Annotated in this window: 45 protein-coding genes, 1 tRNA gene and 1 pseudogene (1 of these 47 only partly in view); 23 read left to right on the plus strand and 24 right to left on the minus strand. The window is 60.1% G+C overall.

Features of this window, described 5'->3' with window-relative positions:
- Both pnp and HU765_RS00490 read left to right on the plus strand, forming a co-directional pair.
- Positions 1-1,204: the 3' portion of a polyribonucleotide nucleotidyltransferase gene (pnp, locus tag HU765_RS00485; RefSeq protein WP_186618638.1), read on the plus strand. Its footprint begins 902 nt before the window's first position; only the last 1,204 of its 2,106 coding nucleotides appear in the window; its start codon lies off the left edge, out of view; it ends in the stop codon at positions 1,202-1,204.
- 166 nt (positions 1,205-1,370) lie between these two features.
- Positions 1,371-1,443, plus strand: a tRNA-Thr gene (locus HU765_RS00490).
- Between the two features lie 21 nt (positions 1,444-1,464).
- Here the strand turns inward: HU765_RS00490 and HU765_RS00495 are convergent.
- Together HU765_RS00495 and HU765_RS00500 are read right to left on the minus strand one after the other, a co-directional pair.
- Positions 1,465-1,806, minus strand: a complete 342-nt coding sequence (locus HU765_RS00495) for a type II toxin-antitoxin system HicB family antitoxin (RefSeq protein WP_186618639.1) — start codon at positions 1,804-1,806, stop codon at positions 1,465-1,467.
- Complete coding sequence (locus tag HU765_RS00500; RefSeq protein WP_186618640.1) at positions 1,803-2,054, minus strand: type II toxin-antitoxin system HicA family toxin; 252 nt, start codon at positions 2,052-2,054, stop codon at positions 1,803-1,805. The genes HU765_RS00495 and HU765_RS00500 overlap by 4 nt, the downstream gene beginning before the upstream one ends.
- A gap of 348 nt (positions 2,055-2,402) precedes the next feature.
- Between HU765_RS00500 and HU765_RS00505 the strand changes: the two genes are divergently transcribed.
- The gene (locus HU765_RS00505; protein WP_186618641.1) at positions 2,403-2,708 is read left to right on the plus strand and encodes a DUF6388 family protein; all 306 of its coding nucleotides are present in this window, start codon (positions 2,403-2,405) and stop codon (positions 2,706-2,708) included.
- Between the two features lie 95 nt (positions 2,709-2,803).
- On the opposite strand, the gene nadC is transcribed toward HU765_RS00505, so the two are convergent.
- Positions 2,804-3,652 (minus strand): carboxylating nicotinate-nucleotide diphosphorylase, encoded by an 849-nt coding sequence (nadC, locus tag HU765_RS00510; protein ID WP_186547320.1) that lies wholly within the window; start codon positions 3,650-3,652, stop codon positions 2,804-2,806.
- Between the two features lie 285 nt (positions 3,653-3,937).
- On the opposite strand from nadC, the gene HU765_RS00515 reads away from it, so the two are divergent.
- The 4 genes from HU765_RS00515 to HU765_RS00530 all read left to right on the plus strand — a co-directional run bounded on the left by HU765_RS00515 (position 3,938) and on the right by HU765_RS00530 (position 9,900).
- A complete protein-coding gene (locus HU765_RS00515; RefSeq protein ID WP_186618642.1) occupies positions 3,938-6,121 on the plus strand; it encodes a DUF1631 domain-containing protein in 2,184 nt (727 codons plus the stop codon).
- Between the two features lie 64 nt (positions 6,122-6,185).
- Positions 6,186-6,746: a 1,6-anhydro-N-acetylmuramyl-L-alanine amidase AmpD gene (gene ampD, locus HU765_RS00520; protein WP_186618643.1), complete on the plus strand. Its 561-nt coding sequence runs from the start codon at positions 6,186-6,188 to the stop codon at positions 6,744-6,746.
- Positions 6,743-7,582 (plus strand): regulatory signaling modulator protein AmpE, encoded by an 840-nt coding sequence (gene ampE, locus HU765_RS00525; protein ID WP_186618644.1) that lies wholly within the window; start codon positions 6,743-6,745, stop codon positions 7,580-7,582. The genes ampD and ampE overlap by 4 nt, the downstream gene beginning before the upstream one ends.
- A gap of 287 nt (positions 7,583-7,869) precedes the next feature.
- Positions 7,870-9,900: a methyl-accepting chemotaxis protein gene (locus HU765_RS00530; protein ID WP_186618645.1), complete on the plus strand. Its 2,031-nt coding sequence runs from the start codon at positions 7,870-7,872 to the stop codon at positions 9,898-9,900.
- Between the two features lie 116 nt (positions 9,901-10,016).
- On the opposite strand, the gene HU765_RS00535 is transcribed toward HU765_RS00530, so the two are convergent.
- On the minus strand, positions 10,017-10,793 hold the full coding sequence (locus HU765_RS00535) for a TatD family hydrolase (protein WP_186618646.1): 777 nt from the start codon (positions 10,791-10,793) through the stop codon (positions 10,017-10,019).
- A gap of 3 nt (positions 10,794-10,796) precedes the next feature.
- The gene (cra, locus tag HU765_RS00540) at positions 10,797-11,792 is read right to left on the minus strand and encodes a catabolite repressor/activator (RefSeq protein ID WP_186618647.1); all 996 of its coding nucleotides are present in this window, start codon (positions 11,790-11,792) and stop codon (positions 10,797-10,799) included.
- Between the two features lie 304 nt (positions 11,793-12,096).
- Here cra and ptsP point away from each other — a divergent pair, with 304 nt between their 5' ends.
- The 4 genes from ptsP to HU765_RS00560 all read left to right on the plus strand — a co-directional run bounded on the left by ptsP (position 12,097) and on the right by HU765_RS00560 (position 19,368).
- Complete coding sequence (gene ptsP, locus HU765_RS00545; RefSeq protein WP_186618648.1) at positions 12,097-14,958, plus strand: phosphoenolpyruvate--protein phosphotransferase; 2,862 nt, start codon at positions 12,097-12,099, stop codon at positions 14,956-14,958.
- Positions 14,958-15,899, plus strand: a complete 942-nt coding sequence (pfkB, locus tag HU765_RS00550) for a 1-phosphofructokinase (protein ID WP_186618649.1) — start codon at positions 14,958-14,960, stop codon at positions 15,897-15,899. Before ptsP ends, pfkB begins: the two co-directional genes overlap by 1 nt.
- A gap of 11 nt (positions 15,900-15,910) precedes the next feature.
- The gene (locus HU765_RS00555) at positions 15,911-17,644 is read left to right on the plus strand and encodes a PTS fructose-like transporter subunit IIB (protein ID WP_186618650.1); all 1,734 of its coding nucleotides are present in this window, start codon (positions 15,911-15,913) and stop codon (positions 17,642-17,644) included.
- 182 nt (positions 17,645-17,826) lie between these two features.
- Positions 17,827-19,368, plus strand: coding sequence for an alkaline phosphatase D family protein (locus HU765_RS00560; protein WP_186618651.1), 1,542 nt, complete (start codon positions 17,827-17,829; stop codon positions 19,366-19,368).
- Between the two features lie 120 nt (positions 19,369-19,488).
- Here HU765_RS00560 and HU765_RS00565 read toward each other — a convergent pair whose 3' ends face one another.
- Both HU765_RS00565 and HU765_RS00570 read right to left on the minus strand, forming a co-directional pair.
- Positions 19,489-22,017: a PepSY domain-containing protein gene (locus HU765_RS00565; RefSeq protein WP_186618779.1), complete on the minus strand. Its 2,529-nt coding sequence runs from the start codon at positions 22,015-22,017 to the stop codon at positions 19,489-19,491.
- Positions 22,018-22,252: 235 nt separating this feature from the next.
- Complete coding sequence (locus HU765_RS00570; RefSeq protein ID WP_186618652.1) at positions 22,253-24,556, minus strand: TonB-dependent siderophore receptor; 2,304 nt, start codon at positions 24,554-24,556, stop codon at positions 22,253-22,255.
- A gap of 204 nt (positions 24,557-24,760) precedes the next feature.
- Here HU765_RS00570 and HU765_RS00575 point away from each other — a divergent pair, with 204 nt between their 5' ends.
- Positions 24,761-25,441: a Fe2+-dependent dioxygenase gene (locus HU765_RS00575; RefSeq protein WP_186618653.1), complete on the plus strand. Its 681-nt coding sequence runs from the start codon at positions 24,761-24,763 to the stop codon at positions 25,439-25,441.
- Positions 25,438-26,196: a tetratricopeptide repeat protein gene (locus HU765_RS00580; protein WP_186618654.1), complete on the plus strand. Its 759-nt coding sequence runs from the start codon at positions 25,438-25,440 to the stop codon at positions 26,194-26,196. The genes HU765_RS00575 and HU765_RS00580 overlap by 4 nt, the downstream gene beginning before the upstream one ends.
- 186 nt (positions 26,197-26,382) lie before the next feature.
- On the opposite strand, the gene HU765_RS00585 is transcribed toward HU765_RS00580, so the two are convergent.
- The 5 genes from HU765_RS00585 to HU765_RS00605 form a co-directional block, all read right to left on the minus strand.
- A complete protein-coding gene (locus HU765_RS00585) occupies positions 26,383-27,546 on the minus strand; it encodes a type III PLP-dependent enzyme (RefSeq protein WP_186618655.1) in 1,164 nt (387 codons plus the stop codon).
- Positions 27,547-28,202: 656 nt separating this feature from the next.
- Positions 28,203-29,360, minus strand: a complete 1,158-nt coding sequence (locus HU765_RS00590; RefSeq protein ID WP_186618656.1) for an ABC transporter ATP-binding protein — start codon at positions 29,358-29,360, stop codon at positions 28,203-28,205.
- A 222-nt stretch (positions 29,361-29,582) separates the two neighbouring features.
- A complete protein-coding gene (locus HU765_RS00595) occupies positions 29,583-30,275 on the minus strand; it encodes an ABC transporter permease (protein WP_186618657.1) in 693 nt (230 codons plus the stop codon).
- Positions 30,276-30,288: 13 nt separating this feature from the next.
- A complete protein-coding gene (locus tag HU765_RS00600) occupies positions 30,289-31,182 on the minus strand; it encodes a glycine betaine ABC transporter substrate-binding protein (RefSeq protein WP_186547302.1) in 894 nt (297 codons plus the stop codon).
- 20 nt (positions 31,183-31,202) lie between these two features.
- The gene (locus HU765_RS00605; RefSeq protein WP_186547380.1) at positions 31,203-31,892 is read right to left on the minus strand and encodes an ABC transporter permease; all 690 of its coding nucleotides are present in this window, start codon (positions 31,890-31,892) and stop codon (positions 31,203-31,205) included.
- A 358-nt stretch (positions 31,893-32,250) separates the two neighbouring features.
- Between HU765_RS00605 and HU765_RS00610 the strand changes: the two genes are divergently transcribed.
- The 3 genes from HU765_RS00610 to HU765_RS00620 all read left to right on the plus strand — a co-directional run bounded on the left by HU765_RS00610 (position 32,251) and on the right by HU765_RS00620 (position 36,439).
- Positions 32,251-33,834, plus strand: a complete 1,584-nt coding sequence (locus HU765_RS00610; RefSeq protein ID WP_186618658.1) for a peptide chain release factor 3 — start codon at positions 32,251-32,253, stop codon at positions 33,832-33,834.
- A gap of 1,009 nt (positions 33,835-34,843) precedes the next feature.
- On the plus strand, positions 34,844-36,025 hold the full coding sequence (locus HU765_RS00615) for an MFS transporter (protein ID WP_186618659.1): 1,182 nt from the start codon (positions 34,844-34,846) through the stop codon (positions 36,023-36,025).
- A 159-nt stretch (positions 36,026-36,184) separates the two neighbouring features.
- Positions 36,185-36,439: a hypothetical protein gene (locus HU765_RS00620; protein ID WP_186618660.1), complete on the plus strand. Its 255-nt coding sequence runs from the start codon at positions 36,185-36,187 to the stop codon at positions 36,437-36,439.
- 219 nt (positions 36,440-36,658) lie between these two features.
- On the opposite strand, the gene HU765_RS00625 is transcribed toward HU765_RS00620, so the two are convergent.
- The 8 genes from HU765_RS00625 to HU765_RS00660 form a co-directional block, all read right to left on the minus strand.
- Positions 36,659-37,639, minus strand: coding sequence for a peptide ABC transporter ATP-binding protein (locus tag HU765_RS00625; protein WP_186618661.1), 981 nt, complete (start codon positions 37,637-37,639; stop codon positions 36,659-36,661).
- Positions 37,639-38,607, minus strand: a complete 969-nt coding sequence (locus HU765_RS00630) for an ABC transporter ATP-binding protein (RefSeq protein WP_186618662.1) — start codon at positions 38,605-38,607, stop codon at positions 37,639-37,641. Before HU765_RS00630 ends, HU765_RS00625 begins: the two co-directional genes overlap by 1 nt.
- A gap of 10 nt (positions 38,608-38,617) precedes the next feature.
- Entirely contained in the window at positions 38,618-39,544 is a 927-nt protein-coding gene (locus tag HU765_RS00635) for an ABC transporter permease subunit (protein WP_186547296.1), read from the minus strand.
- An 11-nt stretch (positions 39,545-39,555) separates the two neighbouring features.
- Positions 39,556-40,566: an ABC transporter permease subunit gene (locus HU765_RS00640; protein WP_186547295.1), complete on the minus strand. Its 1,011-nt coding sequence runs from the start codon at positions 40,564-40,566 to the stop codon at positions 39,556-39,558.
- Positions 40,567-40,639: 73 nt separating this feature from the next.
- Positions 40,640-42,235: an ABC transporter substrate-binding protein gene (locus HU765_RS00645; protein ID WP_186547294.1), complete on the minus strand. Its 1,596-nt coding sequence runs from the start codon at positions 42,233-42,235 to the stop codon at positions 40,640-40,642.
- Positions 42,236-42,311: 76 nt separating this feature from the next.
- Positions 42,312-43,727 carry an OprD family porin gene (locus tag HU765_RS00650; protein ID WP_122508211.1) on the minus strand — a complete coding sequence of 472 codons (1,416 nt, stop codon included), beginning with the start codon at positions 43,725-43,727 and terminating at the stop codon, positions 42,312-42,314.
- A 176-nt stretch (positions 43,728-43,903) separates the two neighbouring features.
- Complete coding sequence (locus HU765_RS00655; protein ID WP_186618663.1) at positions 43,904-45,502, minus strand: ABC transporter substrate-binding protein; 1,599 nt, start codon at positions 45,500-45,502, stop codon at positions 43,904-43,906.
- A 301-nt stretch (positions 45,503-45,803) separates the two neighbouring features.
- On the minus strand, positions 45,804-47,429 hold the full coding sequence (locus HU765_RS00660; protein WP_186618664.1) for an ABC transporter substrate-binding protein: 1,626 nt from the start codon (positions 47,427-47,429) through the stop codon (positions 45,804-45,806).
- Between the two features lie 1,243 nt (positions 47,430-48,672).
- Here HU765_RS00660 and HU765_RS00665 point away from each other — a divergent pair.
- Positions 48,673-49,035, plus strand: a complete 363-nt coding sequence (locus HU765_RS00665) for a DUF6124 family protein (RefSeq protein WP_186618665.1) — start codon at positions 48,673-48,675, stop codon at positions 49,033-49,035.
- A 176-nt stretch (positions 49,036-49,211) separates the two neighbouring features.
- Here the strand turns inward: HU765_RS00665 and HU765_RS00670 are convergent, their stop codons facing one another.
- Positions 49,212-49,928, minus strand: a complete 717-nt coding sequence (locus tag HU765_RS00670; protein WP_186547289.1) for an SIMPL domain-containing protein — start codon at positions 49,926-49,928, stop codon at positions 49,212-49,214.
- A 422-nt stretch (positions 49,929-50,350) separates the two neighbouring features.
- Between HU765_RS00670 and HU765_RS00675 the strand changes: the two genes are divergently transcribed.
- From HU765_RS00675 to HU765_RS00690, 4 genes are all read left to right on the plus strand, one after another.
- The gene (locus HU765_RS00675) at positions 50,351-51,613 is read left to right on the plus strand and encodes an ATP-binding protein (protein WP_186547288.1); all 1,263 of its coding nucleotides are present in this window, start codon (positions 50,351-50,353) and stop codon (positions 51,611-51,613) included.
- Positions 51,606-52,166 (plus strand): response regulator transcription factor, encoded by a 561-nt coding sequence (locus tag HU765_RS00680; protein ID WP_003221630.1) that lies wholly within the window; start codon positions 51,606-51,608, stop codon positions 52,164-52,166. The genes HU765_RS00675 and HU765_RS00680 overlap by 8 nt, the downstream gene beginning before the upstream one ends.
- Positions 52,167-52,262: 96 nt before the next feature.
- Positions 52,263-53,990 (plus strand): ABC transporter ATP-binding protein/permease, encoded by a 1,728-nt coding sequence (locus HU765_RS00685; RefSeq protein WP_186618666.1) that lies wholly within the window; start codon positions 52,263-52,265, stop codon positions 53,988-53,990.
- Between the two features lie 191 nt (positions 53,991-54,181).
- The gene (locus tag HU765_RS00690; protein ID WP_186547286.1) at positions 54,182-54,928 is read left to right on the plus strand and encodes a FadR/GntR family transcriptional regulator; all 747 of its coding nucleotides are present in this window, start codon (positions 54,182-54,184) and stop codon (positions 54,926-54,928) included.
- Positions 54,929-54,942: 14 nt separating this feature from the next.
- Here HU765_RS00690 and HU765_RS00695 read toward each other — a convergent pair whose 3' ends face one another.
- Complete coding sequence (locus HU765_RS00695) at positions 54,943-55,287, minus strand: hypothetical protein (RefSeq protein ID WP_186618667.1); 345 nt, start codon at positions 55,285-55,287, stop codon at positions 54,943-54,945.
- Positions 55,288-55,314: 27 nt separating this feature from the next.
- On the opposite strand from HU765_RS00695, the pseudogene HU765_RS00700 reads away from it, so the two are divergent.
- Positions 55,315-55,464, plus strand: a pseudogene (locus HU765_RS00700) (FCD domain-containing protein); the annotation flags it as partial.
- Between the two features lie 7 nt (positions 55,465-55,471).
- Here the strand turns inward: HU765_RS00700 and HU765_RS00705 are convergent.
- Entirely contained in the window at positions 55,472-55,816 is a 345-nt protein-coding gene (locus HU765_RS00705; protein ID WP_186618668.1) for a hypothetical protein, read from the minus strand.
- 206 nt (positions 55,817-56,022) lie between these two features.
- On the minus strand, positions 56,023-56,403 hold the full coding sequence (locus HU765_RS00710; protein ID WP_186618669.1) for a hypothetical protein: 381 nt from the start codon (positions 56,401-56,403) through the stop codon (positions 56,023-56,025).
- 298 nt (positions 56,404-56,701) lie between these two features.
- On the opposite strand from HU765_RS00710, the gene kdgD reads away from it, so the two are divergent.
- A complete protein-coding gene (gene kdgD / locus HU765_RS00715; RefSeq protein ID WP_039759443.1) occupies positions 56,702-57,613 on the plus strand; it encodes a 5-dehydro-4-deoxyglucarate dehydratase in 912 nt (303 codons plus the stop codon).
- Positions 57,614-57,671: the final 58 nt, after the last annotated feature.

Here is a 57,671-nt window from a genome sequence, read left to right on the forward strand (position 1 = left end):
CGAATACCGCACCGTTCGCGAAAACATCGTTAACGGCAAGCCACGTATCGACGGTCGCGACACCAAAACCGTACGTCCGCTGAACATCGAAGTCGGCGTTCTGCCGAAGACTCACGGTTCGGCGCTGTTCACCCGTGGCGAAACCCAGGCTCTGGTAGTCGCGACTCTGGGCACCGCCCGTGACGCACAACTGCTGGACACTCTGGAAGGCGAAAAGAAAGACCCGTTCATGCTGCACTACAACTTCCCGCCGTTCTCGGTGGGCGAGTGCGGTCGTATGGGTGGCGCCGGTCGTCGCGAAATCGGTCACGGCCGTCTGGCCCGTCGTTCGGTTTCGGCGATGCTGCCAGCCGCTGACGTGTTCCCGTACACCATCCGCGTGGTTTCGGAGATCACCGAATCCAACGGTTCGAGCTCGATGGCTTCCGTGTGCGGTGCTTCCCTCGCGCTGATGGACGCTGGTGTGCCGATGAAGGCACCAGTGGCCGGTATCGCCATGGGTCTGGTTAAAGAAGGCGAGAAGTTCGCCGTCCTGACCGACATCCTCGGCGACGAAGATCACCTGGGCGACATGGACTTCAAGGTAGCCGGTACCGCCAAAGGTGTGACCGCGCTGCAGATGGACATCAAGATCAAAGGCATCACCGAAGAGATCATGGAAATCGCTCTGGGCCAGGCCCTGGAAGCGCGCCTGAACATCCTCGGCCAGATGAACCAGATCATTGGCCAGTCGCGTACCGAACTGTCGGCCAACGCACCGACCATGATCGCGATGAAGATCGACACCGACAAGATCCGTGACGTTATCGGTAAGGGTGGCGCGACCATCCGTGCGATCTGCGAAGAAACCAAGGCTTCGATCGACATCGAAGACGACGGTTCGATCAAGATCTTCGGCGAAACCAAGGATGCCGCAGAAGCAGCACGTCAGCGCGTTCTGAGCATCACTGCCGAAGCCGAGATCGGCAAGATCTACGTCGGCAAGGTTGAGCGCATCGTCGACTTCGGCGCATTCGTCAACATCCTGCCGGGCAAGGACGGTCTGGTGCACATCTCGATGCTGAGCGACGCTCGTGTAGAGAAAGTGACCGACATCCTCAAAGAAGGCCAGGAAGTGGAAGTGCTGGTACTGGACGTGGACAACCGCGGCCGTATCAAGCTGTCCATCAAAGACGTGGCAGCGGCCAAGGCTTCGGGCGTTTAATCCCCCCGACGCTTTAGCCCAATGAAAATGCCCCCGCCGTGCAAACGGCGGGGGCATTTTTTTGCCTGAAATAAAGAAATTGCCACAAATGTAGTTCTCAAAAGAAAACCATCAGGCAAGCCACAAATTTGCCGCAGCCCGAGTCCAGTGCTAGGTTTAGCACACCGCCCGTGTAGCTCAGCCGGTAGAGCAGCGCACTCGTAACGCGAAGGTCGCAGGTTCGATTCCTGTCTCGGGCAAAAATTTTTTCGCCTTCGGTTTTATGCGTGGTGTTGGAGGTATTCGTTCAGTGCTTGGCGTGTCAGATCATTCAACGACACATTTTGACGGGTTGCTGCCAAAGCCGCTGCCAAGTGCAGATCGTGCCCGATGCGAACATTGAACGAACCTTTGCACGGGATTTCAGGCTTCTGCCCGAGGTGCTGACAGGTTTGTAAATAGTCATCTACCGCCTCGCGAAAGGCTGCTTCCAGTTCAGCCACCGTTTGTCCTTCATAATTCACCAGCGCCCTGATGAAAAGGAGTTTTCCGAACAGGCACTTATCCTCGGTGCTCGCTTCAATAGAGCCAACATAGCCTTTGTAGTGCAGCTGGGAACTCATGGAATCAGGCCTCCTGTTTTCAGTTGCTCGATAATCTGGCGTCTTGCGTATGTCTTGATCTCATTTCCGGGATGTGGCTTGTGCAGGTTGATCATTGCGCTCGGATCCCCATTGTCGAATTTGATCCTGCTACCGGATCCTTCCAGCTGGGAGTAACCAAGCCGACCTAACAGCGTGACAAGCTCGGACCATGTGAATGCGCTGTGCCCGTTGATTAGCTTGGCGAGAAGTTTTTCAGTCTTTGACATACTGGCCTTTTGTTGCAACTGAATATAGTTGCATGTTCTTGGGCGGTCAATGTGAAGGTTTCGTTTGTCGTAACCTAAAAGGCGATTGGTGGGGATTTATACGCAGTGAATTTCGCGCATGGAAACAGGAAACTGTAACCAGGCGCATACCGCCCTTCATTCCCCCGGTTGCACTGGCTTGCGTCTCTGTTAGGATTCCTCTGTCCCAGACAAGCAAGCACCTTTGTTTTCAGATGATCCACGAATGGTTCTGAAGGCCAGGAAAACCGAGCTACCAATGGCTTCCTGCGTCAGAGAGATCCTTGATGATCCAGATCCATCTTCCATTCCCAGATCAGCGAGAACGCCATGACCGCTAAAGAATTATCCCAAGAAGCCAGGCACGAAGAAGCGCTGGTTAAGTACCTCGAAGAAACGCCGCAATTGCGGGAAGAGATCAAGGACCTGAGTCCTGATGATCAGAAAGACCAGATCCAGTGGGCCTTCGAAGACGAAGCCGAAGCGCAGGGCTTGCAGCCGTGGGAGCTGACCCTCAAATACACCAGCACGCCGGAGGAGTTTGAGGCCAAGCGCCTGGAACTGCATAAAGAGGCGGCTGAAGTATTGGGTGTCGAGTGGGACGAGTACTGCGAGATGAACAATCTCGTCGTTTGACGAGAGCCACAAGCTTCAAGCTTCAAGTCAAAGCAGAGACGCTCTGGCTTGTAGCTTGTAGCTTGTAGCTTGTAGCTTGTAGCTTACCGCTGCGTTTAAAGGCTGAGGCGCATCGACAGGTCCACCGCTTTGACGTCCTTGGTCATCGCGCCGATGGAGATGTAATCCACGCCCGTCTCGGCGATCGGCAGCAGTGTGCTTTCGTTGATGCCACCGCTGGCTTCCAGTTTCGCCTTGCCGCCATTCAGGCGTACGGCTTCGCGCATGTCATCCAGGCTCAACTCGTCGAGCATGATGATGTCGGCGCCGGCTTCCAGCGCCTCCTTCAGTTCTCCAAGACTTTCCACTTCGATCTCGACCGGTTTGCCCGGGGCGATCTTGTGTGCGGCAGCCACCGCTTCGGCGATGCCACCGCTGGCAGCGATGTGGTTTTCCTTGATCAGGAAGGCGTCGTAGAGACCGATGCGGTGGTTGTGGCAACCACCGCAGGTCACCGCATATTTCTGCGCCAGACGCAGGCCAGGCAGGGTCTTGCGGGTGTCGAGCAGCTTGACCTGCGTTTGCGCGACGAAGTCCGCCAGGTACTGCGCACGCGTCGCCACACCTGAAAGCAGCTGCAAAAAGTTCAGTGCGCTGCGTTCGCCGGTCAGCAGTGAACGGGCCGGACCTTCCAGATGAAACAACGGCTGATTGGCCTTGACCCGCTCGCCATCGACCACTTGCCAATGCACCGCCACGCGCGGATCGAGCTGGCGAAACACCGCATCGACCCACGCAGTGCCGCAGATGACCGCGTCGTCACGGGTAATGATGGTGGCTTTGGCCAGGCGTTCGGCCGGGATCAGTTGCGCGGTGATGTCGCCGCTGCCGACGTCTTCGAGCAACGCACGGCGCACGTTGGCTTCGATTTCGGCGGTCAGATCGGCGAGACGTAGATTCGGCATAACGGACTCCACAAACAAAGTGATTCGATTATAGGGGCAGGGCGCGAGCCAACCCAAGGCGAGAACGCGCGCGGCTGACTGCATCTGGTCGATTTTTCCGTAAGCCGAGTGCGCGGCGCCGTCGTCACAGAGGGGCGCGGGCATAGGGGAAACCCTGACGCCTATAGCATCGCGGACATCTTTTGCAAGATAATCCGCCTTGTATTTGACGTCATGGCTTTGACGAACGACTCCACCGGGGCAGTGTCAAAACGACGAACCGAATCACCGCTCCAGGAGGCTTGGATGCACAACGACGGGAAAGTAGTGCCTTTGCACAGGGCCGCTGGCGATCAGGCTGATCGCGCGCCGCTTGCCCGCCTGCCGGTGATTCTGCTTCAGGTTCGCGACAAGGCCGCCCAGCAGTTGCGCCACGGCTTGCAGGAGCTGTTCGATAACGCTGACGACACGCTGTTTGAAATGGCTGATCGGGCGCGTAATGACGTTGATCAGAATATCTTTTTCGAAGCCATGCGCGATTTGCGCCTCAAGCGCAAAAACATCGAGCGCGGCTTTCTCGAACAATTCTTCGAAGCCTTTGCCAGCCTCACCCAATACGATCCCGCTGCCGATCGCCTGCCACGCACGCGGGTGATTGAAGAGTCGGCGCCGCGCACCGATGACAGGGAGCGTACCGTTGCCGTGCAAACCATGGTCAGTCGCGTGCTCAAGCGTGATGGCTTCGCGCTTGATCAACTGACGGCACGGTTCAGTGCGCTGCTTGGCAACCGTCTGGAAAATCCGCACAACCCGCTCGGCCCGGCGATGCTGTGCGAGTACTTCTTGCAGGCCGGACGTAACCTCGGCGTCGAAATCAAGGTCAAGCTGATCCTGCTCAAGCTGTTCGAACGCTATGTGCTGGCCGACACCGAACAGCTGTATGCCGAAGCCAACCAACTGCTGCTCGCTACCGGCGTCTTGCCGCATTTGAAACCGGCGACGACGCGGCGCAAGAGCGAGCATGCTTCGGCCGACATTTCCTTCGAAGTACACGACGATCCGCCCCCAGCGGATGACGGCGTGGAGGAAGCGTTCGCGGCGTTGCAGCAATTACTGGTGCATGTGCGTGGCCGTGTCGCGCCCACACTGGAGCCCGGCGCCCCGGCGCAACCGATCAATACGCGCGATCTGCTGCGCTTGCTCTCGCACTTGCAACAATACGTGCCGGCGCTTGAGGCGCAGGAAGACTTTGATCTGCGCAACCAGCTCGAACAATTGCTGACCCGGGTCAGCGTCAGGAGCGGCAAGTCCCGTGTGGTCGGCACCGCCGACGAAGATGTCATCAACCTGATTGCCATGGTCTTCGAGAGCATTATCGAGGATCGCAATGTCCCCGACTCGCTCAAGGCGCTGATTGCCCGGTTGCAGATTCCAATGCTCAAGGTTGCCGTGCTCGACAAGAGTTTCTTCAGCCGCAGCACGCATCCGGCGCGACGCCTGCTCAATGAAATCGCCGATGCCGCCATGGGCTGGAGCGACTGTGACGGCGATGCTCGGGACAGTCTCTACGTGCGCATCGAGCAAGTGGTGCAGCGCCTGCTGACGGAGTTTGTCGATGACCCGGCGATATTTTCCGAACTGCTCGCCGATTTCCTCGCATTCACCCAGGACGAACGCCGGCGCACCGAGCTGCTCGAACAGCGCTTGCGTGACGCCGAAGAAGGCCGGGCGAAAGCCGACCTGGCCCGGCGTCGCGTCGAACAAGCGTTGCAGCAGGCGCTGTTGGGCGAAGTGGTGCCGGCCTCGGTGCTTGCGTTTGTGCAGCACGCCTGGAGCAAAGTGCTGCTGTTGACCTGCCTCAAACATGGCGACCAGTCTGCCGAGTGGCAGGCCGACGTGCAGACCATGGAACAATTGATCTGGAGCGTGCAGCGTCATGACGACGCCGAGTCCAGCTTGCGTCTGCTGGCGCTGCTGCCGGGGTTGCTCAAGTCGCTGCGTGACGGCTTGAGCAGCACGGCGTTCGATCCGTTTGCTACCAGTGAATTCTTCAGTGCGCTGGAAGCGCTGCATGTCCGCGTGCTGGAGCGTTCCGATGATACTGATCGCCACGCAACGGGCATGATTGAAGTGTCGCCAGACGTTTTGCAGCTGGGCGTCGACCCCATTGCTGCCGCGACACCGTCGGCGGGTGTGCCACAGGACGACGCCGGCCTGCGCCAGGTTGAGCAACTGCGCATGGGCCACTGGGTGACGTTTGACGACGAGGACGGGCAGGCGTTGCGCTGCAAGCTCGCCGCGATCATCGACGCGACGGGCCAATACGTTTTTGTCGACCGCACCGGCATGAAAGTGCTGGAGCGCAGTCGCACAGACCTGGCCCAGGCGTTTTGCCGTGGCACGGTGCGCATACTGGACGACACCTTGCTCTTCGACCGTGCGCTGGAGTCGGTGCTGGGTCATTTGCGGCGACTCAATCGCGGCAAGTGATCGCGCGGTGGGGGCGGATCGCGGCATACTGGGCGCCAACACAGTCGGCGTTGAAGGAATCGGTATGCAGTTGGATCCCGCTAGCGGGTGGTGTCATGGGGTGCAGATTTGCCCATCGCCCAACTTCAATGAACGCCCGGCGGGCGAAATCTCCCTGTTGGTCATCCACAACATCAGCCTGCCGCCGGCACAATTTGCCACGGGCAAAGTGCAGGAATTTTTCCAGAATCGTCTGGATGTCACCGAACACCCTTACTTTGCAGGCATCGCTGACTTGCGCGTATCGGCGCATTTTCTGATTGAACGTGACGGCAAGGTCACGCAGTTTGTCTCCTGTCTGGAGCGCGCGTGGCATGCTGGCGTATCGGTGTTCGAAGGCCGCGAAACCTGTAACGATTTTTCCGTGGGCATCGAGCTGGAAGGCACCGATGATCTGCCGTTCACCGATGCGCAGTATCAGGCGTTGACTGCGCTGACCCGGCAGTTGCAGGCACGTTTTCCGGCCATCACCGATCAGCGTATCTGCGGACACAGCGATATCGCTCCGGGCCGCAAGACCGACCCGGGACCGGCATTCGACTGGGCACGCTACCGCGCCGCCCTGGCAAAAGAGGAAGGACAATGAGTTTTCTGGTGTTACTGCTGGCGGTGTGGATCGAGAAGTTTTCGGCCCTGCGCCATCGGCTTCAACGCGACGGCGGATGGATCCGCGAACTGCACAAACTCGAAGCCGGCGAGCGGCTGGCGAAACAACCCTGGCTGGTGCTGACGATTCTGGTGCTGCTGCCGGTCGCCTTGCTCGGTTTGCTGCTGTTGGTACTGGAACCGGTGGCTTACGGTTTGCTCGCACTGCCGGTGCATTTGCTGGTGGTGATTTACAGCCTGGGCCGTGGCGACTTGCTCGGCGGCCTCGGGCCGTTCCGCGATGCCTGGCGCCGTGAGGATCTGCAAGCGGCGGCGCATGTTGCCAAGCGCGATCTGAATATCTGCGCCGACAGCGGCGAGCAGTTGCTTGAACGTGTGCAGGGGCACCTGTTGTGGCAAGCCTATCAAAGCTTTTTCGCGGTGATCTTCTGGTATTTCCTGCTCGGTCCGGTGGTTGCACTGGCTTATCGCTTGTTGGCGCTGGCCGAAGAGCACGGGCAAAACCCGGCGCTGGTCGAGCGCGCGGCACAGATGCGTCACGCCTTCGACTGGGTGCCGGTGCGATTGCTCGCGGCGAGCCTGGCCCTGGTCGGCAACTTTGTCGCGGTCAGCCGGGTGATGCTGCATGAACTGCTCAACTGGAACATCAGCGCGGCGCAACTGATAAACAAGGTCGGCCTGGCGGCCGGAGAAATCCCGCCGCCGGTGGCCGGTCCGGAAGGCATCACCACCCTCGATTGCCTGTGGGAACTGCTGCTGCGCGCGGCGGTGCTGTGGTATGCCGGGTTTGCCCTGTGGACTGTTCTGGTTCACTGACAAGCCAAAGTGAAACTCATTGTGGTGAGGGAGCTTGCTCCCGCCGGGTGGCGAAGCCGCCCTCGCTGTTAATCAGCCAAAACGCGTCGTCTGATTTGCGCCTGCTGCGCAGCCGAGCGGGAACAGGCTCCCTCGCCACCGTGATCTTTCGTTGTCCTCCTGTTGTTAACCTTAAGTTACAAAACCTCCCTTCGATTTGAGCTATACAGAGATAGCGCCCGATAGTGGCTATCTGCTGTCGCCCTGCGCCTGCCAATAAAAACAAGAAAAACCAAGGGAGACTCCCCGTGAAGAGCTTGCTCTATCCCGCCGTCTCGCTGATGAACCGCCTGAGCTTCGGCATGAAGTTCAGCCTGATCAGCGTGCTGTTTCTGGTGCCGATGCTGGTGACCAATTTCTATCTGGTGCGCGACTCCTATCGCGAATTTCAAGGCACCCGCGTCGAACTGCAGAGCCTCGACCTGCTGGGCAGCAGCCTGAGCCTGCGCCGGGATCTGGAAACCTTGAACAATCTGGTACAGATCGACGTCACCCTCGGTCAATCCGGCAAGGCGGGTGATGTCGAGGCGCAGATCGGCACGCTCGAACAAGCCCTGTTGGCACGCCTGCAGGGGCTGAGAGCAATGACCGAGGACCCTGAACAGATCAAAGTGTTCGACGCCAAGCGCGATGAGATGATTGCGGCGTTCAAGGCCCAGCAGGCGGAAAGTTCGCTGCAAAGCAAAAGTGCCTTGATTGGCAAGCTACTGGCCAGCGCGCAGATTTTCAGCCAGATCATCACCAGCCAGGCCGGCTTGAGCCGCGACAACCAGAGTGACATCCGTCAACTCAGCGAACTGCTGACCCTGGTGACGCCGACGGTCACACAAACCCTCGGCGAAGGTCGCGCCATGGGCTCGTATTCGTTGGGGCTGGGCTTTCTCAACAGCGCGTCGAGTACCCGCTTTGATGAACTGTTGGCGCAGATTGAAAAACTCCAGGCCGAGTACGCCTTGAAACTGCACGACGCCCTCGGTTCCAGCAGCGCAGCGCGCGATACCCTCAGCGCACACGCCGATAGCAGCAAGGCCTCGCTCAAGCAAGCGAGCGAGCTGTTCGAAGAGCAAGTGGTCATGGCCGACACTCTCGATGCGCCGTGGCAGGCGTTCTACGATCAGGTCACGGTGCTGATCGACAAGACTTATCAGCTCAACGAAGCGACCCTGAAATTCCTCGACCGCCAATTGCAGCAACGCCTGTCGCAGAACCGCACGCACATGATTCTGCAGGCGTCTGCACTGTCGGTAGTGTTCGTGCTGATTTTTTATCTCTACGGCGGTTTCTACGCCTCGACCCGCACCACCCTGAAAAGCCTTGGCGCGATGATGGACAAGGTGGCGGCGGGGGACATGACGGTCAACTTCAAGGCAAGCAGCCGTGACGAACTGGGTGAGCTGGGCGAGGTGTTCAACGGCACGGTGAAGAAAATTCACGACCTGATCGAGCGGGTGGGCCAGACCGTCGGCGAGGTCGAGCGTCAGGCAGGGCAGGTCGAAGTGGTGTCGGCGCAAAGCAACCTGGCCGTTGCCGGGCAGCGCACGCAGATCGAGCAAGTGGCGACGGCGATGAACCAGATGTCAGCGACGTCGCTGGAGGTCGCGCGCAGCGCCGCCGCGGCGGTGAACAGCGCCCACAGCGTCAACGACGAGACCCTCAGCGGTCGCGGTCTGGTGCAATCGCAACAAGGCAGCATTGCCGCACTGGCCAGCGAGATCGATCAGTCGGTGCTGGTGATCAATCAGCTTGCCAACGACAGCCAGTCGATCAGCCGCGTGCTCGAAGTGATCAAGAGCATCGCCGAGCAAACCAACCTGCTGGCGCTCAACGCCGCGATCGAAGCGGCCCGGGCCGGTGAGCAGGGACGTGGTTTTGCCGTGGTCGCCGATGAAGTGCGCACCCTGGCCAAACGCACGCAGCAATCGACCGAAGAGATTGAGCAGATGATCGCCAAACTGCATGGCGGCGTCGGCGCGGCGGTGAAGGCCATGGGCATCAGTCATCAGATGGCCAACGGCACGGTGGGGCAATCGGAGAAGGTGCAGCAGGCGCTGGAAAACATTCTTGGCGCCGTGGGCATGATCGTCGATCAGAACCAGCAGATCGCCGCCGCCGTCGAGCAGCAGACTGCTGTGGCCCATGACATCGACCAGAACATCGTCGAGATCAACCGCGCCGGCGAGCGCACCGCGCAGGGGGCACACCAGACCGAAGATGCGAGCCGCGCGTTGTCGGTACAGGTCGTTGAACTCAAACAACTGATCAGCGCGTTTCGCGTCTGAGCCATACATTAATCCCTTGTAGGAGTGAGCCTGCTCGCGATAGCGGTCTGTCTGAAAAAATATCGGTAACTGACACACCGCTATCGCGAGCAGGCTCACTCCTACAAGGGGATCGGTTACCAGCCGAAGACTTCGCAGCAGTTGGCGGTGCTGGCGGTGGCGAGTTGTTCAGGAGTGATATTCATCAACTCAGCCAACGCTGCGCAAATCGCCGGCAAATGCGCCGGGGTGTTGCGCTGGCCGGGGAACATCGCGGGCGCCATGTCCGGCGAGTCGGTTTCCAGCACCACCGACTCCAGCGGCAGTTCAGGCAAGACCCGATGCATACGCAACGCCTGCGGCCAGGTCGGTGCGCCGCCAAGACCCAGTTTGAAACCGAGCTTGATGTATTCCCGCGCCTCCTCGCGGCTGCCGGCGAAGGCGTGGATGATCCCCGCGCGTTTGAGCTTGGAGCGCTTGAGCGTGGCGATCACCGCGGCATGGCTGCGGCGCACATGGATCAGCGGCGGCAACTCAAAGTCCGCCGCCAGTTGCAGCTGCGCCTCGAACAGCGCCTGCTGCCGCTCGCGGTCCAGGGTTTCGATGAAGTAATCCAGGCCGATCTCGCCCACCGCGCACAACTGCCGATGACCGCGTAGCCGTGTCAGCCAATCACCGAGCGCGTTTAAATCGTCGGGGCGATGCTGATCGAGAAACACCGGGTGCAAACCGAATGCGGCATACAAATCCGGATCGCTCTGCGCCAGATCCCACACCCGTTGCCAGTTATCCTCATACACGCCCAGCACGACGATGCGCCGCACGCCGAGGGCGCGACTTTCGGCGAGCAACTCTGCGCGATCGGCGTCGAAGTCGGGAAAGTCGAGGTGGGTGTGACTGTCGATCAGCTCCACGATTCAGTCCCGATGAATACGCTGCTTGAAGGTCCGCGCAATGGCTTGCACGCCCGGTTGGTAATCGTCTTGTTCGACCGCGGCCAGCGCCAGTTCCAGCGCCTTGTCGGCGATCAACTGGTGTTGCTGAGCCATGGCGTTGACCGGCAGCGGCAGGAAGTCCAGCAGTTGCGTGTCGCCAAACGTGCCGAGGCGCAGCGGGCGGGACTTCAGCGGGAAGTCATGCAGCGCGTCGAACACGCCTTGCAGCAGCACGTAGGAGGTGGTCACCAGCGCATCCGGCAAATGCCCCAGACGCTGCAAGAGTTCTTCCATCAATTGCTTGCCGCACTCGCGACTGAACGACTCGGCGTGTTCGACCAGCACTTCACCTTTGAAGTCGCTGAGCGCTTCGCGGAAACCGGCGGCACGTTCCTGGCTGATGCTCAGCTCGGGGCGGGCGCCGAGCAGCACGATCTGCTTGGGCTGCGGGTCGAGCAGACTTTGCGTCAGGTGCAGGCTGGCCTCGCGGTCGTCGCTGATCACCGAGCAGAAATGCTCAGGCTCCATGACCCGGTCGATGGCGATGATCGGCAGTCCTTTGTCTTGCAACTGACGGTAACTGTCATCGCCAGCGGGCAGGCAACTGGCGACGATCAGCGCATCGCAACGACGGGCGCGGAACAGTTGCAGCAACTGCCGCTCGCTGTCCGGCGCATCGTCGGAACTGGCGATCAGCAATTGATAACCGCGCGCCCGTGCGCCTTGCTCCAGCAGCTTGGCGATCCGCGCGTAACTGGGGTTTTCCAGATCCGGCAGGATAAAACCCAGCGTGCGCGTGTGCCGGCTGCGCAGGCCGGCGGCTTGCGGATTGGGCGTGAAGCCATGCAAATCGACCACCGCGCGCACCCGCTCAACGGTCGCATTGCTGATGCGTTGCTGTTCGGCTTTGCCGTTGATGACGTAGCTGGCGGTGGTGACGGACACGCCGGCCAACCGTGCGATATCACTGAGTTTCAACCCGGGATTTCCTTGTTTTTTCGAGCATGCCGCGAGATTTTCGCCAATCCTACCCGATTAGGGCAGGCGACTTATGGCCTACGCGCATCCGACAAGTTGGACTTCAAGGATGGGACATTATCGAGTAACGTGCCGATCAATCTAGATTAAACGTTTCAGCAAGCGTATTTTCTACGTTTCGGACGCTTTTGGCCGGTCCTGCCGTGAAACCGCCAAAACTGCTGCTGAAAAGCGCGGCAGAGCGCCTAAGCTGTGACCATTCAAAACAATACCTGGCGTTGAACTGCGCCAAAAAGGAGATCGCATGCTCGAGCTCACTATAGAGCAGATATCCATGGGCCAGTCGGCCGTGGATAAACCCGCCGCCCTGCAATTGCTCGCCAGCCATCTGGTCGCCGACGGTCTGGTTGCCGATGGCTACCTCGCCGGCCTGCAGGCCCGGGAAGCCCAGGGCTCGACCTTTCTCGGTCAAGGCATCGCCATCCCCCACGGCACCCCGCAAACCCGCGATCAGGTGTTCGCCACCGGTGTGCGCCTGATGCAGTTTCCCGACGGCGTCGATTGGGGCGATGGCCAGATCGTTTATTTGGCGATCGGCATCGCGGCCAAGTCCGACGAACACCTGCGCCTGCTTCAACTGCTGACCCGCGCCCTCGGCGAGACCGATCTGGGCCAGGCCCTGCGTCGCGCCAGTTCGCCCGAAGCGCTGCTGAAACTGCTGCAAGGCGCGCCGCAGGAACTGGCACTGGACGCTCAAATGATCGGCCTCGGTGTCTCCGCCGATGATTTCGAAGAGCTGGTCTGGCGTGGCGCGCGTCTGCTGCGTCAGGCTGATTGCGTGAGCAACGGGTTTGCCGGCGTGTTGCAGCAAGTCGAAGCGCTGCCACTGGGCGATGGCCTGTGGTGGCTGCACAGCGAGCAAACCGTGAAGCGCCCTGGTCTGGCGTTCGTCACCCCGGACAAACCGATGCGCTACCTCGGTCAACCGCTCAGCGGTCTGTTCTGTCTGGCGAGTCTGGGCGAAGCGCATCAGGCATTGCTTGAGCGTTTGTGTGCGCTGTTGATCGAAGGTCGCGGCCATGAACTGGGCCGCGCCACCAGCAGTCGCAAAGTCCTCGAAGTGCTTGGCGGCGAGTTGCCCGCCGACTGGCCGAGCGCGCGCATTGCGCTGGCCAACGCCCACGGTTTGCATGCGCGCCCGGCGAAGATTCTGGCGCAATTGGCGAAAAGCTTTGACGGCGAAATTCGTGTGCGCATCGTCGACAGCCAGGACAGCGCCGTGTCGGTGAAAAGCCTGAGCAAACTGCTGAGCCTCGGCGCCCGGCGCGGTCAGGTGCTGGAGTTGATCGCCGAACCCAGCATCGCCGCCGACGCCTTGCCGGCCTTGCTCGCGGCGATCGAGGAAGGACTCGGTGAAGAAGTCGAGCCGCTGCCGGCCGTGAGTCAGCAGCGCGAAGTCATTGCCGATATCGCCGAAGTGCTGGTCGCCCCAGCCTCTGGTAGCCAGTTGCAAGCGATCCCGGCGGCGCCCGGCATCGCCATCGGCCCGGCGCATATTCAGGTGCAGCAAACCATCGATTACCCGTTGCGTGGCGAGTCCGCCGCGATTGAGCGCGAGCGTCTCAAGCAAGCGCTGAGCGACGTACGCCTCGACATTCAGGGCTTGATCGAACGGAGCAAAGCCAAGGCGATCCGCGAGATTTTCATTACCCACCAGGAAATGCTCGACGACCCCGACCTGACCGACGAAGTCGACACGCGCCTGAAGCAAGGCGAAAGCGCTGAAGCGGCGTGGATGGCGGTGATTGAAGCGGCGGCGAAACAACAGGAATCGCTGCAGGACGCCTTGCTTGCCGAACGCGCAGCGGATCTGCGCGACATCGGCCGTCGTGTGCTGGCGCAGCTGTGTGGCGTGCAAACTGCGAACGAGCCTGAGCAACCGTACATTCTGGTGATGGACGAAGTCGGTCCGTCCGACGTCGCGCGCCTCGATCCGGCGCGTGTCGCCGGGATTCTCACCGCGCGCGGTGGTGCCACCGCGCACAGCGCCATTGTTGCGCGCGCCCTCGGTATTCCGGCATTGGTCGGCGCGGGGGCGGCGGTGCTTTTGCTCGAACCGGGCACGCCGCTGCTGCTCGATGGCCAACGCGGCCGTTTGCATGTCGATGCAGATGCCGCGACATTGCAACGCGCTGCCGAGGAACGCGACACTCGTGAACAACGCCTGAAAATCGCCGCCGAACAACGCCATCAACCGGCACTCACCACCGACGGCCATGCTGTCGAAGTGTTCGCCAACATCGGTGAAAGCGCCGGCGTGATCAGCGCGGTGGAGCAGGGCGCCGAAGGCATCGGCCTGCTGCGCACCGAACTGATTTTCATGGCCCACCCGCAGGCGCCCGATGAAGCGACCCAAGAAGCTGAATACCGTCGCGTCCTCGATGGTCTGGCCGGGCGACCGCTGGTGGTGCGCACGCTGGACGTCGGTGGCGACAAGCCGTTGCCGTATTGGCCGATCGCCAAGGAAGAAAACCCCTTCCTGGGTGTGCGCGGTATTCGCCTGACCTTGCAGCGTCCGCAGATCATGGAAGCGCAGTTGCGCGCCTTGCTGCGCTCGGCCGACAACCGTCCGCTGCGGATCATGTTCCCGATGGTCGGCAGCGTTGATGAGTGGCGTCAGGCCCGTGATATGACCGAGCGTCTGCGTCTGGAAATTCCGGTCGCTGATCTCCAACTGGGGATCATGATCGAAGTGCCGTCAGCCGCATTGCTCGCGCCGGTGCTGGCCAAGGAGGTCGACTTCTTCAGCGTCGGCACCAACGACCTGACCCAATACACCCTGGCCATCGATCGTGGTCATCCAACGCTGTCTGCACAAGCGGACGGCTTGCATCCGGCGGTGCTGCAACTGATCGACATCACCGTGCGCGCGGCCCATGCCCATGGCAAATGGGTCGGCGTGTGTGGCGAACTGGCGGCCGATCCGCTGGCGGTGCCGGTGCTGGTCGGCCTCGGTGTCGACGAGCTGAGCGTGTCCGGTCGCAGTATTGCCGAGGTCAAGGCGCGCATCCGCGAACTCAGCCTGACCCAGGCGCAAACCCTTGCTCAACAGGCCTTGGCCGTGGGCAGCGCCAACGAAGTGCGCGCATTAGTGGAGGCCCTGTAATGGCCAGGATTCTTACTCTGACCCTCAACCCGGCGCTCGACCTCACCGTCGAGCTGGCGCGGCTTGACGCCGGTCAGGTCAATCGCAGCGACGAGATGCACACCCATGCCGCCGGCAAGGGCGTGAACGTCGCGCAGGTGCTGGCCGACCTCGGCCATCAAGTCACCGTTAGCGGCTTTCTCGGCGCGGACAACCTGCAAGCGTTCGAAACCCTGTTTGCCAAACGCGGTTTTGTCGATGCGTTTATTCGCGTGCCGGGCGAGACCCGCAGCAACATCAAAGTCGCCGAGCAGGACGGGCGCATCACCGACATCAATGGTCCTGGACCGAACGTTGACGCGGCGGCGCAGCAGGCTTTGCTCGATCGCCTCTTGCAGATCGCACCGGGGCACGATGCGGTGGTGGTCGCCGGCAGCTTGCCGCGTGGTGTCACGGCGCAATGGTTGCGTGCGTTGATCGAAAAGTTGAATGAGCTTGGCTTGAAAGTCGCCCTCGACTCCAGCGGCGAAGCCTTGCGCGCCGCGTTGCAGGCCCGCCCATGGCTGATCAAGCCGAACACCGAGGAACTGGCCGATGCGCTCGGTTGCGAAGTGGTTTCGCCGACCGCCGAAGCGCAAGCCGCTGCACGCTTGCATGCGCAGGGCATCGAGCACGTGGTGATTTCCCACGGCGCCGACGGGGTGAACTGGTTCAGTGTCGGCTCGGCTTTGCATGCCACGCCGCCGAAAGTCAGCGTCGCCAGCACGGTCGGTGCCGGTGACTCGTTGCTGGCCGGTATGCTCCACGGGCTGCTCAGTGCCGACACACCCGAGCAGACCCTGCGCACGGCCACGGCGATTGCCGCGATGGCGGTGACCCAGATCGGTTTCGGCATCAACGACGCCGCGCACCTGGCGCAGCTCGAACAGGGTGTGCGCGTACGCCCCCTGACAGAACAATAAGAGGGTTTGTCATGAAGTTAGCCATTGTTACGGCTTGCCCCAACGGCATGGTCACCAGTGTTCTTTGCGCGCGTCTGCTCGATGCGGCGGCGCAGCGTCAGGGCTGGAGCACCAGCGTGGAAGTGGTCGATCCGGCGCACCCGGAACGTGAATTGTCGGCGGCGACGATCGAAGCCGCCGAGTGGGTATTGCTGGTGAGCACGGGGACGGTGGACATGACCCGCTTCGTCGGCAAGCGGGTGTTCCAGATTGCGCCGGCGCAGGCGTTGCAGGATGTCGAAGCGGTGCTGCGGCGGGGCGCTGAAGAAGCTGAAGTCTACGTTGCCAGCGAAGTCGAACCGGCGATTGATACGCCGCGTGCGCCGCGCATCGTCGCCGTTACGGCATGCCCGACCGGTGTTGCGCACACCTTCATGGCTGCCGAGGCTTTGCAGCAGGCCGCCAAGCGCCTGGGTTATGAATTGCAGGTTGAAACACAAGGCTCGGTCGGCGCGAAAACTCCGCTCAGCGCAGCGGCCATCGCCGAAGCCGACGTGGTGCTGCTGGCGGCGGATATCGACGTCGCCACCGAGCGTTTTGCCGGCAAGAAAATCTATCGCTGCGGCACCGGGATTGCACTCAAGCAGTCCGAAGCTACGTTGAAAAAAGCCTTGGCCGAAGGCGTTGTGGAAAGCGCGGCGGACGCAGGCAAGGCTGCGGCCAAGTCAGAAAAAACCGGCGTCTACAAACACCTGCTGACCGGTGTGTCGTACATGCTGCCGATGGTCGTGGCCGGTGGTCTGCTGATCGCGTTGTCGTTCGTCTTTGGCATCACCGCGTACAAGGAAGAAGGCACGCTGGCGGCGGCGCTGATGCAGATCGGCGGGGAAACCGCGTTCAAACTGATGGTGCCGCTGCTGGCCGGTTACATCGCCTATTCGATTGCCGACCGTCCGGGCCTCGCACCGGGGATGATCGGCGGGTTACTGGCGGGCACCTTGGGCGCCGGGTTCATCGGCGGGATCATTGCCGGTTTTATCGCCGGTTACGCCGCCAAAGCCATCGCCCGCTATGTGAAATTGCCGCAGAGTCTGGAAGCGCTGAAGCCGATTTTGATCATCCCGTTGCTCGCCAGTCTGGTCACCGGTCTGGTGATGATTTATGTGGTCGGCAAACCGGTCGCTGGCATGCTTGCCGCACTCACGCAGTTCCTCGACAGCATGGGCACCACCAACGCCATTTTGCTCGGCGTATTGCTCGGCGGCATGATGTGCGTCGACCTCGGCGGGCCGATCAACAAGGCTGCGTATGCGTTCTCGGTGGGGCTGCTGGCTTCGCAGAGTTACGCGCCGATGGCCGCGACCATGGCCGCCGGCATGGTGCCGCCGATTGGTTTGGGCATTGCCACGTTTATCGCGCGGCGCAAGTTTGCCCAGACTGAGCGCGAGGCCGGCAAGGCGGCCTTCGTGCTGGGCCTGTGCTTCATCTCTGAAGGGGCGATTCCGTTTGCCGCGAAAGATCCGCTGCGGGTGATTCCGGCGAGCATCGCCGGCGGTGCGCTGACCGGTGCACTGTCGATGTACTTCGGCTGCAAGCTGATGGCGCCGCACGGTGGCCTTTTTGTGCTGGCCATTCCGAATGCGATCAACCATGCGCTGTTGTACCTGCTGGCGATTGTCGCGGGGAGCCTGGTGACGGCGGTGGTGTATGCGCTGCTCAAGCGGCCTGAGACTGTCGAGCAGGCAGTCGAACCCGTCAGCGCCTGACAACGCTATCCCCCCTGTAGGAGTGAGCCTGCTCGCGATAGCGGTGTGTCAGTTAGCATTGATGTTACTGACCCACCGCTATCGCGAGCAGGCTCACTCCTACATTTGAATTGCGGTGTGGCCGATGTCATGGCGGGTTCACACAGCCATGCTTAAGTTTTCCCTTTTGCAGGGAGAACACCATGAGCGATTTCAACCTCGGGCGCCGTCGCGTCGTGCAAGCCGTCGGTGCCGGGCTGTTGCTGCCGGGGCTGGCGCCGGCAGTGATTGCCTCGGTCAAGGATCGCCCGCAACTCACCGACGGCGTGCAGTCCGGCGACCTGCTCGGCGACCGCGCGATGATCTGGAGCCGCAGCGACCGCCCGGCACGCATGGTCGTCGAATGGGACACCCGCAGCCTGTTCGGCAACCCGCGCCGCCTCGTCTCGGCCCTGGCCGATGCCCGCACTGATTTCACCGCCCGCGTCGAACTCAGCGGCCTGCCCGCCGACCAGGCAATTTTCTATCGCGTGCACTTCGAAGACGCGCAAAGCGGCATCCCCAGCGAGCCATGGTTTGGTCATCTGCGCAGCGTGCCAACGTCAAAGCGTGACTTGCGTTTTGTCTGGAGCGGCGACACCGTCGGCCAGGGCTTCGGCATCAATCCGGACATCGGCGGCATGCGCATCTACGAAGCCATGCGCCTGCGCCTGCCGGACTTCTTTATCCACAGCGGCGACACGATCTACGCCGACGGCCCGGTGCCCGCACAACTGACCACCGAAAACGGGCGCATCTGGCGCAACATCACCAGCGAAGCCAAGAGCAAAGTCGCGCAGACCCTCGACGACTATCGTGGCAATTACCGCTACAACCTGATGGACGAAAACGTCCGACTCTTCAATGCCCAGGTGCCGCAGATCTGGCAGTGGGACGACCACGAAGTGGTCAACAACTGGTCGCCGGGCAAGCAGCTCGATGAGCGCTATCAGGAGAAAGATATCCACAAGCTGGTTGGCCGTGCGCGACAGGCCTGGCTCGAATATGCGCCGATGCGTTTACAGGCGGCGGACGGTGGCGGGCGAATTTATCGCAAGCTGAGTTATGGGCCGATGCTTGATGTGTTTGTGCTGGATATGCGCAGCTATCGTGAGGCCAACGATGACAACCTCGGCGCGGCAAAACCGTTCTTGGGACGTGAGCAATTGGACTGGCTCAAGCGTGAGTTGAAAGCGTCGAAGGCGCAGTGGAAAGTCATCGCCGCCGACATGCCCATCGGCCTTGGCGTGCCGGACGGCGAGGTCAGCCCGGGTGTTGCGCGTTGGGACGCGGTGGCCAACGGCGACCCCGGCCCGGCGCAGGGGCGTGAATTGGAAATCGCCGAACTGCTTGGCTATCTGCGGGCGCAACAGGTGCGCAATTTCGTGTTTCTGACGGCGGATGTGCATTACTGCGCCGCGCATCACTATCACCCGGATCGCGCGGCGTTTCAGGATTTCGAACCGTTCTGGGAATTCGTCGCCGGACCGTTGAATGCCGGTAGTTTCGGGCCGAATCCGCTGGACAAGACCTTTGGACCTGAGGTGGTTTTCGAGAAAGCGCCTGCCGAACAAAACACCTCGCCGTTTGCCGGGTTTCAGTTTTTTGGCGAGGTGAATATTGAAGGGCAGAGCGGCGAGATGAGTGTGGTGTTGCGGGATCTGGATGGGGTGGCGGTTTTCGAACAGAAACTGCAACCCGTCTGAACACCGCGCCCCCTGTGGGAGCGAGCTTGCTCGCGAAAGCGGTGTGTCAGTTGATAGATATACCGACTGACACGACCCCTTCGCGAGCAAGCTCGCTCCCACAGTTGGGTGTGAATAATGTCAGTAAACGTCGCGGCGGTAGCGGCCCTGTTCGATCAGATTCTGGACTTCGGCGCTGCCAAGGATGTCGTTTAGCGCTTGATCAACGCCAGAAGCCATTCCCTGAAGACTGCCACACACATAAATCACCGCCCCGTCCGCCAGCCATTGCTTCAATTCATCCGCCAACTCACGCAAGCGATCCTGCACATAAACCTTCTCGGCCTGATCCCGCGAGAACGCCAGGTCCAACCGTGCCAGATCACCATTGATCAACCATTCTTCGAGTTCCGCGCGGCAGAGGAAATCGTGCTCGCGATTGCGCTCGCCAAACAGCAGCCACTGGCGCTGCTGGCCGTCGGCAATGCGTGCCTTGAGCAAGCTGCGCAAACCCGCCAGACCGGTGCCGTTGCCCAGCAGAATCATCGGCAGCGGTTCGTTCGGTAGATGGAAACCACTGTTGCGTCGCACGCGCAGGCTGATACTGCCGCCCACTGGCGCATGCTCGGTGAGCCAGCCAGAGCCGACGCCGAGGCTGCCGTCGCTGTGCTGTTCCTGGCGCACGATCAGCTCCAGCACGCCATCGGCGGCGATTGAGGCGATCGAATATTCGCGCATGGCCAGCGGCACCATCGCATCGACCAGCGCTTGCGCATGCAGGCCGACCAGGTGCGCGCGGTGCTCCGGTAGCTGGCGCGAGGCCAGAGCTACTTCCAGCGGCTCGTCGAGGCCGTTGACCTTGACGATGGTCTCGCCTCGGATGCCGAGGCCGTCGAGGAAATGTTCGATGGCCCACGGGCAGTTGCGCGGCAATACTTCGACCAGATCGCCGGCCAGCCAACTGCTGGTGTCCGGCGCTTTGAGAGCCAGCAGATAAACCGGCGCACCGCTGCTGTCGGGGTTCATCAGTTCGCGGCGCAGCAGCGTCCAGTTGGCGTAGCTCGGCGCCTGCCAGGTTTCGGCCGGTGCTTGCCCGGTGAGCTGGCCGAGTTGCGTCTGCCAGTGGCGCAGGGCGTAGGGATCGCCGCTGTCGACTTCCACCGGAGCAAACAACGACTTGCCCCCGTGTTCGCTCAGCCACTGGTGCAGGCGTTTGGCGAAGCCGCAGAAGTGCTGATACTGACGATCGCCAAGACCCAGCACCGCATAATTCAGGCTGTCGAGCGCAGAGGCCTTACCAAGAACCTTGCGCTCAAAACCGCGCGCACTGTCCGGCGCTTCGCCGTCACCGAAGGTGCTGACCACAAACAAGGCGTTGCTCGAATCACGCAAATCCTGCTCGCTGACATTGGCCAGCGGCTGCACCTTCACCGGCAACCCGGCGGCCTGCAATTGGCCGGCGGTCTGCCACGCCAGTTGCTCGGCGAAACCGCTCTGGCTGGCGAAGCCGATCAGCCACGCCGAAGCCTCGCCTGCCGGCTGTTCAAGACCTTTTCGTGCGTCCTTGATGTGCTTTTTCTTGCGCCGACGGTCGAGATACAGCAGCCATCCGGTGATGAAGAACAGCGGCATGCACACCGCTGCCAGCGTGACGATGATCCGCCCGACCAGACCGAAATAACTGCCGACGTGCAGCGCATAAATGCTGGTCAGCAGTTGTGCCTTGAAGCTTTTTTCCGCATAGCGATCAACGCGTTTGACCACGCCGGTGGCCGGGTCGAGGGTGATCTGGTTCAGCGCGCGGTCGTGGGGCGAACTGTCGAGCAGATAGAACACCGTCGCCGGTTGGCCGGCCACCGCCGGCATGCGAATGTTGTAGGCGGCCAGGCCGGGGCCGGCGGCGCTGTAGATGCTGCTCCACATCGCTGCGTAGTCGGCCGTCGGCGCCGGTCCTTCCGGTGCCGGGCCGCGACCGCCGCGCACACGCTCGTTTTGCGGCGCGTCGGAAAGCAGCCGGGTCAGGCCCTTGTTGTACCACTCGTACGACCACGACAACCCGGTCAAGGCCAGCAGCAGATACACCAGCAGACACCAGGTACCGGCCACCGAGTGCAGGTCCCAATTGAACGCGCGCCCCTTCTTTTTCCAATCCAGGGTCAGCCACACGCGCCAGCTGTTCCACTGACGTGGCCAACGCAGATACAAACCGGAAAGGCAGAAGAACAGCAGCATCAGGGTGCAGGCGCCGGTGATGTTGCGCCCGGTATCACCCATCGCCAGAAAGCGGTGCAGTTGCAGCATCAGGCCGAAAAAGTCCTGACCGGTGGCGTCGCCCTTGAACTCGGCGGTGTACGGATCGAAGTAGCGCATCTCGCCACGCCGTTCACCCTTGGGCGGGGTGAAGAACACCCGCGCGGCGTGGCCGCTGTCGGTCTCGACCCAGAGCATCGCGACTTTCTTGCCGGATGCGGCTTCGATGCGTTCTACCAGTTCAACCGGCGGCAGGACCCCGGCGACCTGTTTTTCCACCTGCAGCACTGACGGATTGAGCGCCCGCAGGATTTCGTCCTGAAAGGAATAGGCCGCGCCGGTGATGCCCATCAGGGCCAGCACCAGGCCTGCGGTGATGCCAAAAAACCAGTGCAACTGGAACAGGGTTTTCTTCAACACGTCACTCGCCGTCCGTTCGGAAATTGTCATCACGGCGCGCATTATGCCGTGGGTTATCGAGAAGCGTTCTTTCTTACGCACAAAAGCCCCGTTCAATTGAATGAACGGGGCCGAGCCATACGGCGTATCCCTTGTAGGAGTGAGCCTGCTCGCGATAGCTATCTGTCAGATGAATAGATGCTGACTGATACGCCGCAATCGCGAGCAGGCTCACTCCTACAGGTTTCCACTGAAGTCAGAAGTGGAAATTAGTGCTCAACAGCGCCGTCCGTCCCGCCGCCTGGTTGGCGAAGTGGGTCGAGAAGGCTTTGTCGTAATAGGTTTCGTCGGTCAGGTTCTGCACGTTGAGTTGCAGATCGACGTTCTTCGTCAGCTTGTAGGCTGCCATTGCGTCGTAACGCACATACGAGTCGACCATGGTGGTGTTTGCCGTACTGCCGTAGACGTCGTCGACATAGAACGCGCCACCACCGATGGTCAGCTTCGGCGTGACCTGATACGTGGTCCACAGGCTGGCGCTGTTTTTCGGTGTGTTCGGCAGGTCGTTGCCGTCGTTGGCGCGACCGAACGGGCCACCATCAACCTGCTCGCTGTCCATGAACGCGTAACCGGCGAACACCTGCCATTTGTCGGTGAGCTTGCCGCTGGCCGACAGTTCGAAGCCTTGCACGCGGGTCTTGCCGGCGTTCTCGTACGAGCTGGTGTCGACCTGCACGCGGGCGTTTTCTTTCTCGGTGCGGAAGATGTCAGCGGTCAGCGACAGGCGATCGTTGAGCAGATCCCACTTGGTGCCGATCTCGTAGTTCTTGGTGGTTTCCGGCTCCATGTCGCTGCTCAGCAGGTTGCCGCTGCGATCCGGTGTACCGCCCAACGGGTTGCCTTCCTGGCCTTCGCCGAGGGTGTTGCCCGGCGGGGTCGCCGAGGTGGCGTAGGAGGCATAGATGCTGCCGTTTTCCGCCGGCTTGTAGACCACGCCGAACTGACCGGTGACGAATTCGCTGGTGTCATCGCCCTTGGAGGTGGTGCGGCCGGCGGCGTTGTAGGTTTTGTAATCGGTGTCGAAGTGGTCGTAACGCAGGCCCATGTTCACCAGCCACTGCTCGGACAACTCCAGCGTGTCGAACACGTACAGCGCGTAAGTGTCGGCCTGGGTGTCGGTGCCGGCGTAGTTGCGCGAGATCGCACCGTTCCACGGATCGTTCGGGTTCGGGTTCGACAGCGAGGTGCAGTTGTAACCGCTCGGCGCGCCGATCAGGCCCGGGTTGCAGTTGGTGGTCACAGCGCCGGTGCGCGGCGTGGTGTCAGTGTTGACGTTGTACGAGGATTTCTCGCTCTGCTCGCGGGTGTATTCGACACCGGTGGAGAAGCTGTTTTTGAAGCCGGCCACGTAGAAGGTGCCGAACAGGTCGGTCTGGTTGGTAGTGGTCTCGGTGTTACTCACCCGGGTGTTGGCGCGACGCCAGACGCTGCCGTTGTTGACGTTGCCCTTGCTGTCGTCCGGCTGAGTGAGGATGTAATCCTGCATGCTGGTGCCGTGGCGCAGGGTGTTCTTGATCGTCAGCGCGTCGTTCAGGTCATGCTCGATGGCGAACGTCGCGGTGTCGGTGCGGCCCTTGCGGAAGTCGCGGTCCAGACCGTAGAAGTTCTCATGATCACCGCCGGCGTACGGCTTGTCCGGATTGGACTTGGTGCGCGGGTTCGACAGCGTATACGGAACGCCCGAATCCGGAGTGTCGTTGCTTTCCAGGTGGTAGTAATCGAGGTTGACGCGGGTGTCGGTGCCCAGGCCGAACGCCAGGGACGGCGCGATACCCCAGCGGTCGTAGTCGACCTTGTCGCGACCGGCGACGTTGCTCTCGTGGCTCATCAGGTTGAGGCGGCCGGCAGCGCTGTCGCTGAACTGATAATTGCCGTCGAGGGTGTAGCGCTGGGTCTGGTCGGAGCCGTAGGTGAAGCCGCCGTCGAACGAGTTGCCCAAGTGGGCTTTCTTGCTCACCAGGTTGATGCTGCCACCCGCCGCGCCGCGGCCGCCAATGGCCGAGTTCGGGCCTTTGCTGACTTCGATGTTTTCCACCGCGAAGATTTCGCGGCTCTGCGCACCGGTGTCGCGCACGCCGTCGAGGTAGGTGTCACCCTGAGCATCGAAACCACGGATGAACGGACGGTCGCCCTGCGGGTTGCCGCCTTCACCGGCGCCGAAAGTGATGCCTGGCACGGTGCGCAGCGCATCCTGCATGTTCAGGGCGCCGGTGTCTTTGAGCACCTGTTGTGGAATCACGGTGACCGAGCGCGGCGTGTCGACCAGCGGGGCGGTGTACTTGGGCGAGGAGGCTTTTTCGACCTGATAGGACGTCGGGTCCTGCGCTTCGCCGGTGATGGCGGTAGCGTCCAGGGCGATGGCATTGCCGGAGGCTTTGCTCTCGGTTTTTTCCGCAGCGAATACCATCTGGCCAGCGGAGCCGGCGGTGATTGCCACACCGATCGCAGAAGCGAGCAGACGTGGTGAACTGACCGGTAATTGAGCGTGTAGACGTGCCATTTTTATTCCCTCCCCAAGGATTTGAGGCGGCGGAATATAGGGTAAACAGGTATTCGTATCAATTGCGAAACATTGCTAACTGCACTGAATTTACATTCTTTACAATTTCACCTTATGGTTTTTGACGTTTCGTTCGTCTCCCGGGTTTTACACGGCCAATAAGAATCAATACCATTGCCACCTTCTTGCCATCAGGTGACATCCATGCTGCTGCACATTCCCGGGCTGTTCGCAAAAGACGAAGTGCAGCGCATCCGCCAAGCCTTGGAGCAGGCGGATTGGGCCGATGGCAAAATCACTGCGGGCTTTCAATCGGCCAAGGCCAAGCACAATCTGCAGCTGCCTGAAGGCCATCCACTGGCCAAGGAAATCGGCGCGGCGATGCTCGAACGGCTGTGGAAGAATCCACTGTTCATGTCTGCCGCACTGCCGCACAAAGTGTTTCCGCCGTTAGTCAACTGTTACACCGCGGGCGGCAGTTTCGATTTCCATATCGACAACGCCGTGCGCCAGCCCAAGGGCAGCATCGAGCGGGTGCGCACTGATCTGTCGGCGACACTGTTTTTCAGCGAGCCGGAGGATTACGACGGCGGTGAGCTGGAAATTCAGGACACCTACGGCACGCAACGGGTGAAGCTGCCGGCCGGCGACATGGTGTTGTACCCCGGCACCAGTTTGCACAAGGTCAACGCCGTCACCCGTGGCGCGCGTTATGCCTCGTTTTTCTGGACGCAAAGTCTGGTGCGCGAAGACAGCCAACGCGCGTTGCTGTTCGAGATGGACAGTGCGATTCAGCAACTGACTCAGGACGTTCCCGATCACCCTTCGTTGATTCGCCTGACCGGCACGTATCACAACCTGCTACGGCGTTGGGTCGAGGTATGACTTTCCAGTTACGCCGCGAAGAAATCCTTGATGCCGCGGGGTTGGCGGCGATGCTTGAAGAAAGTCCCGCCCGCGCCGCGCAGGCGATTTTGCTCGCGGCGGGCGAGGGCGAAGTGGAAGCGCAGGCGTTGCTTGGACAGATTCTGCTCGACGGCCATGGGATCGCACAGGATCAACCCTTGGCACTGCGCTGGTTCGGCATCGCCGCCGGACGCGGGCATCTGATGGCGCGCAACATGCTTGGGCGCTGTCATGAGCATGGCTGGGGTTGCGCGGCGGATGCCTCGGTTGCCGCGCAGCATTATCGAATCGCCGCGCAGGCCGGGCTGGATTGGGCGATGTACAACCTCGCCAATCTGCTCGCGACCGGGCGCGGTGTGGCGGTGGATCATCGCAAGGCGCTGGCGCTGTATCGGCGCTCGGCTGAGTTGGGTCATGCGAAATCGATGAATCTGCTCGGGCGCTATCTGGAGGAAGGGCAAGTGTGTCCGGCCGACCCTGCTGCGGCGCGCGAGTGGTATCGGCGCTCGGCCGAGGCCGGGGATTTTCGTGGGCAGTTCAGTTATGCCGCGGTGTTGGCGGGCGAGGGGAATATCGATGAGGCCATTCTCTGGCTTGAGAAGGCCCTGGCCGGCGGTAATCTGAATTTCCTGCGAGTAGCTAGCCAGACGCTCGCTGATGCGACAGATCCGATGATCCAAGCCCTGGCGACCCGATATCAGTTGCGTGCAGATGAACTGAGCCGCACCGCATAACCCTGTGGGAGCGGGCTTGCTCGCGAAGGCGGTGGGTCATTGCAGACGATGCTGACTGACCCACCGCTTTCGCGAGCAGGCTCGCTCCCACAAGGGAGCTCCATCTATTCATGGATCACAAAAAAGCCCATGACACGTCATGGGCTTTTAACTTGCAGCCAGCAGCTTGAAACTCGAAGCTGCTCCTTAAACGTAAAACGACTTCAACGGCGGAAACCCGTTGAACTCGACCGCGCTGTAACTGGTGGTATACGCACCGGTCGACAGCCAGTACAGACGATCACCGATCGCCAGGTTCAGCGGCAAGCCGTACTTGTAGTTCTCATACATGATGTCGGCGCTGTCGCAGGTCGGGCCGGCGATCACGACTTCCTCCATCTCGCCTTTCTTCTCGGTCCAGATCGGGAACTTGATCGCTTCGTCCATGGTTTCGATCAGGCCGGAGAACTTGCCCACATCGGTATACACCCAGCGCTCGACGGCGGTGCGCGACTTACGCGCAACCAGCACCACTTCGCTGACCAGAATACCGGCGTTGGCGATCAGCGAACGGCCCGGCTCCAGAATGATTTCCGGCAGGTCATCTCCGAAGTCTTCTTTGAGGAACCGGATGATTTCCTCGGCGTAGGTTTCCAGGCTGTTGGTGCGGGTGATGTAGTTGGCCGGGAAGCCACCGCCCATGTTGATCAGCTTCAGGTGGATGCCGTCTTCTTCTTTCAAGCGCTCGAAGATCACTTTGACCTTGGCGATCGCCGCGTCCCAGACGCTGATGTCGCGCTGTTGCGAGCCGACGTGGAACGAGATGCCGTACGGCACCAGGCCCAGGTCGCGGGCGAGGATCAGCAGGTCCATGGCCATGTCGGTCTGGCAGCCGAACTTGCGCGACAGCGGCCAGTCAGCGGTGGTCGAGCCTTCGGTGAGGATGCGCACGTAGACTTTCGAACCCGGTGCCGCCTTGGCGATGTTACGCAGGTCGGCTTCGGAGTCGGTGGAGAACAGACGCACGCCCTTCTCATAGAAGTAGCGGATGTCCTTGGATTTCTTGATGGTGTTGCCGTAGCTGATACGGTCAGCGCTGACGCCGCGATCCATCACTTTGTCCAGCTCGTAGATCGAGGCGATGTCGAAGCTCGAACCTTTGTCTTTGAGCAGGTCGATGATCTCGACGGCCGGGTTGGCCTTGACCGCGTAGTAGACCTTGGCGAACTCGAAACCGGCGCGCAGGTCATCGTAGGCCTGGGCGATCATCGCGGTGTCGATCACCACGAACGGGGTTTCCTGTTTGTCGGCGAACGCCTTCATTTTGTCAAAAGTGGCGCGCGCGAAATAATCTTCGACGTTGATCGACATGCTGGGAGCTCCTATGGGCAAACTCTAAAAAACAATGGGTGCAAATGAACGCCCTCCGTATCCCCACTTTGGTTCGCCTACTTCCCAAGGCATGTCGCCGAAAGCAAAAAGGCCACGGGAATGACGCTTCCCTTGGCCTTGCTGTCTCGTCGTCAGTACTTGAGCCGGATGGATCGTTTCCAGCATGGACGTTCGGCGCGAACTTTAGGGCGTGAGGGGCCTGAGATCAACTAAAAATGTCGCGTTTCTGCACGCTTCTGACGTGCGTCGCGGATATCACTCTTTGTAGCCGACCGAGATGACGGACAGATGTTCCCGGGGAATTTGCCGGTGTTAAATATGCCTGCACGTTCAAGGCTGTTGCCAGCCAAGTTGCTGATAAGTGTGATAGCGGCAACATCGGCGACGTTGGCGGCGAGGGAGGGTGGCGCAGGGGATTTTGGAAGGATCAAGGCGTGAATCTTTACGGCTTTTACGGGTTTGATTGTTGAGATTCTTTGCCACCTTGTAAATATCAAAATTTCACACCGATCCTTGTAGGAGTGAGCCTGCTCGCGATAGCTTTTTCCCAGCCAACATATCCGTCGGCCGGGATTACGCCATCGCGAGCAGGCTCACTCTTACAGGTGATTGCATTTCAATCTTGCAATGATGGGTTACGCGATCACCGCCTCAGCCGGCGAGACGATATTGGTTTTCATCCCCCGCGAACGCCCCGAACTCAGGTAAGCCGCAATCGACTCCTGCGTCACCTCGCCAAGGAACACCCGCTCGGCGTCCATCACCGGCAGCCAGGAACGGTTGAACTCATACATGCGCGACAACAGGATGCGCAGGTGCTCGTCGTACGCCGCGGTGGCGTTGAACTCACGCAGGAACTGCGCGCAGGTGCCGGTCTGGCGGTGCAGGTCGCGACGGCGCACGTAACCCAGCGCCTTGTTCTCGGCGCAAGTGACGACGACATAGCGGCGGTCGTGCTCGTCCATCAATTCCAGCGCATCGGCCACCGGGGTTTCCGGGCTGACCGACGGCGCGTTGTCCGCGGCGTCTTCGGCCTTGACCAGCAGCAGGCGCTTGAGCGTGCTGTCCTGACCGACGAAGTTGCTGACGAAGTCGTCTGCCGGATGCGCGAGCAGGGTGTCGGGATGATCAATCTGCAGCAGTTTGCCGGCGCGGAAGATTGCGATCTTGTCGCCCAGTTTGATGGCTTCGTCGATATCGTGGCTGACCATGATCACCGTCTTGTTCAGCGCCCGCTGCATCTCGAAAAACTCGTTCTGGATCATCTCGCGGTTGATCGGGTCGACGGCGCCGAACGGCTCGTCCATCAGCAGCAGCGGGGCGTCGGCCGCCAGGGCGCGGATCACACCGATACGCTGTTGCTGACCACCGGACAGTTCACGCGGGTAGCGATGCAGATACTGCTTGGGTTCCAGCTTGATCATGCTCATCAGTTCGCGGGCGCGGTCGTGGCATTTCTGTTTGTCCCAGCCGAGCAGTTTCGGCACGACGACGATGTTCTCTTCGATCGTCATGTTCGGGAACAGACCGATTTGCTGGATCACGTAGCCGATGTTGCGGCGCAGGGTCACTTCGTCGAGATCGGTGGTGTCTTCGCCATTGATCAGGATCTTGCCCGAGGTCGGTTTGATCAGGCGGTTGATCATTTTCAGCGTGGTGCTTTTGCCGCAACCCGATGGCCCGAGGAACACGCAGATCTCGCCTTCATTGACGGTCAGGCTTACCGAGTCCACGGCTTTGACATCTTTGCCGTTGCTTTGGAAGGTCTTGCTGAGGTTTTGAAGTTCGATCATTTAAGGAGTCCTGTGTAGGGGGTGTTCGCCGCAAATGGCGGGCGCGTTGGAGCTGTGATGCCGCCGGGCAAGGCGTGGGACGCAGGAAATGTCGTTTCCTTTTCAAGTCCCACAACGCAGCCCGGCGGCATCACAGCTCCAACCCGGAGGGCCGCGTCCCACAAAGCGCAATACGTCGTTACTCGTCGTTCATTTGAAGAAACCAAATCTCTCTCCTCGCGCCTAGTCTCGCGCTTTGTGGGGCGGCGGCGCGCCCGCCATTTGCGGCGAACACCCCCTACTGGTCAACGAGCGTTGCAGCCATTGGAGAAACAGGTCGGCGAAGATCGCCAGAAGACTGACCAGCAGCGCGCCGACGATGAGCATCGACATGTCACTGCGGCTGATGGAGGCGAGGATCAACACACCGAGGCCGCCGGCACCGATGGTTGCGGCGATGGTCATCACGCCGATGTTCATCACCACGGCGGTGCGCACGCCGGCGAGGATCACCGGCACGGCAATCGGCAGTTCGACCATGCGCAGGCGCTGGCCGAAGGTCATGCCGATGCCGCGTGCGGCTTCACGGATGCCCGGCTCGACGCCGGTCAGGGCGAGGTAGGTGTTGCGCATGATTGGCAGCAACGAATAAAGGAACACGGCGGTGATTGCCGGCAGCGGTCCGAGGCCTTGGCCGAACTTGGAGTAAAACGGCAGCAGCAGGCCGAACAGGGCAATCGACGGCACGGTCAGCAGCACCGTGGCGCTGGCTTGCAAGGGGCCGGCGAGGCTGGGAAAGCGCGTCATCAAAATGCCCAGCGGCACGCCGATGACGATCGCCAGAGTCACGGCGATGCCGACCAGAGTGATGTGCTGCCAGGTCAGGTGCAGCACCTGCTGCCAGTCGAGATGGGAAAAGGCGTTCAGAAATTCCATGACTTCTCCTCTCTTAATTCAGTGGATGCTGGCGCAGGAAATCGGCGGCAACGGACGATGGGCTTTCATGATCGACATCGACCCGCGCGTTGAGCTGGCGCATGGTTTCGTCGTCGAACAGTTCGGCCAGCGGCTTCAGTTGTTCGGCCAGTTTCGGGTTGGCGTCCAGCGTGGCCTGACGCACCACGGGAGCTGCGGTGTAGTCGGGGAAGTAGTGCTTGTCGTCTTCCAGCAACTTCAGACCGAAGGCATTGAGACGACCGTCGGTGGTGTAGACCAGGCCGGCAAACACCTGGCCGTTACGCAGCGCGGTGTAGACCAGGCCGGCGTCCATCTGGCGGATGTTCTTGCGGGTCAGGTTCATGTCGTAGAGATCAACCATGCCGATCAGACCGTCGGAGCGGTTGGCGAACTCGGTGTCCAGCGCCACCAGGTGATTGGTCTTGGCCTCGGCGCGCAGCACTTGGTTGAGCTGGCTGATGTTGCCGATCTGCGGATATTGCTCAGCGACTTTTTTCGGCAGGGCGAGGGCGTAGGTGTTGCTGAACTTCGACGGGGTCAGCCAGATCAGGCCTTTTTTCGCGTCGAGTTCTTTGACCCGGGCGTAGGACTGCGCGCTGTCGAGTTTCTCGGTGACATGGTTATAGGCCACCAGCGACACGCCGGTGTATTCCCAGAGCAGGTCCAGTTGCCCGCTTTCGTGGGCGCTGCGGGCGAGGTTACTGCCCAGACCGCCGGTGATCTGCGCGTCGTAGCCTTTGCTGCGCAGGTACTGCGCGGTGATTTCGGCGAGCAGGGTCTGTTCGGTGAACACCCGGGCGCCGAGGCGAATGAGCGGTTTTTCAGCGGCTTGCGCGATTCCTGCGAACAGCAAGACGCAGCCTAAGATCAAGCTAAGTCGTTTCATAAATATTCCTTCGCAAAGCCTTAAGACGGGCGCAAACCGCGTTCCAGCCAGAGACGGCTGGCGAGGGTGACCACGCCATCGAGCAACAACGCCAACAGCGCGGTGCACGCGGCGCCGAGCAACAGTTGCGGCTGATTGTTCAGGGCGATGCCGGGGAAGATCAGGCTGCCAAGGCTGTTGGCGCCGATCAGGAACGCCAGCGGTGCGGTGCCGACGTTGATTGCCAGGGCCACGCGCACGCCGCCGACGATGATCGGCACGGCGTTGGGCAATTCGACTTTCCACAGCACCTGACGCGGGGTCATGCCGATGCCGACGGCCGCTTCTTTCAGCGATCCCTGGACATTTTTCAGCCCTTCGTAGGTGTTGCGCACAATCGGCAGCAGGGAGGCGAGGAACAGGGCGAAAATCGCCGGACCACTGCCGATGCCGAGAATGCCCAGCGCGATCGCCAGCACGGCCAGCGGTGGCACGGTGTTGCCGATATTGAAGATCTGCATGAAGCGTTCGGCGCGGCCGACCATGGTCGGGCGGCTGAGGAAGATGCCGGCGGGGAGGCCCACGACAAGGGCGGCCAGCATGGAAGCGAGGACAAGAATCAGATGAGCTTGCAGGTAAAACAACAAATCGTCGCGGTAGTGTTCGATCGTGTTGACGCCGATCCAGTGGACCAGCAGGGCCAGGAGCGCGATCACCACCGCACCTCCCATCAGCCCTTTGCCATAGCGGATAGCCACAGGCGGACTCCTTTTTTTGTAGTCGGCGAGCGCAGTCCCGAGTGGCATGCCAAGCCTTGGCTGCCGGGAAAGTCATTCGCGAAAAGTAGCCGTTTTCCAGCACCGGCCAAGCGGTGCGAAAGCGAGCCATGAGCGCAGCCTCGTCAGGCTAACTTGCTGATTTTTCAGCCCCTGACGAAAGTTCGTAACAGGGGATGGACGTCTCCGTGCTTTAAAAGGTTCCCATCTGCGGCAGCATTTGGCCACCCTTAATGTGCTCAACGGTTCGGTTATTGCAGCGAGTTGGGCTATAATCGCGGCCCTTTTTTGAATCACCGCCAGGCGATTTCCCATGACCCAACAGGCCGCCGAAGTCGCGAAACGCCGCACTTTCGCCATTATTTCCCACCCCGATGCCGGTAAAACCACGATCACCGAAAAGCTCCTGTTGATGGGCAAGGCGATTGCAGTGGCCGGTACGGTGAAATCCCGTAAATCCGATCGCCATGCGACCTCCGACTGGATGGAGATGGAGAAGCAGCGGGGTATTTCCATTACCACGTCGGTCATGCAGTTCCCCTATCGCGAACACATGATCAACCTGCTCGACACCCCGGGCCACGAAGACTTCTCCGAAGACACCTACCGCACCCTGACCGCGGTGGACTCGGCCTTGATGGTGCTCGACGGCGGTAAAGGTGTAGAGCCACGGACCATTGCGCTGATGGACGTCTGCCGTCTGCGTGACACGCCGATCGTCAGCTTCATCAACAAGCTCGACCGTGACATCCGCGACCCGATCGAACTGCTCGACGAAATCGAAGCCGTCCTGAAGATCAAAGCCGCGCCGATCACCTGGCCGATTGGTTGCTACCGTGACTTCAAGGGCGTGTACCACCTGGCCGATGACTACATCATTGTCTACACCGCCGGTCACGGTCACGAACGCACCGAAACCAAAATCATCGAGAAGCTCGATTCGGACGAGGCGCGCGCGCACCTGGGTGACGAGTACGAGCGCTTCATCGAACAGCTGGAACTGGTGCAGGGCGCCTGCCACGAGTTCAACCAGCAGGAATTCCTCGACGGTCAACTGACCCCGGTGTTCTTCGGTACTGCGTTGGGCAACTTTGGTGTCGACCATGTGCTTGACGCAGTCGTCGATTGGGCACCGCGTCCGCTGGCCCGGGTCGCCAACGAGCGCACCGTCGAGCCGGTGGAAGAGAAGTTCTCGGGCTTCATCTTCAAGATCCAGGCGAACATGGACCCGAAACACCGCGACCGCATTGCCTTCATGCGTATCTGCTCCGGCAAGTACGAGAAAGGCATGAAGATGCGCCACGTGCGCACCGGCAAGGACGTGCGCATCGGCGACGCCTTGACGTTCTTCTCGTCCGAGCGTGAACAGCTCGAAGAAGCCTTTGCCGGCGACATTATCGGCTTGCACAACCACGGCACCATTCAGATCGGTGACACCTTCAGCGAAGGCGAAGCGCTGAGTTTCACCGGCATCCCGCACTTCGCCCCGGAACTGTTCCGTCGCGTGCGTTTGCGTGATCCGCTGAAGTCCAAACAACTGCGTCAGGGTCTGCAGCAGTTGGCCGAAGAAGGCGCGACGCAGGTGTTCTTCCCGGAGCGCAGCAACGACATCATTCTCGGCGCCGTCGGTGTGCTGCAGTTCGATGTGGTCGCCAGTCGTTTGAAAGAGGAATACAAGGTTGAGTGCTCGTATGAGCCAATCACTGTGTATTCCGCGCGTTGGATCGAGTGCAGCGACAAGAAGAAGCTTGAGGAGTTTTCCAACAAGGCGGTGGAGAACCTGGCGCTGGATGGCGGGGGGCATTTGACCTATCTCGCACCGACGCGGGTGAATCTGGCGTTGATGGAAGAGCGCTGGCCGGATGTGAAATTCCGTGCGACGCGGGAACATCATTAAGGTTTGAGTTGTTTTTCTGAAAGCCCCTGAGGTGTAGGCCTTGGGGGCTTTTTTATGGGCTGCCGGTTTTGGTCTTGGCGGCCTCTGGGCCGACCAGGCTTTGGGTTGATTGGGGGGATGTCCGTTGCTGCGGGTGCTGCCGCTGGCGGTTTCGCTCTTACAGCGAGTCCCTTTTTCAAACGCCGGAGTGCCGGCCCAGCAAAAAGGAACCAAAAGGCTTTGCTCCTGCGTTCGGCCCTCGCAGGCTCGGGTTCCTTCGCTGCGGGATCGATCCGGGCGCAGCGTCTCCGGTTTGCTTCGCTGCACCTCCTCTCGCTGTGTTTGGCTTCGCCAAACGGTCGCTGCGCTCCCACGCCCGGATCAATCCCTCCGCTCAGCCTTCCGAAGTCGCCCGTGGATCAAGATCAAGAGCGGTACTCGAGCTAACGCTCATTGTTGAGTGGGGCGGCTTCGCCGCGGGCAGCTGGGCTGCTTTGCTTTTCTGTGGGAGTGAGCCTGCTCGCGAAGGCGGCCTGACAGCCGACCTGATTTCGGGGTTGTACTCAATCCCATTGTAGGAGTGAGCCTGCTCGCGATGACGTCCTCATAGCCAATCTGTCTCTGCAAGATTCACCCTGTCCCTGTGGTAGCTGGCTTGCCAGCGATGGCGACCTGACAGTCGACCTATTTCCAGCCGATGTACTCGATCCAAATTGTGGGAGCGAGCCTGCTCGCGAAGGCGGCCTGACAGCCGACCCGTTTCCCACAGATGTATTCGATTCAAATTGTAGGAGTGAGCCTGCTCGCGAAGGCGGTTTGCGACCTACGATTTCTGTTTGATGCGACTCAATCCGACTCGGCTGTTGAAGACCGCGATTTTGAAAAGCAAAGTCAATAGTTCGCAGCCTGCGGCAGCTCCAGCGGTTGTAGGGCGAATCCTTTTTTTGTGGTTTGGTGTGCTTGGGTACGACAACTGGCGTGCTGACCGTTAGTGTTCATTCCCCGCAAGTCGTTTGAAGAGGTCAATGGAGTGACAAGCCGACTGATTAACCTGCTACGCCTCAAAGGCTATTTCACCCCCATGGCCTGGGTACTCGCGGCTTTGTTGTTCATCAATCGCCTCAGCGCGATGGTCAAGCTGTTCATGGCGCTGTACCTGCGTCAGGAGTTGGGGCTGGCGATCGAGACGGTTGGCTGGTTGCTCTCGGCCTACGGCGCAGGGTTGCTGGTCGGTTCGATGCTCGGCGGCTGGCTCAGTGATCATGTGCGCACGGCGTGGCTGACGGCGGGGTTGTTTTTCGTTTCGGTGTGGGTGCTGATGCTGTTGGGGCTGATCACGAAAGTGCCGTGGCTCGCCGGTCTGTTGTTGTTCAGCGGTGTTATCGACGGGGCGATTCGTACGCTGCATCAACGCTTGATCATGGAGTATTGCGAGGTCGCGCAACGCTCCCGTGCACAAGCGCTGAGCCGGGTCGCGCGCAACCTGGGCATGGCGGCTGCCGGGGTGGCGGGTGGGGTGTTGGCGCAGGCGGATTTTCGCTGGGTGTTTTTCGCCAGTGCGGCGATGACGATGCTGGCGTTGCTGTGGTTTGTGCATACGACTTGGCGGCGGCCGGTTCTGGTGCTTGAAGAAAAATCCGTCGATGGCTCAAGCGTGCCGTATCGCGACAAGCCGTTCCTGTGGTTGCTGGCGGCGACGGCCGTATTGGGCATCGCTTTCGACACGGTCTACAGCACGCTGGGCAATTATCTACGTGATTACTACCACTTGAGCACCGAAGCGATCGGCTGGCAGTTCGGGCTCAATGCGCTGCTGGTGATCGCGTTGCAGATCCCGCTGTCGCATTCGGTCGAGCGCTGGGGCTCGCGTTGGCAGATGCTCGTCGGCAGTGTGCTGTTGGCCTGTGGGCTGGGCATGTTGCCGTTCGGTTCCGGGTTGGCTTTCGTCTGTTTGTCGACGCTGATCTGGACGCTGGGCGAAGCGTTGTTCATGCCGCCATTGAACGTACTGGCGATGCAGTTTGCCCAGAGCGGCAAGAGTGGTCAGTACTTCGGGTTGTTCTTCATGAGCTGGAGCGCCAGCGCCCTGTTGTCGCCGGTGCTCAGCGGTCAGCTTTACGGCCAGTACGGTGGACATAGTGTCTGGCTGATGAGCGCGCTGTTGGTGCTGATATCCATCCCGCTGACCTGGCAGGCCACGCGTGGCACTTAGCTGTTTCGGTTATTGGCGTTATTCGAAAGCAGTCTGTCCATCGATGGCATTTCTGCCTGCTCGTTCGCGTCCTAAGTGGTGAGTCGGACGGTTCGCAACTAGATTTCATGCGAAGCCAGTCCGGCAAGCATGTCTTAGCGCAACAGGATGGAGTGGGCCATGAAAAGCAGATTGCTACGGGTTTTGATGCTGTTGAAAGTAATGGTGATGTTGTCCCTCGGCACCGCAACGGCCTGGGCCGAGTGCGAGGATCATGATTCGCAGGCGTCTAATGGGCAGGTCGGGCACAGCGGTCTGATGCTCGCCAAGTCCGAGTCGGAGCCTGGGGATCAGGGGCAGGGTGGCAGTGCCGGTGATGACGACACGACGACCGATGATCCGGACTCGAATGAAGAAGGCGATAGCCAGACGTAGATAACCGGCGAAAGAAAACCCTTTCTGCCCCGACTGATGCGCAATCGAGGTGGAAGGGGTTCTGGTTGAAGCATGAATCCCTGAATCAACTCAAATCCCCTGTAGGAGTGAGCCTGCTCGCGATGGCGGTGTGTCAGTCGCTGAAAATGTTGACTGAATGACCGCTATCGCGAGCAGGCTCACTCCTACAGTGGGTTTTGCGTACGCCTGAGGGTTTGCTTACGCCGCGCCGTCGAGGAATTGCTCGGCGTAGTGGCAAGCCACTTGCCGATTATCCAGCTCGCGCAGCAGCGGCTCTTCCGTGCTGCAACGCTCGGTCGCGTACGGGCAGCGTTTGTGGAAGGCGCAGCCCGGTGGCGGGTTCAGCGGGTTGGGCAGTTCGCCGACGATCTTGATTTTCGGCTTGTTCGGGTCCGGGTGAATGGTCGGGGTCGCCGACAGCAGCGCCTGAGTGTACGGGTGCAGCGGGCGCTCGTAGATGGCGTTTTTCGGGCCGAGTTCTACCGGGCGACCGAGGTACATCACCATCACGTCATCGGCGACGTGCTGCACCACCGCGAGGTTGTGCGAGATGAACACGTACGCAGTGTTGAATTCCTGCTGCAGGTCCATGAACAGGTTCAGCACCTGCGCCTGAATCGACACGTCCAGCGCCGAGGTCGGTTCATCCGCCACCAGCACTTTCGGTTGCAGCATCATCGCCCGGGCCAGGGCGATACGCTGGCGTTGGCCGCCGGAGAACATGTGCGGATAACGCTGGTAGTGCTCGGGACGCAAGCCGACCTGCTTCATCATCGCCTGGACTTTCTCGCGACGCTCAGTGGCCGACAGCTTGGTGTTGATCAACAGCGGCTCGGCCAGTTGATCACCGACTTTCTGCCGAGGGTTCAACGAGGCGTACGGACTCTGAAACACCATCTGCACGTCTTTGCGCAGTTGCTTGCGTTGGGCCTTGTCGGCACCGGCGACTTCCTGGCCGGCGATCTGCAGCGAACCGGACGACGGCTCTTCGATCAGAGTCAATGCGCGGGCGAGGGTGGACTTGCCGCAACCCGATTCACCAACGACGGCGAGGGTCTTGCCGGCTTCCAGTTCGAACGACACGCCGTTGAGAGCGCGCACGGTCGCGTGGCCCTTGAACAGGCCACGGGAGACTTCGTAGTGACGGGTCAGGTCGCGGGCGGTAAGTACGACGGCCATTACGCCACCTCCTGGTTCAGCGGGTAGAAGCAGCGGGCGAGGCTGTTGCTTTTCGGATCAAGGCCCGGACGCTGGGTACGGCAGTTTTCCTGCACATACGGGCAGCGCGGCGACAGCAGGCAGCCCTGCGGACGGTCGTAGCGGCCCGGGACGATGCCCGGCAAGGTCGCCAGGCGTGAGGCGCCGAGGCTGTGCTCGGGAATCGCCTTGAGCAGCGCTTCGCTGTACGGGTGCGCCGGGATGTCGAACAGTTGCGGCACCTGGCCGACTTCAACCGCCTGGCCTGCGTACATCACGCAGACGCGCTGGGCGGTTTCCGCGACGACGGCGAGGTCGTGAGTGATCAGCACCAGACCCATGTTCTGCTCTTTCTGCAACGCCAGCAGCAGGTCCATGATCTGCGCCTGAATCGTCACGTCGAGTGCGGTGGTCGGTTCGTCGGCGATCAGCAGTTTCGGCTCGCCGGCAATCGCCATGGCGATCGCGACACGCTGGCTCATGCCACCGGAGAGTTGATGCGGGTAGGCGTCCATACGGCTGGCAGCGCCCGGGATTTCAACTTTTTCCAGCAGTTCGATCGCACGCTTGCGCGCTTGCTTGCCGGACATTTTCAGGTGCAGGCGCAGCACTTCCTCGATCTGGAAGCCGACGGTGTAGCTCGGGTTCAGCGCGGTCATCGGATCCTGGAAAACCATCGACAGGTCTTTGCCGACGATTTGCCGACGCTGACGATTGCTCAGTTTGAGCATGTCCTTGCCGTCGAAGCTGAGCGAGTCGGCGGTAACGATGCCGGGATGCTCGATCAGGCCCATCAGCGCCATCATGGTTACGGATTTACCCGAACCCGACTCGCCAACGATGGCCAGCACTTCGCCCTTGTCGACTTTGAGGTCGAGACCGTCGACAACCGGCGTGGCGGTCTTGTCGCCGAAGCGAACGTTGAGATTCTTGATTTCCAACAGTGACATGTGAATCTCCTCAGGCGGCGTTCTTGAGTTTCGGGTCCAGCGCATCGCGCAGGCCGTCGCCCATCAAGTTGATTGCCAGCACGCTGAGCAAAATGGTCAAACCAGGCAGACTTACCACCCACCAGGCGCGTTCGATGTAGTCGCGGGCCGAGGCCAGCATGGTGCCCCACTCAGGGGTTGGCGGTTGTACGCCGAGGCCGAGAAAGCCCAGAGCCGCGGCATCGAGAATCGCCGACGAGAAGCTCAAGGTCGCCTGCACAATCAGCGGCGCCATGCAGTTGGGCAGCACGGTGATGAACATCAAACGTGGCAGGCCGGCACCGGCCAGACGCGCGGCGGTGACGTAGTCACGGTTCAGTTCGCCCATGACGGCGGCACGGGTCAGACGCACATAGGACGGCAGGGAAACCACGGCAATCGCGATCACGGTGTTGATCAGGCCAGGGCCGAGGATGGCGACGATCGCCACAGCCAGCAGCAGCGACGGCAGGGCCAGCATGATGTCCATCAGACGCATGATGGTCGGGCCGATCATCTTCGGGAAGAAACCGGCGAACAGACCCAGCAGAATCCCCGGGATCAGCGACATCACCACCGACGACAAGCCGATCAGCAGCGACAGGCGCGAACCCTGGATCAGACGCGACAGCAGATCGCGGCCCAGCTCATCGGTGCCGAGCAGGAACTGCATCTGCCCGCCTTCAAGCCACGCCGGCGGCGTCAGCAGGAAGTCACGGTATTGCTCGCTCGGGTTATGCGGCGCGACCCACGGCGCGAAAATCGCGCAGAAGACGATCAGCAGCATAAACAGCAGGCCGGCCACTGCGCCCTTGTTCTTGGAGAACGCCTGCCAGAATTCTTTGTACGGCGACGGGTACAGCAGGCTTTGATCCACGGCGGACGTGGCGGTGGCTACTGAGGAAGTTGGAGTGCTCATGGGTATTGACCTCAGCGCTGATGACGGATGCGTGGGTTGGCAAAGCCGTAGAGGATGTCCACCACGAAGTTGACCAGAATCACCAGGCAGGCGATTAACAGGATGCCGTTTTGCACCACCGGATAGTCCCGGGCGCCGATGGCTTCGATCAGCCATTTGCCGATGCCGGGCCACGAGAAGATGGTTTCGGTCAGGACCGCACCGGCCAGCAATGTGCCGACTTGCAGGCCGACCACGGTCAGCACCGGAATCAGCGCGTTACGCAGACCGTGCACGAACACCACGCGCGATGGCGACAGGCCTTTGGCCTTGGCGGTGCGGATGTAGTCCTCGCGCAGTACCTCGAGCATCGACGAGCGGGTCATCCGCGCGATGACCGCCAGCGGAATGGTGCCGAGCACGATGGCCGGCAGGATCAGGTGATGCAGCGCATCGAAGAACGCGCCGGTGTCATCGGCCAGCAGCGTGTCGATCAGCATGAAACCGGTGCGTGGCTCGATGTCGTAGAGCAGGTCGATCCGGCCGGAAACCGGGGTCCAGCCCAGGCTTACCGAGAAAAACATGATGAGGATCAGGCCCCACCAGAAGATCGGCATCGAATAGCCCGCCAGGGAGATGCCCATCACCCCGTGGTCGAACAGCGAGCCTCGCTTGAGTGCCGCAATCACCCCGGCCAGAAGGCCCAGAATGCCGGCGAACAGCAGGGCGGCCATGGACAGTTCCAGGGTCGCCGGGAAGAGGGAGGTGAACTCGGTCCACACGCTTTCACGGGTGCGCAGGGATTCGCCGAGGTCGCCCTGAGCCAGTTTGCCGATGTAATCCAGATACTGGGCATACAACGGCTTGTTCAGTCCCAGGCGTTCCATTGCCTGAGCGTGCATTTCGGGGTCGACCCGACGTTCGCCCATCATCACTTCCACGGGGTCGCCAGGAATCATGCGAATCAACGCGAAAGTCAGCAAGGTGATGCCGAAGAACGTGGGGATCAACAACCCCAGTCGGCGGGCAATAAAACTAAACATCTTGTGTGGTACCTCATCAGCCGGTTAGGCGTACGCGGTGGCCCTGGGGTCAGGGCCACCGCGCGTTTCTTATCTACTTCACCTGGGTGGTGGCGAAGTTATTAGTGGTGAGAGGGCTGATGTAATAACCCTCTACGTTATTGCGCATTGCGGTAAACATCCGAGTATGGGCCATGCTGATCCATGGCTGATCCTGATTAAACAGCACCTGGGCCTGTTCGTAGAGTGCGGCGCGTTCGGCCGGATCTACTTTAGCCCGAGCTTCATCCAGCAGTGCCTGGAATTTCTCGTTGCACCAGCGCGCGTAGTTTTCGCCGTTCTTGGCGGCCTCGCAACTGAGCATAGGCGTCAGGAAGTTATCCGGGTCGCCATTGTCGCCGGCCCATCCGGCCGAGACCATATCGTGCTCGCCGGCCTTGGCGCGTTTAAGCATCTCGCCCCATTCCATTACGCGGATGTCGATCTTGATCCCGACTTTCGCCAGGTCAGCCTGCATCATCTGCGCGCCGAGCATCGGGTTGGGGTTGGTCGGGCCGCCGCCGTTACGGGTGAACAGGGTGAACGTGGTGCCTTCCGGAACCCCGGCTTCCTTGAGCAAGGCGCGAGCCTTGTCGAGGTCGCGTGGCGGGTTTTTCAGGTCGTGGTTGTAGCCCAGCAAGGTCGGCGGGTAGGGGTTGACTGCCACCGAAGCGTTGCCTTTGCCAAACAACGCGTTGACATAGGCTTCCTTGTCGAACGCGATGTCGATGGCCTTACGCACGCGCACGTCGCTCATGTACTTGTGCTGAGTGTTCATGGCGATGTACGACACGGTCATCGCGTCCAGCTCGTCGACTTTCAACTTGCTGTCTTTCTTGATGCTCGGAATGTCATCGGGCTTGGGATACAGCGCGATCTGGCACTCGTTGGCCTTGAGTTTCTGCAGGCGCACGTTGTTGTCGGTGGCGATGGCCAGAATCAGCGCATCGGCCGGTGGCTTGCCACGGAAGTAGTCCGGGTTGGCCTTGAAACGCACTTGCGCATCCTTGGCGTAGCGCTGGAAGACAAACGGGCCGGTGCCGATCGGTTTGTTGTTGAGGTCGCCGGTCTTGTTGGCCTTGAGCAACTGGTCGGCGTACTCGGCCGGATAGATCGCGGTGAACGGCATGGCGACGTCGGCCAGGAACGGCGCTTCGCGACGGGTCAGGGTGAATTTGACGGTGTAGTCGTCAACCTTTTCCACGTTTTTCAGCAGTTCCTTGAAGCCCATGCTTTCAAAGTACGGGAAGCCCACGCTCGACAGTTTGTGCCACGGGTGATTGGGGTCCAGTTGACGCTGGAAGCTCCAGAGCACGTCGTCGGCGTTCATCTCGCGGGTCGGCTTGAAATAATCGGTGGTGTGAAACTTGACGCCTTTGCGCAGGTGGAACGTGTAGGTCAGACCGTCATCGCTGATTTCCCAGGACTCGGCCAGCGCAGGTACCACGTCGGTGGTGCCTGGCTTGAAGTCGACCAGACGGTTGAACACGGTCTCGGCCGCCGCGTCGGCGGTGACTGCAGTTGTGTACTGGACCACATCGAAGCCTTCCGGACTGGCTTCGGTGCAGACCACCAAGGGTTTGGCCGAGACGCCCATGGCGGCGCTCAGCAACGCAGCCGCGATGGCCGCACGTAGGGGAAGCATTTTCATCGATAACCCTCTGCAATCGGTTGAAGACAAAAAACCGAACGGCCGACTCATCATGAGTCAGCCGCCGGTTGCGTTTTTACAAAATGTTGAACGGGATGGTGGTCACGAGACGGAACTCGTTGATGCTGCCGTCAGCCTGGTTTTCGCTGGCACGGTGAGCGGTGTAGGTGCCGCGAATGGTCGTGGCCTTGAGCGGGCCGCTCTGTACCGCGTAGGTTGCACCGACGCCGTATTCATAGTGGTGCTCGCCGTCCATCGCCTGCACGCCATCGTAGCCGCCACCCTTGTAGTGAGTGCCGTCGATGCCCCAGCCGCGCGCCTGGTAGATGTTGAATTTCAGGCCTGGCACGCCGTACTCGGCCATGTTGAGGCCGTAGGACACCTGGAAGGATTTCTCGTTCGGGCCGTTGAAGTCCGAGAGCAGGGAGTTGGCCAGGTAGATACCGTTGGTTTCGTGCAGGTAGTCGAAGTACTCGTTACCGTTCACTTCCTGGTAGGAGAAGGTCACGGTGTGCGCCTGATGCGTCAGGCCGAACGACAGCGAGTAAGTGTCGTTGTCGATGTCGCCCAGCAGCTTTTTGCCTTCGTCGACGGTTTTGTAGTAGTTCAGGCCAGTGGTCAGGCTCAGCACCGAGCTGTCGCCCAGCACATGGGTGGCGCCGAAGTAGTACTGGTTCCACAGGTCTTCGGCCTGGGTGCCCCACAGGCTGGTCGTCAGGCTGGCGAACGGCTGGTAGGAAATACCGGCAGTGTTGACGTGATCGGCTTCGGCATTGATGTCGCCGTATTCGGAGCGGAACTTGCTCAGGCTTTCTTCGGTACGTGGCGAAACGCGGTCGAAGGTGGCGACGTCGAACGCCAGGTTGTTCAGCTCTTCGCTGTGGATCGCAATACCTTCGAAGCTCGATGGCAGCGGACGGTTACCGATCACATCGACCTGCGGGCTGCTGAAGTTCATGCGGCCGGCGGTCAGTGTGGTGTTGGAAATGCGCGCCTTGACGTTGGCCAGGCCCAGTTTGCTCCACTGGCCTACTGCGTCACCGCCTTCACGGGTCAGGGTCCGGTTGTTGCCTGCGCCTGGACGAGTGCCCGGAGCACCGCCGTTGTTGGCGGCGAGGTTTTCGCGGTCACGCTCCAGCGCGATCGCGTTATAAGCCGCCACTTCGGTGCTGAAACCGACAGTACCTTCGGTGAAGCCCGAGTTGTACTTGATGATCGTGCCTTGAACCCAGTTGATACGGCGATCGGTTTCGGTGGACTGGCCGTTCTTGCGATAAGCGAACTTGCCTCCGCGCTTGAGTTGTTCGTTGGCGTACCAGTTACGGGTCGAACCGCTGATCGATTGCCCTTCGAGGAAACCGGTGGCTTCGGCCTGGGCGCTTTTCTCGTTAACGGTTACCGGGGTGAACGCCTGGCTTTGGGTTTCCGCATAAGCCGTGGCGGTAATGCTGCTGATGGCCAGGGCCAGTATCGCGGTGCTGCTCAGTTTCATGGGTGAAGCTCCTTTACTTTCTTTTTATCCCGGCTTTTTTTGGTATGCCGGTTATTGGTTTAGAACTCGTTCACACATCGCAAACGTTTGCAAAAAGCCGGATTGGCGAATTTCGGCAAAGCGCTTGCGTGGGGGGAGTAGACGGCTCCCCCCAGCGTTGCGGCTAATCGGTTGGTTTAATCGATACTGACACCCGAGAACACGTTGCGGCCGAACGGGCTGACTTTGAACCCTTCGACTTTGGCGCTTAACGGCTGGTTGACTGTCGAGTGAGCGACAGGCGTGATCGGCACTTGCTGTTTAAGCAATTGCTGGGCCTGTTTATAAAGCAAGGTGCGCTGGTCGCGATCGGTGACGACCTTGGCTTCCTTGATCAGCTTGTCGTAAGCCGGATCGCACCACATGGAGTAGTTGTTGCCGCCAATGGCATCGCAGCTGTACAGCGTGCCCAGCCAGTTGTCCGGATCCCCATTGTCGCCGGTCCAGCCGATCAGGCTGATGTCGTGCTCGCCGTTCTTGGTGCGCTTGATGTACTCGCCCCATTCGTAGCTGACAATCTTCACTTTCAGACCGATTTTGGCCCAGTCGGACTGGAGCATTTCGGCCATCAGTTTGGCGTTCGGGTTGTACGGACGCTGCACCGGCATCGCCCACAGGGTGATTTCGGTGCCTTCTTTCACACCGGCAGCCTTGAGCAACTCTTTGGCTTTTTCCGGGTTGTAGGCGGCGTCCTTGATCGTGTCGTCGTAGGACCACTGGGTCGGTGGCATGGCGTTGACGGCCAGTTGGCCGGCGCCTTGATAAACAGCGTTGAGAATCCCCTGTTTATTCACCGCCATGTCCAGCGCCTGACGCACTTCCAGTTGATCGAAAGGCTTGTGGCGCACGTTGTAGGCAATGTAGCCGAGGTTGAAGCCCGGCTTGGAAATCAGTTGCAGCTTTGGATCGGTTTTCAGTGCTTCAACGTCGGCAGGGCGTGGGTGAAGGGTGATCTGGCACTCGTTGGCCTTGAGCTTCTGCACGCGCACTGAGGCATCGGTGTTGATTGCGAAAATCAGGTTCTTCAGCTTGACCCGGCTCGGGTCCCAGTACTCGCTGTTGCCGGTGTAACGGATGTTCGAGTCTTTCTGGTAGCTCTTGAAGACGAATGGCCCGGTGCCGATCGGCTTCTGGTTGATGTCGCTCGGCTTGCCCTCGGTCAGCAGTTTGTCGGCGTATTCGGCGGACAGAATCGAGGCGAAGCTCATGGCGATGTTCTGGATAAACGCGGCGTCAACACTGTTGAGTGTGAACTCCACGGTCAACGGCCCGGTTTTCTCGACCTTGGCGATGTTCTTGTTCAGGCTCATCCCGTTGAAGTACGGAAACTCGGTGGGATAGGCCTTACGGAACGGGTGCTGCGCGTCGAGCATGCGATTAAACGTAAACAGTACGTCGTCCGCGTTGAAATCGCGGCTCGGCTTGAAGTAAGGGGTTGTATGAAATTTCACGCCTTCACGCAGGTGAAAGGTGTATTTCAGGCCATCTTCGGAAATATCCCATTTGGTCGCCAGGCCGGGTACGACATTGGTCGCGCCTTTTTCAAACTCGACCAGGCGGTTGTACAGCGGTTCGGCGGCGTCGTTGTCGGTGGCCGTCGTGTATTGCGCGGTATCGAAACCCGCCGGGCTGCCTTCGGAACAGAACACCAGACTGTTGCTGGCGGCGTAACTGGCGGACGTGGCGGCCAACAGGCCGGCGCCCAGCAATGCGGAAAAAACCAAGGTATGGCGCATGACGCTCCCTCTTTTTTTAGTGTTGTGCAATGCGCCGCGGTCTCAATCCAGAGACGTTGTGGTCGCATCGAGCTCAATCCAATACGTACGGCAAAACCGATAGCCCACGCAGCCACTGGTCAGTAAGCGACGGTAGGGACCGTACTACTGGCAGTAAATGCGTAATTGCCTGAATACTCGTAGGAAAAGGCGACACGTTCTATGCGATGCAGTTATCTGCAACAGAAGTTGGTGTAGGCAATTTCCTAATTCACGGCAGGTAAAACAACGGCGACGTCAGAAACGTCGCCGTTGCAGTGCCTTATTTGCTGACGCTGACGCCGTAGAAGGAGTTCAAGCCGAACGGGCTGATCTTGAAGTCCTGCACGTTGGCGCGCATGGGTTGATACACCGTCGAGTGAGCGATAGGTGTCATGGGAACTGCATCTTTGAGGACGTGTTGCGCCTGTTTGTACAGCTCGGTGCGCTTGCCCTGGTCGGTGGTACGTTTGGCCTCTTTCACCAGTCCGTCAAACTTCTTGTCGCACCACTTGGAGAAGTTGTTGCCGCTCAGCGAGTCGCAGCCAAACAACACGTTGAGCCAGTTGTCCGGATCACCATTGTCACCGCTCCAGCCAATGATCATGGCCTGGTTCTCGCCACCTTTGGAGCGCTTGATGTACTCGCCCCATTCGTAGCTGGTGATCTTCACTTTCAAGCCGATCTTGGCCCAGTCGGACTGGAGCATTTCGGCCATCAGTTTGGCGTTCGGGTTGTACGGACGCTGGACCGGCATCGCCCACAGGACGATCTCGGTGCCTTCCTTGACGCCAGCTTCCTTGAGCAGCTGTTTGGCTTTCTCAGGGTCGTACTTGGTGTCTTTGATGGTGGTGTCGTAGGACCACTGGGTCGGCGGCATGGCGTTGACGGCCAGTTGGCCGGCGCCCTGGTAAACCGAATCGATGATCTGCGGCTTGTTCACGGCCATGTCCAGCGCCTGGCGTACACGCAGGTCAGCCAGCGGGTTTGGCTCGTTGCTACCCTTGACCTTGTCCATCACGTTGTAGGCGATGTAGCCGAGGTTGAAACCGGCCTGGTCAGGCATCTTCAGCGACTTGTCTTCTTTCAGCGCTTTCAGATCGGCCGGACGCGGGAACAGGGTGACCTGACATTCGTTCTTTTTCAGCTTCTGAATACGCACCGACGGGTCGGTGGTGATGGCGAAGATCAGGTTATCGATCTTTACGTCATCCGGCTTCCAGTAATCCTTGTTGCCGGTGTAACGGATGTTCGAGTCTTTCTGGTAGCTCTTGAACACGAACGGGCCAGTGCCGATCGGCTTCTGGTTGATGTCGGCGGCTTTGCCATCCTTGAGCAACTGGGCAGCGTATTCGGCGGACTGCACCGAGGCGAAGCTCATGGCCAGATTCTGGATGAACGCGGCGTCGACTTCTTTCAGGGTGAACTTGACGGTGTGGTCGTCGACTTTGTCGATCTTGGTGATGTTGGTGTCCATCCCCATGTCGGTGAAGTACGGGAATTCGGTCGGGTACGCCTTACGGAACGGGTCGTCCTTGTTGATCATGCGGTTGAACGTAAACAGCACGTCGTCGGCGTTGAATTCACGAGTCGGCTTGAAATACGGGGTGGTGTGGAACTTGACGCCTTCGCGCAGGTGGAAGGTGTAAGTCAGGCCATCGTCGGAAATGTCCCATTTGGTCGCCAGACCAGGAATCACGGCGGTGCCGCCGCGCTCGAACTGGGTCAGGCGGTTGAACATGGTTTCGGCTGAGGCGTCGAAGTCGGTTCCGGTGGTGTACTGGCCTGGGTCGAATCCGGCCGGGCTCCCTTCGGAGCAGAACACCAGGTTAGTCGCAGCGGTTGCGAAGGGTGCGGAGGCTAACAAGCCTGCGCCGACTAGAAACGGAATGACCGCGTGTTTAAGCATGTTGGCCTCATGATTTGTTGTCATTTTTTAGTTGTGAGGTACGACCTCGTGAGTCGTGCCTGCGGATACTTATGCAGGCCCCATACCCAATGCAAGATCCAGAGCGGTCGGCGGCGTTAAACGGTGGCACGAACGTACCTTAATGTCGCATTCGTATAACTTTTGACGCATTTGACCGTTTGCGGGTGGTTTTTGCGGTGCATTCGTGGCACCAAAGTGGTGCGCTGGTCACGTTGTGTGCGCTGGGCTGGGGCTTGGTGTTACTTATTTATACCGTTCGGTAGGGGCGGGCTTGAGGGGTTTCCGGGGTTGGCTGGGGTGGGGTGGTTTGGGGCGCGGGATTGGTGAGTTTTACTTGGTGCAACTGGGTGTTTCGATTGGTGGCACCTTTGGGGCTTGGCGGCCTTTGGGCCGGCCATGCTCTTGGGGGGTTGGGGTGAATATCCGTTTTTTGCGGTGCTGCGGCTGGCGGTTTCGCCCTTACGGCGAGTCACCTTTTTCAAACGCCAAAAAGGTAACCCAAAAGGCTTTGCTCCTGCGTTCGGCCCTCGCAGGCTCGGGTTCCTTCGCTGCGGGATTGATCCGGGCGCAGCGTTTCCGGTTTGCTTCGCTGCACCTCCTACCGCTGTGTTCGACTTCGTCGAACGGTCGCTGCGCTCCCACGCCCGGATCAATCCCTCCGCTCAGCCTTCCGACGTCGCCCGTGGATCAAGGTCAAGAGCGGTACTCGAGCTAACGCTCATTGTTGAGTGGGGCGGCTTTGCCGCGGGCAGCTGCGCTGCTTTGCTTTTCTGTGGGAGCGAGCCTGCTCGCGAAGGCGGCCTGACAGCCGACCTGATTTTGGGGATGTACTCGATCCCATTGTAGGAGTGAGCCTGCTCGCGATGAGGCCCTTTCAGGCAACCGATGACTTGGGATTGTTTAAATCCGATGCGAAATTACCCGAACCTTCCCACAAGGTTTTCAGGTTGTCCGTCGGACGTCCGCTCTCTAGGCTTGGGGGCGTCGCTGGTTATTCAGCGATCGGGTGTGAGAACCCGACATTCATAGTCATTCAGTGCCCAGCCCCGCATAATTGCCGCCAGCAAGTCCGCTGCATGCAAGTGTGTTATGGCGGCTCTGTGCGGGCGGGCTTATGTCCGGCCGGGTGCCTATGACCGGTTTTCTCACCCCGCACAAAGCTGCCACCTCTTCGCCGTGTGAGAAACGGCATCGAGATGGCTCAACCTCATAGGTGAAGCGCATGACCAAACCAGTCCCCGACCCACCCGAACAAACCTCAACCCCCCTCGAAGCCGCGCTGCGCGCCGACGATCTGGCGAAGAACCGCGAAGCCATCAAGCGTGCCCTCGATTTCTATCTGTGCCCGTCCCCCAGCAAGCCCCATGCACCCAGCACAATGTTTGTGATCCAGCCAGACATCGACACCGAAAGCTTGCTGGCCCATGCCTGTGAATCCCTCGCTTCAGCCAACACGCTGGCGAGCGATTTCGCCGATCAGCTCGGTCGCCCGCAGCGCAATACGGCGCTGGCGATTCAGCAGATCATCATGTTGGCGGAGCTGGCAGTGAACCGGGCGCTGGATCGGGTTGATCCGCATACCTGAGCGGATACTGCGTCATCGTTCTTCGCGAGCAGGCTCGCTCCCACATTTGGAACGCGATCTCGCTGTGGGAGCGAGCCTGCTCGCGAAGGCGATTGACCAATCACCACAAATCCCAGGCACAAAAAAAACCGGCAACCATCTACTGATTGCCGGTCCTTCATTCAGCCAAATTCAAATCACTGCATCAGCACTTCAATCGAACCATCAGCGGTCATGCTGACCTGGCTGGTGCCGGCTTCAACTTCCGGAGTGACCGGTGCGGAATCCATGGCGGCGGCTTTCATCATCATCGGCGCGCGCAGGTAGGGTTGTGGATAACCGTTGCTGTTGAGGTTCAGGTTGACGATTTTGTAGCCCTTGCCGCCCAAGGCGTCGGTGGCCAGTTGCGCGCGGGCCTTGAAGGCGGTGACGGCTTCTTTGAGCAACTGGTCTTCGCTGGCCTTGCGGGTCGGGTCGGCGATGGCGAAGTCCATGCCGCCCATTTTCAGGTCGGTCAGCAGCTCGCCGGTGAGTTTGGACAGGGCGGCGAAGTCGGTGCTTTCCAGGCGCAGTTCGGCGCGTTCGCGCCAGCCAGTGATTTTCTGGCCCTTGGTGTCGTAGATCGGGTAGCTGTTGCGGCTGCCGGTGCGCAGGGTGATGTCTTTGACTTGCTTGGCCTGGGCGGTTGCCTTGTTCATGGTGGTGCTGATGGCGGCGGCGAGTTTCGCCGGGTCGGTGTTTTGCTCTTCGGTGTAGAGCGTCACGATCATCTGGTCGCGGGCCACTTCCTGGCTGACTTCGGCGCGCAGGGAAATCTGGTTGTAATGCAGCTCATCGGCGGCCAGGGCCGGAAGGCTGGCGACGCTGCCGACGGTCAGGGCGAGGAGGGCGGCGCTGCGGCGAAAGGTGTGCATGAAGGCTCCTTGAATGAGGCGCAGGTGTCGGGTCGGGCCTGCGTGAACCATCAGACTCTAGCTTTTATGATCCGGTTCGCCCAGTTACAACTTCTATACAGATGCCGCGGCCCACCGCAGAACCTGAGTCGAATGAGCTTTTGTGGCGAGGGGATTTATCCCCGTTCGGCTGCGCAGCAGTCGCAAATCCGGCTGATGCGGTATGTCTGATTAAATGAGGTCGCATGATTTGGGGCGGCTCCGCCACCCAGCGGGGATAAATCCCCTCGCCACAATTGATCTCCGATAGCCCTCGGAATTTTCTTCAACTCAGATGAATTCTCCATCGTCGCCATGTGGTCGTTTGCCGCACTTTCGCCTCTCACGCCCGCGCCTTGGTTATACTCCGTGCGATCCGCCTGGAGCGCTCATCAGGAGAGCTCATGCTCGCCCCCGTACAACTGACTTCCGCCACCCGCCAGAACCTCTGGCGGCTGACTTTCATCCGCACCCTGGTGCTTGCCGCGCAGGCCGGGTCTGTCGGCCTGGCTTACTGGCTGCAATTGTTGCCGTTGCCGTGGGTGCAACTGGCGATGACGCTGGGCTGTTCGATTCTGCTGTGCGCGTTCACCGCCGTGCGGCTGCGCACGTCGTGGCCGGTGACCGAGCTTGAATACGCGCTGCAACTGGCCTGCGATCTGGTGATCCACAGCGCGCTGCTGTATTTCTCCGGCGGTTCGACCAATCCCTTCGTTTCTTATTATCTGGTGCCGCTGACCATCGCGGCGGTGACGCTGCCGTGGCGTTATTCGGTGATCCTGTCGGGTATCGCGCTGGCGTTGTACACCGTGATGCTGACGCGGTTTTACCCACTGGAAACCTTGCCGGTCGCCCGTGAGAATCTGCAGATCTATGGCATGTGGCTGAGCTTCGCGCTGGCCGCTGCGGTGATCACGTTTTTCGCCGCGCGCATGGCCGAAGAGCTGCGCCGGCAGGAAGAGTTGCGCGCGATTCGTCGCGAGGAAGGTCTGCGTGATCAGCAGTTGCTTGCCGTTGCGACCCAGGCCGCCGGTGCGGCGCATGAGCTGGGTACGCCGCTGGCGACCATGAGCGTGTTGCTCAAGGAAATGCAGCAGGACCACCCGGACCCGCTGTTGCAGGACGATCTGAAAGTGCTGCAGGATCAGGTCAAGCTGTGCAAGGAAACCTTGCAGCAACTGGTCCGCGCCGCCGAGGCCAACCGACGTCTGGCTGTGGAAATGCAGGATGTGACTGACTGGCTCGACGAAGCGCTGAACCGCTGGCACTTGATGCGCCCGGAGGCCAGTTACCGCTTCCAGCGTCTCGGTCAGGGCACCGTGCCGCGCATGGCGCCGCCGCCGGATCTGACCCAGGCCTTGCTGAATCTATTGAACAACGCCGCCGATGCTTGCCCGGAGAATCTGCAGGTTACGCTCGACTGGGATTCGGAAACCCTGACCATCAGTATCCGTGACCACGGCGCCGGTGTGCCGCTGGCCATTGCCGAGCAGATCGGCAAACCGTTTTTTACCACCAAGGGCAAAGGTTTCGGCCTGGGCCTGTTTTTGAGCAAGGCCAGCGTGACACGCGCCGGCGGTTCAGTGAAACTCTATAGTCATGAGGAAGGCGGCACGCTCACCGAGCTGCGCCTGCCTCACGGCGCCCGAGGAGACCAACATGAGTGACGAAATCCAAGTCGAAGGCGAAGAACTGCCGCACCTGCTGCTGGTCGACGACGACGCGACCTTCACCCGCGTCATGGCCCGCGCCATGGCCCGCCGTGGCTTTCGCGTCAGCACTGCCGGTTCCGCCGAAGAAGGCCTGACCATTGCCCAGGCCGACCTGCCGGATTACGCCGCGCTGGACCTGAAAATGGACGGCGACTCCGGACTTGTCCTGCTGCCCAAATTGCTGGAGCTGGACCCGGAAATGCGCGTGGTGATTCTCACCGGTTATTCGAGCATTGCCACTGCGGTCGAGGCGATCAAGCGCGGCGCCTGCAACTACCTGTGCAAACCGGCCGACGCCGACGACGTGCTGGCCGCGCTGCTCTCCGAGCACGCCGATCTCGACAGTCTGGTGCCGGAAAACCCGATGTCGGTCGATCGCCTCCAGTGGGAACACATCCAGCGCGTGCTCACCGAGCACGAAGGCAACATCTCCGCCACGGCGCGTGCGCTGGGCATGCATCGCCGCACCTTGCAGCGCAAACTGCAAAAGCGCCCGGTTCGTCGCTGAACCTGCGCTGAACGACTATCGCCAGCCCTCGCGATGACACGCACCGATCCTCTATGATCGGTGCGTGTCTGTTGTTTTCTTTATCGAGCCTTATTCATGAATCAGAACGCTGAATATTCCGCGGTCAACGATGCTGTGCGCGGGCAGTTTTTTCGCAAGGTGTGGGCGATCATCACGCCGTACTGGCGCAGTGAAGAGAAGGGCATGGCCTGGACGCTGCTGATTGCAGTGATCGCGCTCTCGCTGCTCAGCGTGGGGATCTCGGTGTGGTTCAACACCTGGTACAAGGATTTTTACAACGCTCTGCAAAAGAAGGACGAAGCGGCGTTCTGGCAATTGATTCTGTATTTCTGCGGCATCGCGGCCGTGGCGATTATCGGTGCCGTGTACAGGCTTTATCTGACCCAGATGCTGACGATTCGCTGGCGCGCCTGGCTCACCGAAAAGCATTTCTCTCGTTGGCTCGCCGACAAGAATTACTACCAGCTGGAGCAGGGCGGTTATACCGATAACCCGGACCAGCGGATTTCCGAAGATTTAAACAACTTCACGTCCAACACCCTTGAGCTGGGTATCGGGCTGCTGCGCAATGTCGTCAGCCTTGTATCGTTCTCGATCATTCTCTGGGGCGTTTCGGGCAGCATCGAAGTCTATGGCATCACCATTCCCGGTTACATGTTCTGGTGTGTGTTGGTGTATGCGGTGGTGGGTAGCTGGCTGACGCATTTGATCGGTCGCCGCTTGATCGGCCTGAACAACCAACAACAACGTTTCGAAGCCGACCTGCGTTTCTCCATGGTGCGGATTCGCGAAAATGCCGAAAGCATCGCGTTGTACAACGGCGAGCCGAACGAAAACCGGCGGTTGAGCGCCCGTTTCGGCAACGTCTGGCACAATTTCTGGGACATCATGAAGGTGTCCAAGCGCTTGACCTTTTTTACTGCCGGTTACAGTCAGGCGGCGATCATTTTCCCGTTTATCGTTGCCTCGCCGCGTTACCTTGCCGGCAAGATCGAACTCGGTGAGCTGATGCAGATCAGCTCGGCATTCGGCAACGTTCAGGAGAGTTTCAGCTGGTTCATCAGTGCGTACCAGAGCCTCGCCTCCTGGCGCGCCACCTGCGATCGTCTGTTGAGTTTCCGTCAGGCCATGACTGACAACGAGCAGCGCACCCCGGCGATCGACGTGCAGAATCAGGGCAGCGAATTGCAGGTGCACAACCTCGGGCTGGACCTGGCCGATGGGCGTCATCTGCTGACCGATGCAGACATGACCGTGGAGCCGGGCGAGCGGGTGATGCTTAGCGGTCGGTCCGGCAGCGGAAAATCGACATTGCTGCGGGCGATGGGCCATTTGTGGCCAGCGGGGCACGGCAACATCCGTTTGCCGGCCGCACGTTATCTGTTCTTGCCGCAGAAACCCTATCTGCCGATTGGCACCCTGCGTGAAGCATTGAGTTATCCACAGCCCGGCGACATCTACGCGCCGGAGCGTTATGCACAGGTACTGGAGACCTGCCGCTTGCCGCATCTGGTTGCGCGGCTGGACGAAGCCAATCACTGGCAGCGCATGCTCTCGCCCGGTGAACAACAACGGCTGGCCTTCGCCCGCGCGCTGTTGTTTGCGCCGCAATGGCTGTACATGGATGAAGCGACTTCGGCGATGGATGAGGAAGACGAGGCGACGTTGTATCAGGCGTTGATCGATCAGATTCCCGGGTTGAGTATTGTCAGCGTCGGCCATCGAAGCAGTTTGAAACGATTCCATCCGCGGCATGTGAGGATCGACAGCGGGCGTTTGGTGGAGCAACCCGTGACTGCCTGACACCCACACAGCCCCCTGTAGGAGTGAGCCTGCTCGCGATAGCGTCGGCATATTCAACATTGATGTGACTGACAGAACGCCATCGCGAGCAGGCTCACTCCTACAAAGGGCGATGTGATCTGAGCAGTGATCGTACAACCCGCTTGAGCTATCATGCCCCCAAGCCGAACTTTCGAGACAAGATGCAGACCATGGAAAAGCTGATGGACACCCCGCGCCTCCCCCGCAAGCGCCGCAGCCTCGCCCAGGAACTGGTGACGGTGCTGAGTGAGCAGATCCGCGACGGTCTGCTCAAGCGCGGCGACAAATTGCCCACCGAGTCGGCAATCATGGAAGCCCATGGCGTCAGCCGCACCGTGGTCCGTGAGGCGATTTCCCGTCTGCAGGCTGCGGGACAAGTGGAAACCCGCCACGGCATCGGCACTTTTGTCCTCGACACGCCGAGCCCGAGCGGTTTCCGCATCGATCCGGCCACCGTTGTCACCCTGCGTGATGTGCTGGCGATTCTCGAATTACGCATCAGCCTCGAAGTGGAATCCGCCGGCCTCGCCGCGCAACGCCGCACCCCCGAACAACTGGCAACCATGCGCGCCGCCCTCGACGCGCTGAACGAAAGCGCCTCGCATGCCAGCGACGCGGTGTCTTCTGACTTCGCTTTCCACCTGGAAATCGCCCTGTCCACCGGCAACCGCTACTTCACCGACATCATGACTCACCTGGGCACCAGCATTATTCCGCGTACCCGGCTGAATTCGGCGCGACTGGCCCACGATGACCAGCAGCACTACATGGGCCGTCTTAGCCGCGAGCACGAAGAGATCTATGATGCGATTGCTCGCCAGGATTCCGATGCAGCGCGGGCGGCGATGCGGTTGCACTTGACCAACAGCCGCGAAAGACTGCGCCAGGCCCATGAAGAGGCTCAGGCGCAGGGTTAAGACAGAGTAATTTTTTATTCCACTACGGACAGTTCATGAGCGAGCGATGTCACTACGGTGCCCTCTTTGGTTATCACGATATAGAACAAGCTCACCTTTGCTGTTGCCAAATGTTCTTCGAAGAAACTCTTGGGGAGGGCTAACTCAAGAATTTGTGGAGGGGTGCTGATTTCTCCAGACGCCGTAAAAATAGCTTCGCCCATCGTCGCAAAGAGATGCACTTTTCCTGTAGGAAAGTGCGACTCAACTGCAATGATCTGAGCGGTAACCACATCATTCGTGATAACACTGAGCTTCAGTTGATTGGCTATCGCTTCTTTGACGATGGGCGCGGTCAGCGCTTTTTTTTGAGCATTCATATTTATGTTCCTTCTCGAAAAAGATCCATGAGCTGCCTGAACCGTGAGCACGAAGAGATCTACGACGCAATTGCCCGTCAGGATTCCGATGCAGCGCGGGCGGCAATGCGGTTGCACCTGACCAATAGCCGCGAAAGACTGCGCCGAGCCCATGAAGAGGCGCAGGCGCAGGGGTGACGGGTAATTATCGTTCGAGGTGGACCTTCAGTTCTTTGGAGATTCCGATCAACTGATCAAATCGTGCCACGACGTAGTGAAGCTCGGCGGTGGCATTTGGAACGAGATTCTTCTCAAAAACCTCTTTAGGGATAGCGAAAACCAATGGCCACAGCGGCTCGGTGGTCAACGTGAATCTGTATTCCCAGGCGTTCCCGGTAGAAGTTTTTACCTTCAGCGTGATTGCGTCGCCGGTCTGCGCATTGTCGTAGCCGTCTACGCTACCGTTCGCGATCTTATCCAGGCTGCTAACCTTCAGTACTCCATTCTCGGCCTCCAACAGAGCAGGTGGCGGCAATGTTGTTTGTGTCATGGTCAAGTCCTTTTCACAGTCGAGTTAAACCGTCGAAAAAAGCGCAGGTTGTCGCCTTACGCTGGCGGAGCCGGTTTATGCACTCCAGGAAACATTAACGCCGGGTTAGGCGCTCTGGAGCACCTGTAAGAAATACCAGTCCCGACGAGCGGTGCGCTTGTAACACGTGCTCACCTGGCGGCCAATTCAACAGACGGCTACGAAACTCAGCTTTCAACCCGCAACCTCAACGCCTGCGAATACGGCTCCATACTCGACTCATCTGCAAACTTGTAACGCAATTCAACCTCCCTGTTCAGGTACGGGCGCAGCGCCTCCTTGGGGACCTGCAATTCGATTCCGGTGAGTTTCTCCATCTCATCTTCAGCGTCGTCCCAGGCGCCGGTATCCACTTCTTCACCTTGCCATTCCGGCTCTTCCGGATCGTCGCCCAGAATCGCGTAGACGCTCCAGTTCGCCGCGAAATCGCTGGAGTCCGGCACCTGCAGGGTGAGGATGTCTGGCAATTGCGAGAGCTGGAGCGTCACGCAATCGTCCTGCGAAGGGGCGACGTGGGCGAGGGTGGGGGCGGCTAAATGCATCGACATATCGGCTTCCTTTGAAAGGTCCGCCACGATCCTTCGTGGCAGTCGCCGTACTTTACGAGCAGCTCGGCCGGCGATGATTAAACGAATCCAGACCAGATATTTCTGCCAGCGAAAGCGTCAAGCACGGGCCTTGCGACGATTTCCGAAACTACAAAAGACGATCTTGTCAGACAAAAAATCGCCACCAACGATGAAATGCAGTTGACGGTTATTTTTTAAGTTGTACGATGACCTACAACTTCAGCGAAGGCTGAACGGTCCACTCACAATAAAACGTTGCTACCAGGGTGTTCGAATAATGAATCCACAAGAACTGAAGTCCATCCTCTCTGCCGGCCTGCTGTCTTTCCCGGTGACCGATTTCAACGCGCAGGGCGATTTCAACCGCGCGGGCTACATCAAACGTCTGGAATGGCTGGCTCCGTATGGCGCTTCAGCATTGTTCGCCGCCGGTGGCACCGGTGAGTTCTTCTCCCTGGCCGCCAGCGAATACTCGGAAATCATCAAGACCGCCGTCGACACCTGCGCCACCAGTGTGCCAATCCTCGCCGGCGTTGGCGGTTCGACCCGTCAGGCCATCGAATACGCTCAGGAAGCCGAGCGTCTGGGCGCCAAAGGCCTGCTGTTGCTGCCGCACTACCTGACCGAAGCGAGCCAGGACGGTGTTGCTGCTCACGTTGAAGCCGTGTGCAAATCGGTAAAGATCGGCGTGGTCGTCTACAACCGTAACGTTTGCCGCCTCACCGCGCCGCTGCTGGAACGTCTGGCCGAGCGCTGCCCGAACCTGATCGGCTACAAGGACGGCCTGGGCGATATCGAGTTGATGGTATCGATCCGTCGCCGCCTCGGTGATCGCTTCAGCTACCTGGGTGGTCTGCCGACCGCCGAAGTCTACGCCGCCGCCTACAAGGCGCTGGGCGTGCCGGTCTACTCCTCGGCGGTGTTCAACTTCATTCCGAAAACCGCGATGGACTTCTACCACGCGATCGCTCGTGAGGATCACGCCACCGTCGGCAAGATCATCGACGACTTCTTCCTGCCGTACCTGGACATCCGCAACCGCAAGGCCGGTTACGCCGTGAGCATCGTCAAGGCCGGTGCAAAAATCGCCGGCTATGACGCAGGTCCAGTGCGTGCGCCGCTGACCGACCTGACCGGCGAAGAGTACGAAATGCTCGCCGCGCTGATCGACAAGCAAGGCGCGCAATAAACGAGAAGAACGAAGCCGCTGAGCAATCAGCGGCTTTTTGCGTAAAGGCTTTAGAGTT

It is taken from the genome of Pseudomonas sp. SWRI81, from assembly GCF_014268545.1.
GTDB lineage: Bacteria > Pseudomonadota > Gammaproteobacteria > Pseudomonadales > Pseudomonadaceae > Aquipseudomonas > Aquipseudomonas hamedanensis.

Bases quoted from the DNA above. Each gene is read 5' to 3' on its own strand.
- HU765_RS00605 (WP_186547380.1), bottom strand. From the start codon at position 31,892: ATGGGAGGTGCGGTGGTGATCGCGCTCCTGGCCCTGCTGGTCCACTGG.
- ampE (WP_186618644.1), top strand. From the start codon at position 6,743: ATGAGTTTTCTGGTGTTACTGCTGGCGGTGTGGATCGAGAAGTTTTCG.
- kdgD (WP_039759443.1), top strand. From the start codon at position 56,702: ATGAATCCACAAGAACTGAAGTCCATCCTCTCTGCCGGCCTGCTGTCT.
- HU765_RS00620 (WP_186618660.1), top strand. From the start codon at position 36,185: ATGAAAAGCAGATTGCTACGGGTTTTGATGCTGTTGAAAGTAATGGTG.
- HU765_RS00680 (WP_003221630.1), top strand. From the start codon at position 51,606: ATGAGTGACGAAATCCAAGTCGAAGGCGAAGAACTGCCGCACCTGCTG.
- HU765_RS00695 (WP_186618667.1), bottom strand. From the start codon at position 55,287: ATGAATGCTCAAAAAAAAGCGCTGACCGCGCCCATCGTCAAAGAAGCG.
- HU765_RS00555 (WP_186618650.1), top strand. From the start codon at position 15,911: ATGAAGTTAGCCATTGTTACGGCTTGCCCCAACGGCATGGTCACCAGT.
- HU765_RS00640 (WP_186547295.1), bottom strand. From the start codon at position 40,566: ATGTTTAGTTTTATTGCCCGCCGACTGGGGTTGTTGATCCCCACGTTC.
- HU765_RS00690 (WP_186547286.1), top strand. From the start codon at position 54,182: ATGGAAAAGCTGATGGACACCCCGCGCCTCCCCCGCAAGCGCCGCAGC.
- nadC (WP_186547320.1), bottom strand. From the start codon at position 3,652: ATGCCGAATCTACGTCTCGCCGATCTGACCGCCGAAATCGAAGCCAAC.
- pfkB (WP_186618649.1), top strand. From the start codon at position 14,958: ATGGCCAGGATTCTTACTCTGACCCTCAACCCGGCGCTCGACCTCACC.
- HU765_RS00660 (WP_186618664.1), bottom strand. From the start codon at position 47,429: ATGCTTAAACACGCGGTCATTCCGTTTCTAGTCGGCGCAGGCTTGTTA.
- HU765_RS00495 (WP_186618639.1), bottom strand. From the start codon at position 1,806: ATGAGTTCCCAGCTGCACTACAAAGGCTATGTTGGCTCTATTGAAGCG.
- HU765_RS00580 (WP_186618654.1), top strand. From the start codon at position 25,438: ATGACTTTCCAGTTACGCCGCGAAGAAATCCTTGATGCCGCGGGGTTG.
- HU765_RS00590 (WP_186618656.1), bottom strand. From the start codon at position 29,360: ATGATCGAACTTCAAAACCTCAGCAAGACCTTCCAAAGCAACGGCAAA.
- HU765_RS00705 (WP_186618668.1), bottom strand. From the start codon at position 55,816: ATGACACAAACAACATTGCCGCCACCTGCTCTGTTGGAGGCCGAGAAT.
- HU765_RS00625 (WP_186618661.1), bottom strand. From the start codon at position 37,639: ATGGCCGTCGTACTTACCGCCCGCGACCTGACCCGTCACTACGAAGTC.
- HU765_RS00575 (WP_186618653.1), top strand. From the start codon at position 24,761: ATGCTGCTGCACATTCCCGGGCTGTTCGCAAAAGACGAAGTGCAGCGC.
- HU765_RS00500 (WP_186618640.1), bottom strand. From the start codon at position 2,054: ATGTCAAAGACTGAAAAACTTCTCGCCAAGCTAATCAACGGGCACAGC.
- HU765_RS00685 (WP_186618666.1), top strand. From the start codon at position 52,263: ATGAATCAGAACGCTGAATATTCCGCGGTCAACGATGCTGTGCGCGGG.
- HU765_RS00515 (WP_186618642.1), top strand. From the start codon at position 3,938: ATGCACAACGACGGGAAAGTAGTGCCTTTGCACAGGGCCGCTGGCGAT.
- HU765_RS00655 (WP_186618663.1), bottom strand. From the start codon at position 45,502: ATGCGCCATACCTTGGTTTTTTCCGCATTGCTGGGCGCCGGCCTGTTG.
- HU765_RS00630 (WP_186618662.1), bottom strand. From the start codon at position 38,607: ATGTCACTGTTGGAAATCAAGAATCTCAACGTTCGCTTCGGCGACAAG.
- HU765_RS00635 (WP_186547296.1), bottom strand. From the start codon at position 39,544: ATGAGCACTCCAACTTCCTCAGTAGCCACCGCCACGTCCGCCGTGGAT.
- HU765_RS00650 (WP_122508211.1), bottom strand. From the start codon at position 43,727: ATGAAACTGAGCAGCACCGCGATACTGGCCCTGGCCATCAGCAGCATT.
- HU765_RS00670 (WP_186547289.1), bottom strand. From the start codon at position 49,928: ATGCACACCTTTCGCCGCAGCGCCGCCCTCCTCGCCCTGACCGTCGGC.
- HU765_RS00665 (WP_186618665.1), top strand. From the start codon at position 48,673: ATGACCAAACCAGTCCCCGACCCACCCGAACAAACCTCAACCCCCCTC.
- HU765_RS00675 (WP_186547288.1), top strand. From the start codon at position 50,351: ATGCTCGCCCCCGTACAACTGACTTCCGCCACCCGCCAGAACCTCTGG.
- HU765_RS00560 (WP_186618651.1), top strand. From the start codon at position 17,827: ATGAGCGATTTCAACCTCGGGCGCCGTCGCGTCGTGCAAGCCGTCGGT.
- HU765_RS00645 (WP_186547294.1), bottom strand. From the start codon at position 42,235: ATGAAAATGCTTCCCCTACGTGCGGCCATCGCGGCTGCGTTGCTGAGC.
- HU765_RS00595 (WP_186618657.1), bottom strand. From the start codon at position 30,275: ATGGAATTTCTGAACGCCTTTTCCCATCTCGACTGGCAGCAGGTGCTG.
- HU765_RS00610 (WP_186618658.1), top strand. From the start codon at position 32,251: ATGACCCAACAGGCCGCCGAAGTCGCGAAACGCCGCACTTTCGCCATT.
- HU765_RS00570 (WP_186618652.1), bottom strand. From the start codon at position 24,556: ATGGCACGTCTACACGCTCAATTACCGGTCAGTTCACCACGTCTGCTC.
- HU765_RS00585 (WP_186618655.1), bottom strand. From the start codon at position 27,546: ATGTCGATCAACGTCGAAGATTATTTCGCGCGCGCCACTTTTGACAAA.
- HU765_RS00710 (WP_186618669.1), bottom strand. From the start codon at position 56,403: ATGTCGATGCATTTAGCCGCCCCCACCCTCGCCCACGTCGCCCCTTCG.
- HU765_RS00505 (WP_186618641.1), top strand. From the start codon at position 2,403: ATGACCGCTAAAGAATTATCCCAAGAAGCCAGGCACGAAGAAGCGCTG.
- ptsP (WP_186618648.1), top strand. From the start codon at position 12,097: ATGCTCGAGCTCACTATAGAGCAGATATCCATGGGCCAGTCGGCCGTG.
- ampD (WP_186618643.1), top strand. From the start codon at position 6,186: ATGCAGTTGGATCCCGCTAGCGGGTGGTGTCATGGGGTGCAGATTTGC.
- HU765_RS00600 (WP_186547302.1), bottom strand. From the start codon at position 31,182: ATGAAACGACTTAGCTTGATCTTAGGCTGCGTCTTGCTGTTCGCAGGA.